This window comes from Mesorhizobium sp. M1143, from assembly GCF_040318435.1.
Lineage (GTDB): Bacteria > Pseudomonadota > Alphaproteobacteria > Rhizobiales > Rhizobiaceae > Mesorhizobium.
The window spans coordinates 1-57,671 of record NZ_JAMYMJ010000006.1 but is presented as its reverse complement, the minus strand read 5'-3'; the positions used below and the strand labels follow the sequence as shown (position 1 = coordinate 57,671).

Annotated in this window: 52 protein-coding genes and 1 pseudogene (1 of these 53 running past the window's edge); 33 read left to right on the top strand and 20 right to left on the bottom strand. The window is 61.1% G+C overall.

Annotated features, from left to right (window positions below; genetic code table 11):
• The 7 genes from NKH35_RS07220 to NKH35_RS07190 form a co-directional block, all read right to left on the bottom strand.
• Positions 1 to 242, bottom strand: the start of a protein-coding gene (locus NKH35_RS07220) for a lanthanide ABC transporter ATP-binding protein PedB/LutE (RefSeq protein WP_023733211.1). It extends 484 nt beyond the left edge of the window; only the first 242 of its 726 coding nucleotides appear in the window; its start codon is at positions 240 to 242; its stop codon lies beyond the left edge, outside the window.
• The gene (locus NKH35_RS07215) at positions 239 to 1,201 is read right to left on the bottom strand and encodes a PQQ-dependent catabolism-associated beta-propeller protein (protein WP_023729523.1); all 963 of its coding nucleotides are present in this window, start codon (positions 1,199 to 1,201) and stop codon (positions 239 to 241) included. Before NKH35_RS07215 ends, NKH35_RS07220 begins: the two co-directional genes overlap by 4 nt.
• Positions 1,189 to 2,364, bottom strand: a complete 1,176-nt coding sequence (locus NKH35_RS07210) for a lanthanide ABC transporter ABC transporter substrate-binding protein PedA1 (RefSeq protein ID WP_352913958.1) — start codon at positions 2,362 to 2,364, stop codon at positions 1,189 to 1,191. Before NKH35_RS07210 ends, NKH35_RS07215 begins: the two co-directional genes overlap by 13 nt.
• Entirely contained in the window at positions 2,361 to 3,032 is a 672-nt protein-coding gene (locus NKH35_RS07205) for an ABC transporter ATP-binding protein (protein WP_023714661.1), read from the bottom strand. The genes NKH35_RS07210 and NKH35_RS07205 overlap by 4 nt, the downstream gene beginning before the upstream one ends.
• Positions 3,032 to 3,799, bottom strand: coding sequence for an ABC transporter permease (locus NKH35_RS07200; RefSeq protein WP_023691439.1), 768 nt, complete (start codon positions 3,797 to 3,799; stop codon positions 3,032 to 3,034). The genes NKH35_RS07205 and NKH35_RS07200 overlap by 1 nt, the downstream gene beginning before the upstream one ends.
• A gap of 10 nt (positions 3,800 to 3,809) precedes the next feature.
• Positions 3,810 to 4,844 (bottom strand): ABC transporter substrate-binding protein, encoded by a 1,035-nt coding sequence (locus tag NKH35_RS07195; protein ID WP_352651479.1) that lies wholly within the window; start codon positions 4,842 to 4,844, stop codon positions 3,810 to 3,812.
• A gap of 156 nt (positions 4,845 to 5,000) precedes the next feature.
• On the bottom strand, positions 5,001 to 5,342 hold the full coding sequence (locus NKH35_RS07190; protein ID WP_352913955.1) for a hypothetical protein: 342 nt from the start codon (positions 5,340 to 5,342) through the stop codon (positions 5,001 to 5,003).
• Positions 5,343 to 5,530: 188 nt separating this feature from the next.
• On the opposite strand from NKH35_RS07190, the gene NKH35_RS07185 reads away from it, so the two are divergent.
• The 4 genes from NKH35_RS07185 to NKH35_RS07170 all read left to right on the top strand — a co-directional run bounded on the left by NKH35_RS07185 (position 5,531) and on the right by NKH35_RS07170 (position 8,858).
• Positions 5,531 to 6,487 (top strand): NAD(P)/FAD-dependent oxidoreductase, encoded by a 957-nt coding sequence (locus NKH35_RS07185; protein ID WP_352913953.1) that lies wholly within the window; start codon positions 5,531 to 5,533, stop codon positions 6,485 to 6,487.
• A gap of 165 nt (positions 6,488 to 6,652) precedes the next feature.
• On the top strand, positions 6,653 to 7,939 hold the full coding sequence (locus NKH35_RS07180) for an SDR family oxidoreductase (RefSeq protein ID WP_023741840.1): 1,287 nt from the start codon (positions 6,653 to 6,655) through the stop codon (positions 7,937 to 7,939).
• Entirely contained in the window at positions 7,939 to 8,421 is a 483-nt protein-coding gene (locus NKH35_RS07175) for a DUF2269 family protein (RefSeq protein WP_352913950.1), read from the top strand. The genes NKH35_RS07180 and NKH35_RS07175 overlap by 1 nt, the downstream gene beginning before the upstream one ends.
• Before the next feature lie 110 nt (positions 8,422 to 8,531).
• Positions 8,532 to 8,858, top strand: a complete 327-nt coding sequence (locus NKH35_RS07170; protein ID WP_023687797.1) for a low affinity iron permease family protein — start codon at positions 8,532 to 8,534, stop codon at positions 8,856 to 8,858.
• Positions 8,859 to 9,072: 214 nt separating this feature from the next.
• On the opposite strand, the gene NKH35_RS07165 is transcribed toward NKH35_RS07170, so the two are convergent.
• Positions 9,073 to 9,348: a hypothetical protein gene (locus NKH35_RS07165; protein WP_023667991.1), complete on the bottom strand. Its 276-nt coding sequence runs from the start codon at positions 9,346 to 9,348 to the stop codon at positions 9,073 to 9,075.
• Between the two features lie 217 nt (positions 9,349 to 9,565).
• On the opposite strand from NKH35_RS07165, the gene NKH35_RS07160 reads away from it, so the two are divergent.
• From NKH35_RS07160 to NKH35_RS07120, 9 genes are all read left to right on the top strand, one after another.
• Positions 9,566 to 10,672: an NAD-dependent epimerase/dehydratase family protein gene (locus tag NKH35_RS07160; RefSeq protein ID WP_031244122.1), complete on the top strand. Its 1,107-nt coding sequence runs from the start codon at positions 9,566 to 9,568 to the stop codon at positions 10,670 to 10,672.
• Entirely contained in the window at positions 10,669 to 11,742 is a 1,074-nt protein-coding gene (locus NKH35_RS07155) for a GDP-mannose 4,6-dehydratase (protein WP_352913947.1), read from the top strand. Before NKH35_RS07160 ends, NKH35_RS07155 begins: the two co-directional genes overlap by 4 nt.
• On the top strand, positions 11,739 to 13,031 hold the full coding sequence (locus NKH35_RS07150) for a TIGR04295 family B12-binding domain-containing radical SAM protein (RefSeq protein ID WP_352656605.1): 1,293 nt from the start codon (positions 11,739 to 11,741) through the stop codon (positions 13,029 to 13,031). Before NKH35_RS07155 ends, NKH35_RS07150 begins: the two co-directional genes overlap by 4 nt.
• Positions 13,016 to 14,116 carry a glycosyltransferase family 4 protein gene (locus NKH35_RS07145; protein ID WP_023681099.1) on the top strand — a complete coding sequence of 367 codons (1,101 nt, stop codon included), beginning with the start codon at positions 13,016 to 13,018 and terminating at the stop codon, positions 14,114 to 14,116. The genes NKH35_RS07150 and NKH35_RS07145 overlap by 16 nt, the downstream gene beginning before the upstream one ends.
• Before the next feature lie 2 nt (positions 14,117 to 14,118).
• Positions 14,119 to 15,249, top strand: a complete 1,131-nt coding sequence (locus tag NKH35_RS07140; protein WP_023830883.1) for a CgeB family protein — start codon at positions 14,119 to 14,121, stop codon at positions 15,247 to 15,249.
• Entirely contained in the window at positions 15,246 to 16,340 is a 1,095-nt protein-coding gene (locus tag NKH35_RS07135; protein WP_023667985.1) for a CgeB family protein, read from the top strand. Before NKH35_RS07140 ends, NKH35_RS07135 begins: the two co-directional genes overlap by 4 nt.
• Complete coding sequence (locus NKH35_RS07130) at positions 16,337 to 17,440, top strand: CgeB family protein (RefSeq protein WP_352913944.1); 1,104 nt, start codon at positions 16,337 to 16,339, stop codon at positions 17,438 to 17,440. The genes NKH35_RS07135 and NKH35_RS07130 overlap by 4 nt, the downstream gene beginning before the upstream one ends.
• Before the next feature lie 23 nt (positions 17,441 to 17,463).
• Positions 17,464 to 18,504 (top strand): UDP-glucuronic acid decarboxylase family protein, encoded by a 1,041-nt coding sequence (locus NKH35_RS07125; RefSeq protein WP_023681096.1) that lies wholly within the window; start codon positions 17,464 to 17,466, stop codon positions 18,502 to 18,504.
• 94 nt (positions 18,505 to 18,598) lie between these two features.
• On the top strand, positions 18,599 to 18,784 hold the full coding sequence (locus NKH35_RS07120; protein WP_023667982.1) for a hypothetical protein: 186 nt from the start codon (positions 18,599 to 18,601) through the stop codon (positions 18,782 to 18,784).
• 8 nt (positions 18,785 to 18,792) lie between these two features.
• Here NKH35_RS07120 and NKH35_RS07115 read toward each other — a convergent pair whose 3' ends face one another.
• Complete coding sequence (locus NKH35_RS07115) at positions 18,793 to 20,607, bottom strand: hypothetical protein (protein WP_352913941.1); 1,815 nt, start codon at positions 20,605 to 20,607, stop codon at positions 18,793 to 18,795.
• A gap of 85 nt (positions 20,608 to 20,692) precedes the next feature.
• On the opposite strand from NKH35_RS07115, the gene NKH35_RS07110 reads away from it, so the two are divergent.
• The 11 genes and pseudogenes from NKH35_RS07110 to NKH35_RS07060 all read left to right on the top strand — a co-directional run bounded on the left by NKH35_RS07110 (position 20,693) and on the right by NKH35_RS07060 (position 29,663).
• Positions 20,693 to 21,796: an inositol-3-phosphate synthase gene (locus tag NKH35_RS07110; RefSeq protein ID WP_023681094.1), complete on the top strand. Its 1,104-nt coding sequence runs from the start codon at positions 20,693 to 20,695 to the stop codon at positions 21,794 to 21,796.
• Positions 21,793 to 22,389 (top strand): histidine phosphatase family protein, encoded by a 597-nt coding sequence (locus NKH35_RS07105; RefSeq protein ID WP_023667978.1) that lies wholly within the window; start codon positions 21,793 to 21,795, stop codon positions 22,387 to 22,389. Before NKH35_RS07110 ends, NKH35_RS07105 begins: the two co-directional genes overlap by 4 nt.
• Positions 22,390 to 22,403: 14 nt before the next feature.
• Positions 22,404 to 23,504 carry a CgeB family protein gene (locus NKH35_RS07100; protein WP_023817804.1) on the top strand — a complete coding sequence of 367 codons (1,101 nt, stop codon included), beginning with the start codon at positions 22,404 to 22,406 and terminating at the stop codon, positions 23,502 to 23,504.
• Positions 23,504 to 24,307, top strand: a complete 804-nt coding sequence (locus NKH35_RS07095; RefSeq protein WP_023817803.1) for a sugar phosphate nucleotidyltransferase — start codon at positions 23,504 to 23,506, stop codon at positions 24,305 to 24,307. Before NKH35_RS07100 ends, NKH35_RS07095 begins: the two co-directional genes overlap by 1 nt.
• 3 nt (positions 24,308 to 24,310) lie before the next feature.
• Positions 24,311 to 25,072 carry a TIGR04290 family methyltransferase gene (locus NKH35_RS07090; protein WP_023733222.1) on the top strand — a complete coding sequence of 254 codons (762 nt, stop codon included), beginning with the start codon at positions 24,311 to 24,313 and terminating at the stop codon, positions 25,070 to 25,072.
• Positions 25,065 to 25,997 carry a glycoside hydrolase 5 family protein gene (locus NKH35_RS07085; protein WP_352913939.1) on the top strand — a complete coding sequence of 311 codons (933 nt, stop codon included), beginning with the start codon at positions 25,065 to 25,067 and terminating at the stop codon, positions 25,995 to 25,997. Before NKH35_RS07090 ends, NKH35_RS07085 begins: the two co-directional genes overlap by 8 nt.
• Before the next feature lie 6 nt (positions 25,998 to 26,003).
• Entirely contained in the window at positions 26,004 to 27,161 is a 1,158-nt protein-coding gene (locus NKH35_RS07080) for a glycosyltransferase (protein ID WP_352913936.1), read from the top strand.
• Positions 27,162 to 27,169: 8 nt separating this feature from the next.
• On the top strand, positions 27,170 to 28,147 hold the full coding sequence (locus NKH35_RS07075) for a GNAT family N-acetyltransferase (protein ID WP_245260259.1): 978 nt from the start codon (positions 27,170 to 27,172) through the stop codon (positions 28,145 to 28,147).
• 4 nt (positions 28,148 to 28,151) lie between these two features.
• Entirely contained in the window at positions 28,152 to 29,054 is a 903-nt protein-coding gene (locus NKH35_RS07070; RefSeq protein ID WP_023691450.1) for a class I SAM-dependent methyltransferase, read from the top strand.
• Positions 29,055 to 29,127: 73 nt separating this feature from the next.
• Positions 29,128 to 29,345 (top strand): annotated as a pseudogene (locus NKH35_RS07065) (hypothetical protein).
• A gap of 141 nt (positions 29,346 to 29,486) precedes the next feature.
• A complete protein-coding gene (locus tag NKH35_RS07060; RefSeq protein ID WP_023667969.1) occupies positions 29,487 to 29,663 on the top strand; it encodes a hypothetical protein in 177 nt (58 codons plus the stop codon).
• On the opposite strand, the gene NKH35_RS07055 is transcribed toward NKH35_RS07060, so the two are convergent.
• From NKH35_RS07055 to NKH35_RS07035, 5 genes are all read right to left on the bottom strand, one after another.
• On the bottom strand, positions 29,664 to 30,227 hold the full coding sequence (locus NKH35_RS07055; RefSeq protein WP_023667968.1) for a sigma-70 family RNA polymerase sigma factor: 564 nt from the start codon (positions 30,225 to 30,227) through the stop codon (positions 29,664 to 29,666).
• A 625-nt stretch (positions 30,228 to 30,852) separates the two neighbouring features.
• Entirely contained in the window at positions 30,853 to 31,824 is a 972-nt protein-coding gene (locus NKH35_RS07050; RefSeq protein WP_023687785.1) for an amino acid ABC transporter permease, read from the bottom strand.
• Between the two features lie 19 nt (positions 31,825 to 31,843).
• Entirely contained in the window at positions 31,844 to 33,124 is a 1,281-nt protein-coding gene (locus NKH35_RS07045; protein ID WP_023687784.1) for an NAD(P)/FAD-dependent oxidoreductase, read from the bottom strand.
• Between the two features lie 144 nt (positions 33,125 to 33,268).
• Positions 33,269 to 34,096: a transporter substrate-binding domain-containing protein gene (locus NKH35_RS07040; protein WP_023691453.1), complete on the bottom strand. Its 828-nt coding sequence runs from the start codon at positions 34,094 to 34,096 to the stop codon at positions 33,269 to 33,271.
• Between the two features lie 298 nt (positions 34,097 to 34,394).
• The gene (locus NKH35_RS07035) at positions 34,395 to 35,597 is read right to left on the bottom strand and encodes an MFS transporter (protein WP_023714681.1); all 1,203 of its coding nucleotides are present in this window, start codon (positions 35,595 to 35,597) and stop codon (positions 34,395 to 34,397) included.
• 176 nt (positions 35,598 to 35,773) lie between these two features.
• Here NKH35_RS07035 and NKH35_RS07030 point away from each other — a divergent pair, with 176 nt between their 5' ends.
• The 4 genes from NKH35_RS07030 to NKH35_RS07015 all read left to right on the top strand — a co-directional run bounded on the left by NKH35_RS07030 (position 35,774) and on the right by NKH35_RS07015 (position 38,946).
• The gene (locus NKH35_RS07030) at positions 35,774 to 36,685 is read left to right on the top strand and encodes a LysR family transcriptional regulator (protein WP_352723270.1); all 912 of its coding nucleotides are present in this window, start codon (positions 35,774 to 35,776) and stop codon (positions 36,683 to 36,685) included.
• Positions 36,686 to 36,974: 289 nt separating this feature from the next.
• Positions 36,975 to 37,178, top strand: a complete 204-nt coding sequence (locus NKH35_RS07025; RefSeq protein ID WP_352723269.1) for a hypothetical protein — start codon at positions 36,975 to 36,977, stop codon at positions 37,176 to 37,178.
• 224 nt (positions 37,179 to 37,402) lie between these two features.
• Complete coding sequence (locus NKH35_RS07020) at positions 37,403 to 37,657, top strand: hypothetical protein (RefSeq protein ID WP_352723268.1); 255 nt, start codon at positions 37,403 to 37,405, stop codon at positions 37,655 to 37,657.
• 314 nt (positions 37,658 to 37,971) lie between these two features.
• Positions 37,972 to 38,946, top strand: a complete 975-nt coding sequence (locus NKH35_RS07015) for a L,D-transpeptidase family protein (RefSeq protein WP_023667960.1) — start codon at positions 37,972 to 37,974, stop codon at positions 38,944 to 38,946.
• Between the two features lie 88 nt (positions 38,947 to 39,034).
• On the opposite strand, the gene NKH35_RS07010 is transcribed toward NKH35_RS07015, so the two are convergent.
• The 5 genes from NKH35_RS07010 to NKH35_RS06990 form a co-directional block, all read right to left on the bottom strand.
• Positions 39,035 to 41,080, bottom strand: coding sequence for a CHASE2 domain-containing protein (locus tag NKH35_RS07010; RefSeq protein WP_352723266.1), 2,046 nt, complete (start codon positions 41,078 to 41,080; stop codon positions 39,035 to 39,037).
• 15 nt (positions 41,081 to 41,095) lie between these two features.
• On the bottom strand, positions 41,096 to 41,914 hold the full coding sequence (locus NKH35_RS07005; protein ID WP_352913930.1) for a FecR family protein: 819 nt from the start codon (positions 41,912 to 41,914) through the stop codon (positions 41,096 to 41,098).
• Positions 41,911 to 43,203, bottom strand: coding sequence for a tetratricopeptide repeat protein (locus NKH35_RS07000; protein WP_352913928.1), 1,293 nt, complete (start codon positions 43,201 to 43,203; stop codon positions 41,911 to 41,913). The genes NKH35_RS07005 and NKH35_RS07000 overlap by 4 nt, the downstream gene beginning before the upstream one ends.
• A 457-nt stretch (positions 43,204 to 43,660) precedes the next feature.
• Entirely contained in the window at positions 43,661 to 44,848 is a 1,188-nt protein-coding gene (locus NKH35_RS06995) for a magnesium transporter (protein ID WP_352852853.1), read from the bottom strand.
• Positions 44,849 to 45,347: 499 nt separating this feature from the next.
• The gene (locus tag NKH35_RS06990; RefSeq protein WP_352761701.1) at positions 45,348 to 46,064 is read right to left on the bottom strand and encodes a pentapeptide repeat-containing protein; all 717 of its coding nucleotides are present in this window, start codon (positions 46,062 to 46,064) and stop codon (positions 45,348 to 45,350) included.
• Positions 46,065 to 47,831: 1,767 nt separating this feature from the next.
• Here NKH35_RS06990 and NKH35_RS06985 point away from each other — a divergent pair.
• From NKH35_RS06985 to NKH35_RS06970, 4 genes are read left to right on the top strand one after another with little or no spacing between them, the layout of a single operon-like run.
• Positions 47,832 to 49,280 (top strand): TolC family protein, encoded by a 1,449-nt coding sequence (locus tag NKH35_RS06985; protein WP_352852852.1) that lies wholly within the window; start codon positions 47,832 to 47,834, stop codon positions 49,278 to 49,280.
• Positions 49,281 to 49,317: 37 nt separating this feature from the next.
• Positions 49,318 to 51,450 (top strand): type I secretion system permease/ATPase, encoded by a 2,133-nt coding sequence (locus NKH35_RS06980; protein ID WP_023691465.1) that lies wholly within the window; start codon positions 49,318 to 49,320, stop codon positions 51,448 to 51,450.
• Positions 51,451 to 51,493: 43 nt separating this feature from the next.
• Positions 51,494 to 52,783 carry an HlyD family type I secretion periplasmic adaptor subunit gene (locus NKH35_RS06975; RefSeq protein WP_023681070.1) on the top strand — a complete coding sequence of 430 codons (1,290 nt, stop codon included), beginning with the start codon at positions 51,494 to 51,496 and terminating at the stop codon, positions 52,781 to 52,783.
• Positions 52,773 to 53,414, top strand: coding sequence for a ribbon-helix-helix domain-containing protein (locus NKH35_RS06970; RefSeq protein ID WP_023681069.1), 642 nt, complete (start codon positions 52,773 to 52,775; stop codon positions 53,412 to 53,414). Before NKH35_RS06975 ends, NKH35_RS06970 begins: the two co-directional genes overlap by 11 nt.
• An 84-nt stretch (positions 53,415 to 53,498) precedes the next feature.
• Here NKH35_RS06970 and NKH35_RS06965 read toward each other — a convergent pair whose 3' ends face one another.
• Positions 53,499 to 54,443: a transglutaminase-like cysteine peptidase gene (locus tag NKH35_RS06965; RefSeq protein WP_023733228.1), complete on the bottom strand. Its 945-nt coding sequence runs from the start codon at positions 54,441 to 54,443 to the stop codon at positions 53,499 to 53,501.
• Between the two features lie 322 nt (positions 54,444 to 54,765).
• Between NKH35_RS06965 and NKH35_RS06960 the strand changes: the two genes are divergently transcribed.
• Positions 54,766 to 57,671 (top strand): beta strand repeat-containing protein (locus tag NKH35_RS06960; protein WP_352913924.1); only part of this gene is annotated, 2,906 nt, incomplete at its 3' end.

Genomic DNA, 57,671 nt, shown 5'->3' with positions numbered 1-57,671 from the left:
ACGACGCCCATCTGCGCCAACGCGGCGGACGGGTTGACATCCATCGCCTGGTCGAAGACATGCACCGAGCCGGAGCGGGCGTGATAAAGACCGGTGATCAGCGAGAACAACGTCGTCTTGCCGGCGCCGTTGCGGCCTAGCAAGATGCACATCCTGCCTTGGGCCACAGAGAAAGAGACGCCGTCGAGAACCCGCCGGTTTCCGAAACTATGGCCCAGATTCTCGACCGACAAGGCGTTCATGGCCCGATCACGACGCCCCACGGCCCCCGCCCTACCGGCAGCGATTTCACCACCTCCTGGTTTTCCAGATCGATAAACGAAATATCGCCGGAATTCCCGTTTGCGCTGACCAGGCGCTTCTCGTCGCCGGAGAGCGCAACGTGCCAGGGTCGTTGACCAACAAGGTAGAGCCGACGGACCGCCAGCGTTTTCACATCGACTTCCGCAATCCTGTTGGCGGGGCCGAGCGCCACATAGACGGTCGTGCCATCGCGAGACGTCGCCATGCCGACCGCCTGCACACCCTCGCGTCGTATACCCGGCACCTCGAACTCGACTTTGCCGGTCTGTGCGCGCGTTGCCGTGTCGAAGACGGTGACAGTGCCCCGGATCTCCGAGGACACCCAGAATTGCTTCCCGTCCGGCGAGAATAAAGCCGCGCGCGGCCGGGTATCGACCAGCAGATTGTCGACGAGTTCAAGCGTGCCTGCGTCGATCAGATGCACCATGCTGGTGGTCTCCGAAGTGCAGGCGACATAGCGGCCGTCGGCGCTGGCCGCCATTCCTTCCGGTTCGACGCCGACATCCACGGTGCCGATGACCTTGGCCGCGGCGATGTCCACCACCGACACCAGATTGTCATTCTCGTTGGCGACGAACAGCCGCTTGCCATCGGGATGGACTGCGAAGAATTCCGGATCGGCTCCCGAAGGCAATTCCCCGACGACCCGCCGCTTCGCGACGTCGACCACGTCGATGCGGTTGTCGTCGCCTTCCGCGACGAACAGCATCTTGTTGTCGATCGACAGTGCCAGCCCGCGCGGACGGCGGCCGACATCGATCGTCGCCAGCAAAGTCATTGTCACGCCGTCGACGACCGCAACCGTATTATCCTGCTCATTGGAAACATAGATGGTCTCGGCGGCGGCGGGAGCAGCAAGAGCGAACGCCGCCAACAACAGCGTCATCAGAACTTGCATGTGCTCTCCTCCAGGTCGATGCCCAGCGTGTCGAGCGGCGTGCGCTGATGCAGGAAGCCCGGTTGCGGTGAGCTGGAAATCAAGAGGCGAGGCCCGGCGATCAAAATGGGCTGGCGCATCTGTCCGTCCCAGGGACGGAAACTAAGCCCCTGCCCCTTGAAGCCAGCGAGAAGAAACGCGTCGCCGCGTATATATCTGCCGATTGCCGCGGGATCGAGACTGTGCAGGCGCGTCGCCGCTTCGCCGATACTGCGCACAGCGAGCCAGGCCGCGTAGTCGCTGGGCAACATCCAGCGCCCTGCCTGCCTGTGGACACGGTCCTGCAGTTGCGTGGCGCCCCATTCCTCGCTGACAGCGCTCCAGCCTGTGGCGACAAGCCCTTGCGTGCCGGCGACGATTCTCGGCAGCGCAGTGCGGCCCTCCAGATAGGCGCCGAATTCATCCGCCTCGTCGGCGACCACGAGCACATCATAGTCGCTGACCTGCGTGACCGCCGGTATTTCGGTCTGCAGCGTGACATGCCCTGTATCGGCACGTCCGTTGGCGGGCCTGAATGTCCACGGCTGGTCGATCGTGATCTCGGCTCCGAAGCGAGCCGCCGCCCGTCGAAAGGCCGCAGCCATCGCCTGATCCTGCGAATGCGGCCCCACAAGCAGGAACCAACGCTGCCAGCGCTTCCAGGCGAGATATTGCGCCAGCCCGTCGGCGAGCATGGCGCGGCTCGGGATCGTGTGCAGCACGTTCCGACGGCAGTCCTGCTGGCGAAGCACGTCGTCCGGCGCCCGGCTGTTGAGCAACGTCATCTGCTCGGCACCGGGCGCGGCACTGGCCTGTAGAAGCTGACTGGCGTCGAGATCGGCGACGACAAAGGCGATGCCGGCATCGGCGAATTGTCTTACCGCGTCGTCCGGCGTTTCGGTTGGTTTCAATATCCTTTCCTCCAGCCGAAATTTCTGCCCAAGAAACCGGCCGGTGCTTTCGTCGTCGGCAATGCCGAGCCGTGCGCCTTGCAGGCCGTCGTCGGTGACGGTTTCATCAAGGGGTCCAAGGGGCAGAGCCGGTTTGCGCTCCTGGCCGATATACCCGATCACCATCGTCTGTTGCTCGGTGGCGCCAGGGCCGGTGATCAGCAAAAGAAAGAGAAGGCCCAGCAACAGTCTCATTGTGTCGCCCCCAGCCCAAAGCGCGACGATCCCGCTTCATCGCCACGAGAGATTGCGACATCGCGCACGATGCGGGCCGGCGATCCCTCCAGAACAATAACCCGATCACCCAGCGACGAGGCATATGCGAGATCATGCGTAACCAGCAGCGTGGTAGTCCGCCGACTGGCGAAACAATCCTGCAGCAGGCGGCGCATGTCTTGCGCGGTCGCCTCGTCGAGTGAAGCGAATGGCTCGTCGAGGAGCAGGAGCGCAGGCTCCACGGCGAGCGCCCGGGCAAGCGCTACGCGCCGCGCCATGCCGCCCGAGAGTCGCTGCGGATAGCTCTTCTCATTGCCTTTCAGGCCGACAGCGGCAAGCCACCGGGCCGCATCGGGCGCGCGATCCGGGATGGCCATCTCTACATTGCGCAAGGCGGTGAGCCAGGGCAGCAGCCTCGGTGTCTGGAACAGCATGCCTATCGGAAGCGGTCGTCCGCTCACGCTGCCGCGAAATTCGCGGTCGACGCCCGAAACGATCGACAGCAGCGTCGACTTGCCGACACCGGAAGGGCCGGTCAGGACGCAGACCTGTCCGTCGGCTATATCAAGCGACAGCGCGCGAAAGATCGTCCGGCGCTGGCCGTCGTCACCGGGGAAAGTCTTGTCCTCGATCCTGATCCTCAGCATCAGCGTCGCCAGGCGAACAGACGGCGTTCCAACGGCACAAGCAGTCCATACTCGATGGCAAGCATCACAACGCCGAAGCTGATCGCATAGGCAAGGATGTGGGTGACGTCAAAGTTCTGAAAATAGACCTGTAGCTGGAACCCGACGCCGTTGGAGCGGCCGAGCAGTTCGGCGAGCAACACGATCTTCCACGTTAGTGCCAGCCCGCTGCGCAGGGTGACGAGAAAGAACGGCGCCAATTGCGGCAGCACGACATGCTGCAGCTTTGCAGCACGCCCGAAGCGATAGAGCTCAGCCATTTCGGCAAAGTCCTTGTCCAGCCGGCTGGCGCCTTCACGAATAGTCACCACGACATTGGGGATCTTGTTGAGCGCGACCGCAAGGACAAGCGCGGTCTCGGCAAGACCAAGCCAGATATAAATTAGAATGACCGTGATCAGCGCCGGCATGTTGAGGAGTAACACGATCCAAGGCCTCATCCATATGTCGGCTCTGTGCGAGCGGCCTGCCGCGTAGCCAAGGGCCGCGCCGATGACTATTGCCGACCCGAGGCTTGCCACGACGCGCGCAAGCGAGATGCCCAAATGGTATGGCAGCTCGCCCCGAACCGCTTCGTGCAGGAGAACCGAAACAACCTGGACCGGACCAGGAAACAGCCGATCGGCGGCGATCGATGATGCAATCTGCCAGACGAGCACCATGGTCAGCAATGCCGCAGCCGATTGCCAACGCTGCATTGTGATGGGGAACGCTGGGACATCGGTCATTGGCGCGAGCTCAAGCCGGTATGGCCCGGAAGACACCAGGATCGAGGCTCGTCGCCTTGCCGACCAGATCCTCGCCGCCCAATTCGGCCAGGATTGCAAACAACCGGGCCGCGCCATCACGTTCGTCTTTGCCGAACCGACGAGGGATTCCGGCTCGATAGGCGGCGCGTAACGCCGCCTGTAGGTGAGGATCGTCCGTGCCCAATTGGGGCGCGAGCACCCGCCATTCGTCGTCCGAAGACTCGAGCAGCGACTTCGCTGCCGCGGTCGCGCTCGTGAATCGCGCGAGGGCTACCGGGTTGGCCCGCGCCCAGCTTTCATGGAAGACGTAGCCGAGCATCGGCAAGTCCACGGATACGCCAAGCCCCTGCAGGATTTGCGCGACACTGAGCAGAGGCCTTGCCCCCTCTGACTCGAGACGGGCGGCGAAATTCCAGAACGTCAGCAGTGCATCCAGTCGCCCCGCCAGAAATTCCTGCTCCAACAAAGGCGGCGCGCCGAACACTGGCTCCACCTCTTCAGCAAGATCGCGCTTCACCTGACGGAGGCCGAGCGCGCGCAACAGGATCCAGCTTTTGTCCAGCGGACCACCTGCGATCCCCAGCCTTTTGCCCTTGAGGTCCGCAAGAGTTCGAATGGGCGAGCCTTGCGGCAGTTCCAGCGCGCCGACGGCACGAGAATAGGGATAGAAGACCAGATCAGCGCCTTCGCTGCGCTGGCGCATGACCCACACCCAGTCCGAAACGATGACGTCGACGCTGCCCGCCAGCAATGCGGTCTTACCGGCTTCGGTACCGGCAAGCCGCTGAGCCTCGATTGATACGCCGTGCACAGTGTCCAACGCATGTCGCCGCATGACGTCAACTTCCCAGGCGGCGGTGCCAAATCCCAGCACGCCAAATCGCACGAGCGGCGATGGCTGTGGCGCGGCTTCTGCGGAAGGACCCAATAGCCAGCAACAAATACCCGCAAGAGCGGCCCGCCGCGAGATGTGACCCTGATCATGCCGGGTCAGCCATTCGCCTGGAAGGGTAGCAGTCAGCACGGGCGCACCGGGTGTGAAGGAACTTTCCTAACGCCGTGGCGGCAGGAATGTTCCTCAATGGTGCATGGAACTAACGGGAAAGCACCTAAGGTCCGTTTTTCAGCTCGTATGGCAGCCCGGGGGCTTGCTCAGGCGAACAGAAGAAGGTGTCAGGGGCTACGGTCCGCTCTTGGCATCATCGACCTCCAACGCGTCCATTACAGGTGCCGGATCGCTCTTTTCGGAGCTCGGGCTCTGCACCCCGGACCCGACGTTCTCGATCGCTTGCACGATAGCATCTTCGATGTTTCCGAGTTCGTCCTCCCTTACTTCACGCCCATAACCAGCCACCTCGGCATCTTGCTCGAATTGCTGAGCGAGCACCGCGACGCTGACTTCCTCTCGACCAGGAAGTGTGCCGACATTCTCCTGTAGCCAGTTTTGAAAAAACTCTCTGGTCGCGCTCATCTCAGACCACCCTTTCGCCAAACTAAGCGCGACGATGAGCCGAAGTTCCATGATGCGTTCACTTTCCCAGTGGCGCTGTACTCACAGCGTTGGGAGCCACGAGGTTTTTGCAGGCTTGATGAGGCAGTGGCCTTTCTCTTCACGACTCGATTGGAGTTCACTCTTATCGCGCAGTGTGCATCCTGATTGCGTCCATTTCGACCCTGTGGAACAAGCTTGTTGAGTTGAAGTTAGGCCCTATGCCAAGCTTTTCGGGCGAACCAAGTTTTTCGGGCGAACAAGTTTTTGACGTTGCCATCGTCGGCGGCGGCCCCGCGGGGCTCGCTGCAGCCATGTATTTAGCCAGGTTTCTGCGTTCGGTGATCTCGCTCGACGCGGGGCATGCGCGTGCCAAGCTCATCCCAAAATCCCGCAACTGTCCCGGCTTCCCCGACGGCATCAGCGGGGAAGAACTGCTCGGCCGCCTACGAGCCCAGGCACAGCTATACGGCGCGAGCATTGTCCATGGTTGCGTAGGCCACGCCGAAAAACGCGAGGGTTTTTTTGTCCTGACGACCACCTGCGGGATTGTCCAAGCAAGGCGCGTGATTCTGGCAACGGGCATTGTGGACAAGGCACCTCCCATTGAAAGACTGGAGGAGGCGATCGCAACCGGCATTGTCAGACTGTGCCCGGTTTGCGATGCATATGAGGCCCGGGGTAGCCGCATCGGCGTTGTTGGTCCGGAGCATCTCGCCGTCAGGGAGGCTCTGTTCCTGAAGGGATATGGCAGTCAGGTCGCCTTGCTCGCCAATAACCAGGATGATGTTTCCGAAGCTGCCCGCGGCGCCGCCTTGGCAGGCGGAGTTGAAATCTGGGACGCTGTCGATGACCTGATCCCTCGACGAACCGGGTTCGATGTCGTCATGGCCGAGGGCGCCCCGATGCGCAACATCGATGTGGTGTACCCTTCGATGGGCAGCGACGTACGCTCCGAACTCGCGGTTGCTCTGGGGGCTAACTGTGACGCAGAAGGCTATGTCCTGGTCAACCGACACCTTGAGACTTCAACGCCGGGACTCTATGCCATTGGCGACGTGGCCGAGGGGCTCAATCAAATTGCTGTTGCGTTCGGAGACGCCGCCAAGGCTGCAACTCACATTCATAACGACCTCCGCGATTGCGCCGAGCCGGCGACGAACTTCCGGCGAAGTTGACCTGCAGATGCGAACTCACCGTACCGGCTCACCTTTGGCTGCGTTGATGCCCGGAACCTGTTCCACCCGGCCTGAGACTACCGGCTTCGGCTTTGCTAGAGTTCTCCCAGGCGCAGCCGCTGGGTTGATGGACGGGCACGCGCTGGCGAACGGCTGGAGGAAGGAATGAAAATTCTCGTCACCGGCGCGTCAGGTCTGATTGGAGCCGCGCTTTGCGCGCGCCTGGCCGGCGAGAGTCATGAAGTGGTCCGCGTGCTTCACCACGCAGACACTGGCGTCCACCCGGAGATCCAAACCGTTTCCCTGGATATGGCGCGGGCCTTGCGACCTCAGGACTGGACCCCCTATCTCGCCGGTGTGGACGCCGTCGTAAACTGTGCCGGCGTCCTGCAGGATAGTGCCCGGGAAAACACCCGGCATGTCCATTCTACCGGCGCCTCGGCTCTCTTCACCGCGTGTGAGCACGCAGGTGTGAATAAGGTGATCCACTTTTCTGCCATCGGGGTCGATCGCCAGCAGCCGTCCGCCTTTTCCGCCAGCAAGCTCGCCGGCGATGAGGCACTGATGGCACGTAGCCTTGACTGGGTCATCCTGCGCCCCTCCGTAGTACTGGGAAGGCCGGCCTTCGGCGCAAGTGCACTTTTTCGCGGCCTCGCGGCGTTGCCGCTCTTGCCGTTGATGCCCGACACGGGCCGTCTCCAAGTCGTCCAACTCGATGACGTGATCTCCACCGTCCTGTTCTTCCTCAAACCCGGCAGCCCATCGCACCTCACGCTGGACCTGGCTGGGCCCGAGGCACTTTCGATGAGCGAGGTCGTGGGTCGCTATCGCCGCTGGTTCGGATGGAGCAGTGCTCGGGAGTTCATCTTGCCCAATTGGGCCGCAGCTATCTTGTACAGGTTCGGGGATGCCGCGGCTCAGCTGGGCTGGCGCCCGCCGATGCGCAGCAATGCAGCAAAAGAGATTGCCCGTGGCGCTGTCGGCGATCCCCAACCCTGGATGACGGCGACCGGCATTCAACCATCAAGTCTTACATCTGCACTGCGTTTAAATCCTGCGACGGTGCAGGAGCGATGGTTCGCCGGTCTTTACTTCGTCAAGCCGGCGCTCTTTGTCATCTTGCCGCTCTTCTGGATCATGACGGGCATCATTTCCCTCACTGCCGGCTGGCGCAGCGGAGTTGATTTGCTGATTGGCACTGCTGCCGGCCCCTTGGCCGAACCGGCGGTAGTCGCCGGCGCGCTGGCTGACATCGCCGTCGGGGCGCTTATCGCCTGGCGCCCAACCAGCCGGCTTGGTCTTTTCGGCGCAATCGCGGTATCGCTTTTCTATGCGATCGCTGGGAGCATTCTGCGGCCGGATCTTTGGCTTGAGCCACTCGGTCCGTTGATCAAAATCCTCCCGATCCTCGTTCTGCATTTTGCAGCGCTGGCCATTCTGGAGGAACGCTGATGATGTACTTCGTGCTTAAATACCTGCACGTGATCGGCGCTGCTGTGCTGCTCGGAACTGGTGCCGGCATTGCTTTTTTCATGCTTTTGGCACACCGGACCGGGAATGCCGCGATGATCGCAGCCGTCGCCCGCATTGTCGTGCTGGCGGATTTCCTGTTCACGGCTACGGCCGTTGTCGCACAACCTTTGACCGGACTGGGCCTCGCTAGGGTTGCGGGGTATTCGCTGTCCGAAGGATGGATCGTTCTCTCGATCCTGCTCTACATCTTAACGGGCCTGTTCTGGCTGCCTGTCGTGTGGATGCAGATCGAGATGCGAAATCTAGCCACACAGGCCGCACTCTCCAACCAACCTCCTCCCGAGCGCTACCATCAGCTGTTCAGACGCTGGTTTGTCTTCGGTTTCCCAGCTTTCGGCGCCGTGCTCGCCATTTTCTGGCTGATGATTGCGCGCCCGGCAATCGAGTGGTCATCGTTGTAGCTGCGATCGGCAAGCACTGCGCCGTGAATTCATCCGTCGCGCCTAGCTGGCTCGTGCCGGCGCGATGCACTGCGGTCGGGAACCACGGTCACTGCCGCGAGTTCTTTCGCATGGCCAATCATCCCGTCACCGGCGTGCTTACCTCAATCGGCACATTAACCTCCCGCCCCGCGGCATTCCTGATCCTGTTGGTCTACGCAATCCTTTGGATGATCTTCGAGCGTCAGACCCTGGACTGGCATGGAGCGGCTACCTTGTTTACGTGGGCCATGACGCTGTTCATCCAGCGTGCCGAGCACCGCGACACTCAGGCCATTCACGCCAAACTGGATGAGATCCTGCGATCAGACCACAATGCTTCGAACATCACGCGGATCGACGATGAAGAGCCCGAGGAAATCGAGAAACACCGCCACCGCAAGCAGCAGGACGACTGATGAGCGGCGTTTTGGTTTCACGGCAGGACGAGTAGCGGGTTTCCAGCTTTTGACGCCTATCCAGCCCCGCCGCCTCCTGCGCTCAGGCCCAGGCCTTCGATCCTTGCTGCGCCTGTGGTTCAGCGACCGAAGGATCGGAGCCCTCTATTGTTCCACTGATCCAGAAAAATTTGCCCGAGAACCAGGTCAGGCAAATCGGCCGGCTCGAAGTGCGTCATTCGCCTTTCTGGTTGCGCTCGACGAACTTGTTGAAACGGCTGGTTTGTCCGTCACCAGTCTTGGACTGGTAAAGAAAGGCCAGATCGTTCTCGTCGAATATGCGGAAGAACTCGTCCCATTCGACCGGCTCGAATGCTTCCTCGGGTTTGCCGAAGTCGATCCGCAGGATGCCGCCCGCGCCTTTGGTGCGAACCACTGCCGGCCGTCCATCCCGCTCCTCGGCCCATTTGCGGATTTCGTCGTGATTGGTGGTCGTTTGCGACTGGGACATTGAAATCTCCTTTGATCATCGGCGTTGCCAACATCGGGCATCGTCGGGGCTGCCGGCGTCCTAACAGCACAAGGGCGGCAATGTTCCGGCACGGCGCGGCGAGCGCGATGTGGCTGCTTCCGAACGAAGCCGGCCAAAGGAACTTTGTTGAAGCCAAGGGAACAAACCTTTTGCCGAAAAGTTCGGGTCGCCAAGATTACCTGTCTGAGGAGTGGTCGTGGAACGGATATTGGTTACAGGGGGCTGCGGCTTCATTGGCCGGCATGTCGCCCAGGAACTCATCGAGCAGGATTATTCGGTTCGCATTTTGGATGTGCTGCTGGAGCAGGTGCACGCAGGCGAAACAGTCGCCCTTCCCGCCGGGGCCGAGCTGATCAAGGGCGACATTCGGGACCGGGAGGCGGTCGCCAAGGCGCTGGAAGGCGTTGACGCGGTCATTCATCTGGCCGCGGAAGTCGGCGTCGGACAGTCGATGTACGAGATCGCGCGCTATGTCGGCACCAACGATCTCGGCACCGCGACGCTGCTTGAGGCGCTGATCAAACACCCGGTCGAGCGCATTGTCGTCGCCTCATCGATGAGTGTCTATGGCGAGGGCCTCTATGCTACATCGGACGGCCGGCGCATCGACAATGCCCGGCGCAAGGCGAGCGACATCAAAAACGGGCAGTGGAATCCGCTGTCGCCGGAAGGCGAGCCCCTCTCCCCCCTGCCGACGGACGAGGAAAAGCCGGTCGACCTCGCCTCTATCTATGCGCTGACGAAATACGCCCAGGAACGCGCCGTGCTGATCTTCGGCGAAGCCTATGGCATCGATGCGGTCGCGCTGCGCCTGTTCAACGTCTTCGGCGCCGGCCAGGCGTTATCGAACCCCTATACCGGCGTGTTGGCCAATTTTGCTTCGCGTCTCGCCAACGGCCAACGTCCAATGATCTTCGAGGATGGCGAACAGAAACGCGATTTCGTCCATGTGGATGACGTCGCCCGCGCCTTTCGTCTTGCGCTGCAGCAACGCCAGGCAAGGGGTCACGTCATCAACATCGGCAGCGGCCGAGCCTATGCTATCAGCGACGTCGCGCGGGTACTTGCCGAGGCCATGGGAACGCCGGACCGCTCGCCAGAGTTGCTCGGCAAGGCGCGCTCCGGGGATATCCGCAACTGCTTCGCCGATATTTCCAAGGCCCGTGAGCTGCTCGGTTTCGAGCCGAGGCAACAACTGGAGAATTCGCTCGCCGATTTCGTTTCCTGGGTGCGCAACTCGTCCGCCATCGACCGCGGCGCCGACATGAAACGCGAGCTTGAAGAACGTGGGCTGGTGTCATGAATACGCGCAATCGACGCGACGCGCCCGTCGCCATTGTCGGCGGCAGCGGCTTCATAGGATCGAACCTGGCCGACAGCCTGTTGTCGGATGGCGAGCCGGTGCTGGTGATCGACAATCTCAGCCGCCCCGGCGTCGAACAGAACCTTGAATGGCTGGCGCAAAAGCACGGCAGCCGCCTCGCGGTCGAAACCATTGACGTGCGCGACGCCTATGCGCTTGCGCCCGTTCTGAAGAGTTCCAAGGCGATCTTCCATCTGGCCGCGCAAACCGCCGTCACAACGAGCCTGGTCCAACCGGACGAGGATTTCGACATCAACCTTCGAGGAACGTTCAATGTCCTCGAAGCGGCGCGGCTGAGCAGTGAGTTTGTTCCGGTGGTCTTCGCCAGCACCAACAAGGTCTATGGCAGTCTGCCCGACGTCGCGGTGCGCGAGGACGGCGATCGTTACCTGCCTTGCGACGGCATCATCCAAGCGAATGGCATCGACGAGACCCACGGCCTGGATTTCTGCACGCCCTATGGTTGTTCCAAAGGCGCGGCGGACCAATATGTGCTCGACTATGCCAAATCCTACGGCATGCCGACGGCGGTGCTGCGGATGAGCTGCATTTACGGGCCGCGCCAGTTCGGAACCGAGGATCAAGGCTGGGTCGCGCACTTCCTGCTAAGTGCGCTGACGGGACGTCCAATCACCATTTACGGCGACGGCAGACAAGTGCGCGATATACTGCATGTCTCCGATGCGGTCGCCGCCTACAGGGCCACGCTCGATCGTATCGAGACGACCAAAGGCCAGGCATTCAATCTTGGCGGCGGCCCCGATAATGCGATCAGCCTGCGCATGCTGTTGAGCGAGATCCGTAGCTTGACCGGCCATGAGCTTTCGATCCGCCATGATGGCGAACGCACCGGCGATCAGCCCTTCTTCGTCGCCGACACCCGCAAGATCAAAGCGATGCTTGGCTGGAAAGCTCGTGTTTCATGGCGCGAAGGCATTCGCGATCTCGCAGACTGGCTGCAAAAACACCGGCTCCAGCCTCGCCCCGAAGTCGTGAGGTACGTCGCATGAAAATCGCCCTGGTAAACCCGTTCTGGACCTATGACGACAGCATTTATTTCGGCTGCCGCCAACCACATCTCCCGCTGGAACTCGGCTATTCGAAATCCCTGCTCGAAACAGCCGGCCATGAGGTGCTGATGCTGGATGGGCAATTGCAGGAGCTCGAAAACTCGGACCTCTCCGAGCGTGTGGCTGATTTCGCGCCGGCAATGACGGTCGTCAGTACCGCCCCGACTTATCTGTTCTGGCGCTGCGCACCACCCGAGTTGCGCGTGCCGGCCGATTTCCTCAACCGTCTCGCCGGGCGCGGTGGACGCACAGTCGCGGTCGGGCCGCATGGCTCGGCTACGCCCGCGCCAACCTTGCGCAAGCTTGGCGTCGACATTGTTGTGCGCGGCGAATGCGAGGAGATCGTCGCGGAACTTGCCCGGCGCGACGACTGGAGCGCGGTCCCCTCGACCGCTTACCTGCGCGACGCCAAGGTGGTTTTGAACGGCGGCGTCCACGCCAGCTCGTTTGTCGATCATCCGCCACTCCAATGGCCATCAGACTGGATTGCAGCCCATTCGCACCACCATCACAGGTTCGATGACAAGCAGGTTGGGTTCGGCGCGGAGGTCGAAGCATCGCGCGGCTGTCCCTACAATTGCAGCTTCTGCGCCAAGATCGATTTCCGCGATTCCTATCGCCGTCGAAACCACGAGGCGGTCATAGCGGAAATCGATGGGCTGATTGCCCAGGGCGTCGGCTACATTTATTTCATCGATGAAATCTTCCTGCCGCAAAAAGCGCTGTTGGAAGCGTTGATCGATCGCGACGTGAAGTTCGGTGTGCAGACCCGCATCGACCTTTGGAAACCCGAGCTGCTGGAACTGCTTGGTGCGGCCGGCTGCGTCTCCATCGAGGCCGGTCTCGAAAGCCTGACCGTGGAAGGTCGTGCGATGCTGGCAAAGCGCTGCCGGCTGGGTACCGAGGAACTCGCCGCGCTGCTCGTCAATGCCAGGCGTCACGTTCCGTTCGTACAGGCCAATCTGATCGGCGTCGTCGAGGATGACCCTGCCCTTGTCGACTACTGGCGAACGCACCTCATCGACAACGGCGTGTGGGCCAATGAACCCGTACCGCTTTATCCATATCCGAGTTCGCCAAGCTATCGCGAGCTTTGGGGCGAACCCGACGACCTCGCCTGGGAGCGCGCCCATGATCACTATCTCGCATCATTCCAGAAGTTCAGCGACATCCAGGAAAGGCGCCCGCGTCCGCTGGCGGAACTGGAGGCGACATGTTGCGGACACTGACGCCGCGCTCGCGGCGCATCCTGATGACGGTCGACGCCGTGGGCGGCGTGTGGCGCTATGCGCTCGACCTGGCCAGGGAACTTGTCAATGGCGGCGATAGCGTAGTGCTTGCCGGTCTCGGTCCGCCACCGTCCAGGCAGCAGGCCGACGAGGCGGAGGCTTTCGCGAAGCTGATCTGGCTCAACACGCCGCCGGATTGGATGACCCGGAACGGCGGTGATCTCGACGCGCTGCCTCGGGAGTTGCATGCGCCCATGCGCGACCACGCCATCGACCTTGTCCATTTCAACGCGCCTTCGCAGGCGGCGGGATTCGACGCGCCATGCCCGGTCGTGGTGGTCTCCCATTCCTGCGTGACGACTTGGTTCCATGCGGTCAGAGGACAGGCGGCGGATGGGGCATGGGCCTGGCAGAAGGAGCGCAACAGACGCGGCATGGATCGGGCCGACGCGGTCATCGCGCCGAGCCGCAGCCATGCCGACATGCTAGAGACCTGCTACGGCCCGATCGCGCGCTTGAGTGTGGTCACAAATGGTGCCCGTCCTCTGCCGAAGGCCGAAAAGCACCAACCGCTCGTCTTCGCCGCTGCCCGCTGGTGGGACGAGGGCAAAAATGCGGCGGTGGTCGATCAGGCGGCGTCCCTGACGCGATGGCCTCTGTTTGCCGCCGGTTCGACGAACGGCCCAAACGGCGAGCATGTCAGCTTCAGCCATGCTGTTCCTCTGGGAGCAGTGCCGTCCGATGAGGTGCGTTCGTTGATGGCTCGCGCGGGTATTTTCGTATCGCCATCGCTCTACGAGCCATTCGGCCTGGCCGCGCTGGAAGCCGCCATGTCGGCTACGCCCCTGGTGCTTTCCGATATCGCCACCTATCGCGAACTATGGGACGGGGCCGCGATATTCTTTGACGCGCGCGATCCGCACGATCTCGCTGCCTGCCTCAACCGTCTCTCCAGCGATGCCGAGCTCCGGCGAGAGCTTGGCCAGGCAGCCATCCGACGCAGCCGCAGGTTTAGGCTGACAAAGCAGACAGCGGCTATGCGCGGCGTCTACGACAAAGCGGCCTTAGCGATGGCGGAGCGCTGATCATGCGCTTTGTGTTCTACACCCACTCGGTCGTTTCCGACTGGAACCATGGCAATGCCCATTTCCTGCGCGGCGTCATGCGAGAGCTGGTCCAGCGCCGGCATCAGGCGATTGCGCTGGAGCCGGCGAATGGCTGGAGCCGGTCGAATCTGCTGGCTGAGAAGGGGTCGTTCGCCATCGAACGCTTCCGCAAGGATTTTCCCGAACTGATGCCAGTGACCTACGATGCCGGATTTGATCACGAAGCCTGGATCGCCGAGGCCGACGTTGTGATCGTTCATGAGTGGACGGATCCGGAGCTTGTCGCACGTATTGGCCGTGCCCGGGCCGCCGGCGGCAACTTCATCCTTCTTTTTCATGACACCCATCACCGGGCCGTGTCTGCGACCGAGGCGCTCTCGGCGCTCCGGCTGGAGCACTATGACGGCGTTCTCGCCTTTGGCGAGACCTTGCGCGAGAGCTATCTGCGCGCCGGCTGGGGCAAGCGCGTCTTCACCTGGCATGAAGCGGCGGACGATCGCCTGTTCAAGCCGCACCCGGAGATCCACCCCACCTCCGATCTGGTCTGGATCGGCAACTGGGGCGATGATGAGCGGACCGCCGAACTCAAGGAGTTTCTGATCGAGCCGGTGCACGATCTCGGCCTTGATGCCGCTGTTCACGGCGTACGCTACCCCAAGACCGCACTTGCGGATCTGGCCACCGCAGGACTGCGCTATGAGGGGTGGATCGCCAATGCCGACGTGCCGAAGGCCTTCGCCGCGCATCGTGTCACCGTTCACGTTCCACGGCGCCCCTATCGCGAGAGGTTGCCCGGAATCCCGACGATCCGCATGTTCGAGGCACTCGCCTGCGGCATTCCGCTGATTTCAGCGCCATGGTCCGATGTCGAGCAGCTTTTCAGGCCCGGTGTCGACTTCCTGTTTGCCGAGAATGGCTCGCAAATGCGGCAACAGCTTCGGACGGTGTTGTCCGACGAGGACTTTGCGGCCTCCCTGGTGACCTCGGGTCTCGAGACCATCCGCTCGCGGCACACCTGCCGCCACCGCGTCGACGAGTTGCTCGGCGTGCTCACGCAATGCGCGAACCGACACACCGCCGTCCCGACAGCCGCAAAGGAAGCCGTCGCATGAAGATCGCATTCTATGGATCGAGCCTTTTGTCGTCCTACTGGAACGGTGCCGCGACGTACTATCGCGGTTTGCTCAAGGCACTTTCGCAATTGGGTTACGAGATCACGTTCTACGAACCCGATGTCTACGACCGGCAGAAGAACCGCGACATCGAAGCTCCCGACTGGTGCACTGTCGTCGTTTATGAGGCGACCCAGCATGCGCTGATGCAGGTCGCGGCACGTGCCGCCGGCGCCGACATCGTCGTCAAGGCGAGTGGCGTCGGTTTCGAAGACGAGGCGCTGCTTCGCGCCGTTCTCGACCACGCCCGCAGCGACGCGCTTGTCGTATTCTGGGACGTGGATGCGCCAGCCACGCTTGCTCAGTTGCGCGACGAGCCGGACCACCCGCTCCATCGTGCACTGCAGGAGATCGACCTCGTGCTGACCTATGGTGGCGGCGATCCCGTTGTCTGGGCCTATCGTGCCATGGGCGCCAAGGAGTGCGTGCCCATCTACAATGCGCTCGATCCCGAAACGCACCATCCGGTCGCCAGCAAAGCGCGTTTTGCCTGCGACCTGGCGTTCCTCGGAAACCGGCTGCCGGACCGTGAAGCGCGTGTCGAATCGTTTTTCCTCGATCCCGCCAGCCAGCTGCCGAAACAGCGTTTCCTGCTCGGAGGCTCGGGTTGGGGCGACAAGCCGCTCCCCACCAATGTAGGCTGGCTCGGCCATGTCGGCACCCGCGATCACAACGCCTTCAATGTCACCCCAAAAGCCGTGTTGAACATCAGCCGCGATAGCATGGCCGCCAACGGTTTTTCACCGGCCACGCGAGTGTTCGAGGCGGCTGGCGCCGGCGCCTGTCTCATCACGGATGCATGGCTGGGCGTGGAACTGTTCCTGAAACCAGGCGAGGAGATCCTGGTCGCGCGTGACGGCGGCGATGTCGCCGAAATAATGCGCTCGCTGACCCCCGGTCGGGCCAAGGCAATCGGCCAAGCCGCACTTCACCGCGTGCTGGCGGACCATACCTACGCGCTTCGGGCGGATGTGGCGGATGCCGTCTTCAAACGTCATTTCGAGCACGGGGCCGTGGAGGCAGCGGAATGACCAAGAAACTGGACATCGTCTTTCTCGGCCTGTCGCTGTCCTCATCCTGGGGAAACGGCCACGCCACGACTTTCCGGGGTCTTTTGAAAGGCTTGCACGGACTCGGTCACCGGGTGACTTTTCTGGAGCGCAACGTGCCGTGGTACGCCAATCACCGCGATCTGCGCGATCCGGAGTTCTGCGCCTTGCGCTACTACGAAACCACTGCGGAGCTGCAACGCGACTACGCACAGTGCCTGGAGCAGGCCGACATCATCGTCATCGGATCCTTTGTTCCAGAAGGACGCCAGGTCATCGACATCGTCGCCTCGCTTTGCAAGGGGCAGCTCTGCTTTTACGACATCGACACCCCGGTGACCCTGGCCAAGCTTTCAGCCGACGATTGCGATTATCTGAGTTCGCGGCAAATTCCGTATTTCGATGTCTATTTCTCCTTCACTGGCGGACCAACGCTCAACCATCTGGCGCAAGACTTCGGCGTGCGCCATGCCGAACCTCTCTATTGTTCGGTCGATCCGGAACGGCATCACCCGACAGGAGATCCGATCCGCTGGGATCTCGGCTATCTCGGCACCTACAGCATGGACCGGCAGACAACGCTGAACGCTCTGCTGCTCGAGCCCGCACGGCATATGCCGAACCTCCGTTTCGTCGTGGCCGGCTCCCAATATCCATCCGACATCATCTGGCCGGACAATGTCGAACGCATCGAACATTTGCCGCCAGCCGATCACGCCGCGTTCTATAGCCGTCAGCGCTACACGCTGAATGTCACACGCAGTTCCATGATCACCGCAGGATGGTCGCCCAGCGTGCGCCTGTTCGAAGCGGCGGCTTGCGGCACGCCCATCGTCAGCGACCGCTGGCCAGGGCTCGACAGCTTCTTTCCTGCATCGGCGATCCACACGGCCGCGGAGACGGACGAAGTCATCGATATCCTCGTTGGCGAGTCCGAGCGCGCACGCCTGGCCATGGCCGGCCGGGCTCGCAAACTCGTCCTCGCTTCCCACACCGGTGCGGCCAGGGCTCGCGAATTCGTGGCGGCGCTGACCCAACCAAGGGCGACGGCCCTCGATCTCGACATTGGAAGTGCAGCATGAACGGCAGACAGGAGAAAACAGCGATGCGACAGACAAGAAAGGCGCACAGGGCAAAGACGGTGCTTGTTGCCGGCGGCGCGGGTTTCCTCGGTTCGCATCTTTGCGAAGTATTGCTCCGCAACGGCTGGCGCGTGATCTGCGTCGACAATTTTCTGACCGGGCGCATGGAAAACATCATCTCGATCATGGACCGGCCGGGTTTCCGGTTGATCGAGCAGGACATCTGCCGGCCACTGGACCTCGGCGAGCCCGTGGATCACATCTTCAACCTGGCCTGCGCCGCCTCACCGCCGCGTTATCAGGCCGACCCGATACACACCACGCGTACCTGCGTGATCGGAACCCTCAACCTGCTCGAACTCGCTGTCCGCAATGACGCGCGACTGCTGCAGGCCTCGACGAGCGAAGTATATGGCGATCCGGAACAACACCCGCAAAGGGAGGATTACGTCGGTCATGTGAACTGCACCGGCCCACGCGCCTGCTACGACGAGGGCAAGCGCACCGCCGAAACGCTTTGCTTCGACTATCTAAGGGCCGGCAAGGCCGACGTGCGCGTCGCGCGCATCTTCAACACCTACGGTCCGAGAATGGATCCGGCCGACGGTCGCATCGTCTCGAATTTGATCATGCAGGCGCTCGAGAAGCGTCCGCTGACGATATTCGGCGACGGCCAGCAAACGCGATCCTTCTGCTATGTCTCCGACTTGATTGATGGATTGATGCGCCTGATGAACATCGACCCCAATCCGGGCAAGCCGGTCAATCTGGGCAATCCCGGAGAATTCACCATCGTGCGACTGGCGGCATTGGTGAAGGCGATGACCGGCACCAAGTCGGATCTGAAATTTCTGCCCCTGCCGCAAGACGATCCTCGGCGCAGGCAGCCTGATATTTCGCGTGCGAAAACGCTGCTCGGCTGGTCGCCGAGAGTGCCGCTCAACGAAGGGCTCAAGCTGACGATCGATTATTTCGCGGCGCTCGAAGGCACCGGCATCGGCGATCAGATGACAGGCCTTGCCAAAAGGAGACCCGCAGGCGGGCTGCAGAACCTTCCTGCATGACGTGGGCCGCGGCCGGACCTGCCCGGAGATCGTGCGGAACATCCATCCAACCTTGTAGTTTGGCGGGAGGAACCCGACACGGAGGATCATCCTCATGCAACCCAAGCGACCCGCGAAGGATGTCGACAAGATTGCCGAACGCGAGGCGGCTGCCTATCTGCGGCGCTCCTCCATCACCTATCTCGAGTGCTGCGTCAGCCTGATGATGACGCATCTGCAGCGCGAGGAAGTGGCCGCTATTCTCGAGCAGGAAGCAGACATGCTACGAAGGCTGGATTGATCGAAACGCTACACCTGAGATTCGTCCAGGAATCGTATCAGCCCCGCCCTGTATCGGTCTGCGGTCGCGGCCAGCCTTGCTTTTTCCTGGCCATTTTCGGATTGCGCAGCCGTGCTCCAGAGCCCGATTTGGAACGCCAAATAGCAGGGTTCGAAAAAATCGATGTGGCCATTGTCAATATCGAGCCCCATCCCCTCGACCAATGTCGTCACATCGCTGTCGGACAGTCCATATTCGACACGGGCGCCGGCAATGTCCCACTCTATCGGCTGGCAGCCAATCAAATCGTGTGCCCGGCAATGGTCGACGGCATCTGTCTTGACCACCGAGCCGTCGGCACAAACGAGAAACTCCCACGCGTGAAGCTTTCCGTCGATTTCCACCGGCTGCAGAATATGCGCAGGGGTTTTTTTCGAGAGCCAGCCGCGCAACGTCGCCGCTCGGTTCTCGCCCAGGGCTTCAGATGTATTGGAAACAGCCATTTCCGCGAGTGCGAGCAATGATGCACCCGGTTCGCAGGTTCGGAGATTGAGCGCCCGCCAGGTTAGATAGCGCGTCAACTCCGCGACCAGCCTTCCTCTGGGCAGCGGCGCCTGGTCCATCGTGGTGCCGTCAATCCACCGTTCGACCAGAAAGCCGTGGCAAAGCCCGACCACTTGTGATCCCAACCCGGCTTTCCCCAACATTTCCGCGGCTCGTTTCTTCTGCCGTCCGGTTTCGCCGAGGCCGGCGAATTTGACGAGCCAGCGACCACACCCCGCGGACGCCAGGAATTTACGCCGCTCGATGCCGCGCGGGCTCGGCGGCCAATGCTTTTCGTCGACGTAGTGGACGCTCCTCCATTCGCCACCAGACAGTTCGGTCAGGCGTAATTCGGGGCTGCCGACCGCCTCGGCCACCCAGTCGCGCAGCGTGGGAATGTTCGAACTTTCGGGGAAGGTGCATTCGAGCGCCGTCGCCACATGTTTCGGACAGCGCGACCATGTCTCCCTGGCCTCCCGTGACGCTTCGATGCCCGGGTTGCCAGGATGGCTGGGAAACAGGTGAATGCGGTCCATACCAATACCCAGTTCCCGCAGCCACGCGACGACGGCGTGCATCGAACTGCCGGACAGACCGGGACCTTCGTCTACAACGGCGAAGCGTGCCGATGGATTGTTCTTCCAGGAAGCGATCGAGCGCGGATCGGCATTGATGTGCCTGCGGAAAGGATGGCCGACCGGACGAACGCTGAACGGCGCCGGCGCGCCAATCGCGGCAGCCACTATGGCGGCAAGCCCCAGGCCGACGCTGCGGATGCCGATCACGCATGTGTTCGCATCGAGACCTGACTCCTGCGCCGCTCCCAAATAGCTTTCGGGATAAAGCGCGTAATGCGCGTAACCCTCGGCAGAACCGGTCAGAACCTCAGCCTCGCAATCCAACCCGTCCAGCAGTTGGAGGAGTCCCGGCTCGATGCCACCGCCCACGGCGAAACCGCTTCGCCACGACTTCGCCACCTCTGCCGCAAGACCAACCAGCAATCTGGCGCCTTGCTGTTGCCGCGGCGAAAAGATGTCGATGCCCCTGTTCTCGAAATCGACATCGGCAAGCGCGCGAACCAGTTCCGATACGCTGATGAATAGGCCGACCAACGCGGCATGGCGTCGGACGCCATGAGCCATGCGGTCCAGACTTTGAGCAATTTCGCTCGCAGCATCGCGAAGCCGTTCTGCGCTCTGCCTCCGCTTCTGGTCGCCGTAAACGATCATCGATCGGTTTTCCAATGCTTTGCCTTGCGGCAACGCAGCGAGCGCTGCTTCGATCCATGCTGTCTTGCGCAATTTTTCGGCAGGCCAAGGAACATTCCGGCACGCTGGTGGTTCGGCGGCAGGAACTTACCTTTGAACAGCATAGGGCGGCAGTTTCGTGGGATCGAAAAAGGTTCGTGTCGGTATCGTCGGGGTCGGCAATTGCGCATCCTCCCTGGTGCAGGGCCTCTCCTATTATCGTCACGCAAAGAGCAACGAACCAATCCCAGGGCTGATGCATGCCGACCTCGGCGGCTACCATGTCGACGACATCGAGATTGTCTGCGCGTTCGACGTCGCCAGGAGCAAGGTTGGCCTCGACGTCGCTGAAGCAATCTACGCCGCCCCCAACAACACGTTCCGCTTTGCCGATGCGGCGGCAAACGGCGTTCGCGTCGAGCGCGGACCGACACTTGACGGCATCGGAAAATACTTGCGCGACGAAATCGAGGAGGCGCCGGAGCCGGTTGCCGACGTCAGCGAGATCCTGCGCAACAGCGGCGCCGATGTGCTGGTCTCTTACCTTCCGGTGGGTTCCGAGGAAGCGACGCGCTTCTACGCCGAATGCGCGCTCGAGGCCGGCTGCGCCTTCGTCAACTGCATACCCGTTTTCATCGCCTCACGTCCGGAATGGCGCCGGCGCTTCGAGCAGCGAGGGCTGCCGCTGGTCGGCGATGATATCAAGAGCCAGGTCGGGGCGACCATCGTTCACCGCCTGCTGGCCAATCTCTTCCGCGAGCGCGGCGTGCGCATCGATCGCACTTATCAGCTGAATTTCGGCGGCAACACCGACTTCCTCAACATGCTGGAACGCGAGCGGCTGGAATCAAAGAAGATTTCCAAGACCCAGTCCGTGGCCAGCCAGTTCGATGTTCCCCTGGAGCCGGGCAATATTCATGTCGGACCCAGCGACCACGTACCGTGGCTGACCGATCGCAAATGGGCCTATATCCGGGTGGAAGGGACGACCTTCGGCGGCGTGCCGCTCAACGCCGAACTCAAGCTGGAAGTCTGGGATTCTCCAAATTCAGCCGGCGTGGTGATCGATGCGATACGCTGCGCCAAGCTTGCGCTCGATCGTGGCATAGCGGGAGCACTGACCGGCCCCTGCAGCTATTTCATGAAGTCGCCTCCCGAACAGTTCACCGACGCCGAAGCGCGGCAGCGCACGCTCGCTTTCATCGCCGGCAAGGACGAGCCTTTGCTGGATGCCGCGGAATGACGACAACGTTCTTTTTGATCCGTCATGCAGCGCACGACAATGTCGGCTCCTATCTTGCAGGACGGATGGACGGCGTTTGCCTTGGCGAGGCTGGGAAGGCGCAGGCCGCGCATCTTGGTGGCCGCATGGCCCGGGAGCCGATTGAAGCCATCTTGTGCAGCCCGCGTGAGCGTACGCAAGAGACGGCCGTGCCGATCGCGCTTGCCTGCGGCGTCGGCGAAATCGCGATCTGCGCCGAACTCGACGAGATCGATTTCGGCGATTGGTCGGGAAAGACTTTCGACGAGTTGAATGGCGATGCCGGTTGGCGGGCGTGGAACGACCAGCGGCAGGAGGCCAGGACACCGAGCGGCGAGACCATGCTGGATGTCCAGGAGCGGATCGTCGCACTGATGAACGCAGTGCGCGAGCGGCATCCGAATCAGTGTGTCGCCCTGGTCAGCCACGCCGACGTGATCAAAGCCGCCGTCTGCAAGGTGCTTGGCTTGCCGGTCGGCGACTGCTTCCGCTTCGACATCGATCCAGCCTCGATCACGACGATCGTGTCGGGTGACTGGGGCTCCAAGCTCCTGCGAATGAACGAAGCTGCCTGACGAGGACTTTCCGGATGCAGATGGTCATTTTCGGTCTCACCGTTACATCATCATGGGGCAACGGCCATGCCACGCTCTGGCGGGGACTGATCCGCGCCCTGGGTCGGCTGGGATGGTCCATCACCTTCTTCGAACGCGATACCCCCTACTATGCCGGGACGCGTGATCTCGATCGGCTCGATGGCGGCAACGTCGTCATTTATCCGGACTGGGAAGACATCCGTCGCGTTGCGGAGCGGGCAATGAAGCAAGCGGATGTCGTCGTCGTCACTTCCTACTGTGCCGACGCCGTGGAGGCCTCGCGGCTGGCGCAGCAGACAGGTCGCGGATTGCGTGTCTTCTACGATCTCGACACTCCGGTCACGCTTGCCCGCATCGAGCAAGGCGAGCGTCCGCCCTATTTCGGACCTGAGGGTCTTGCCGATTTCGACCTCGTTTTGAGTTACACCGGCGGCTCGGCGATCGAGGCGCTTAAGTCGGTTTTAGGCGCGCGTCACGTGGTACCTCTCTATGGGCATGTCGATCCCGACCAACACCGGCCGGCAGAGAAGCGGGCCGAATTCGCCGGTGATCTGTCCTATCTCGGAACTTACGCGGCGGATCGCCAGGCCGGCGTCGAAAAGCTGCTGGTGCGCCCGGCCGCGCGCCTGCCTGACCACCGCTTCATCATTGGCGGCGCGCAATATCCGCAGGAATTCCCATGGAGCGACAACATCTTCTTTGTCAGGCATCTTCCGCCAGCCGACCATCCGGCTTTCTTCTCATCATCTCGCGTGACACTGAACGTCACCCGAGAGGCGATGGCGCAAAAGGGCTGGTGCCCGTCGGGACGGCTCTTCGAAGCGGCCGCGTGTGGGGCTGCCATCGTCACCGATGCATGGCCGGGCCTGGCCGAATTTTTCGAACCCGGCCGCGAAATATTGTTGGCGCATGACACCGATGATGTGGTCGCCGCATTGCAATTGCCGGAGTGCGAGCTCGACGGCATTCGAAGGCGTGCCCGCGACCGGGTCTTGGGCGAACACACTTCCGCACGGCGCGCGGCGGAACTGGATCGCATCCTGAACGATGCCTTTCAAAGATCTCCCGGCGAACCGATGAGGGAAGCGGTCTGATGTTGGGCATCGTACCCGCTGCCGGGCGCGGCAGCCGCATTCAGCCGCTCGGCTTCTCGAAAGAGCTGCTGCCGGTCGGTAGCCGGATCGATGGACAGACCGAGCGTCCATGCGCCGTGAGCGAGTATCTGGTACGGCGCATGGTGCAGGCCGGTGTCGACAAGATTTGCTTCATCATCGGATCGGGCAAATCCGACATCCTTGAATACTACGCCGCCGGCTACGGTGACGCGGCGGCTCTCTTCGTGGTGCAGCCGAACCCCGTCGGTCTGTGCGATGCGATCTTCCGGGCGGCGCCCCTCGTCGCGCCCGACGAGGTCGTCCTGGTCGGCCTTCCCGATACGATCTGGTTTCCCGAGGACGGTTTCCGCCATTTGCCCGACGATCAGCTCTCATTTCTGCTTTTCCCGGTGGATCAGCCGGAATTCTTCGACGCCGTCGTCATCGACGTCCACGAGCGCGTGATCGAAATCCAGGTCAAGCGGCAGGATGCCGCCACGAACTGGGTTTGGGGTGCGTTCAAGATGCCGGGCCATATCCTGCATCAGCTTGCGGCACTCTGGCGTGAGCGCGAGCGCAGTGACGAATATATCGGCACTTTGGTCAACGCCTATATTGCGGCCGGCGGTACAGCTTTTGGTGTCAGGGCTGGGTCGGACTATGTCGATGTCGGCACTTTCAACGGCTATCGCACAGCTCTGCGGTTGCTTGAAAACGACGCCCCATCCGCGCACCGCCGGCCCACCATGATCATGCCCGGCGCGCAGTCGCATGTACCCGTCGTTCCTGGCGAAGGAGCCTGAGCCATGCTGCATTCCCATGCCGAAATCCGCCGCCGCATCGATGCGCTCGGCCCATGGTTCCACAACATGGAACTTGCCGGCGTCGAAACCGCTCCCAACCATTTTCTGGGCAACTACCCGCTGATCAAATGGCGCAAATTTGCCAATGCCATTCCCGCTGATCTGAGGGGCAAGGCCGTACTCGATATCGGCTGCAATGCAGGATTTTACTCCATCGAGATGAAACGGCGAGGTGCTGACCGTGTTCTCGGCATCGATTTCGATGACGCCTATCTGGCGCAGGCTCGCTTTGCCGCCGAGGTTGCCGATTGCGAGATCGAATTCCAGAAGCTTTCGGTCTACGACGTCGGCTCGCTGCGCGAGACGTTCGATGTCGTGCTGTTCATGGGGGTGCTTTACCATTTGCGCCACCCCTTGCTCGCGCTCGACCTGATCCGCGAACATGTCGCCCGAGACCTGATGATCTTCCAGTCCATGCAGCGCGGCAGCGCGGATCTGCCCGAGTTGGAAGAAAACTATCATTTCTGGACACATGACCTGTTCGACCAGCCGCAGTTTCCCAAGCTGCATTTCATCGAGCACCGCTATGCCGACGATCCCACAAACTGGTGGATTCCAAACCGCGCCTGCACAGAAGCGATGCTGCGCAGCGCCGGTTTCGAGATCGTTCTGCACCCCGAGCAGGAGGTCTATTTCTGCCGCGCAGCCGGGGACCCGGCCGGCGGCGGCGCCATCTACCCCTCGAAAGGACAGCTCCATGATTGAAGCCGCCATGATCTGGAACGAGCCCAACAACAAATCGCATTGGGACCCAGAGCTCGATCCCGATTGGAGCCGCTTTGCCAGGATGGCGATCTTGTCGGCTGACGCAATCGCGTCGGAGAACCCGTCTTTGACGAAAGTACTCGGTGGCATCTCGCCGATAGATCCGGGCTTTATCACCCGCATGAAGGAATTCGGCGTGCTGGACCATGTCGATGCCGTCGCCGTGCACGGCTTTCCGCTCGACTGGAACCTGTGGCAGATCCACGAATGGCCACAGAAGATCGGCGAGATCGCGACCGTCACCAACCTTCCCATCTGGGTCAGCGAAGTCGGCGTATCGACCTTCGGCGCGGAAGAAATCCAGGTTTGGGGGCTCAAGCGCACCGCTGAGTTGCTGATTGGCAACGCACCACGCATCCAGTGGTACAGCCTCTACGATCTTCCGCGCGAATGGGAAGCAACGACGCGGCATCGCGAGGCAGAGGGCTCTTCTTACTATCGACATTTCCACATGGGGCTGCTGCGCCAGGACGGTACGCCAAAACCTGCGCTGGAGGAGTTCCTGCGCTACACGCCCGCAATGGGGCTGGTGCAGTGGTTTCATTTCGAGGACCCCCGGCTGGACGATGCTGTCGCCTGGATGAAGCGGCTGGGCGTCACCAATATGCGCACGGGGCTTTCCTGGGCAGACAGCTTCCGACCGAACGCGCTGGACTGGTTCGACCGGCAGATGGAGGCACTCGCCGATTTCGACGTGACGGTCACCTTTTGTTTTACACCGGAGCATCGGGGAATGATGCCCCACCACACCAGCCCGCCACTGGTGCCGGAGGAGTTCGCGGAATTCTGCGCAACCATGATCCGCCGCTATGCGCCCGGCATGGCGTCCAATTCGCTCCCGACGCGGCGGGCCTCGGCAGCGTGAAATGTCATGCTGCCGATGCATCAGACGCCCGACACATTGGACGAATTAGCGGCACCATCGACAGGTGGTGCGGCGTACGGGACCGAGGCCCAACCAGCCGCGGCGCTCACTGTCCTCAATGTCGCCTACCCTCTCGCACCCGTCGGACCCGATGCTGTCGGCGGTGCCGAACAGGTTCTGTCGATGCTCGATCGGGCGCTGGTTCGCGCCGGCCACCGCTCTATCGTCATTGGCTGCCGCGGCTCCAGCGCGAGCGGTACCCTTGTGGAAATACCGGCTGAAAACGGCGTGCTCGACGAGGCGGCGAAGAGCCGCGCGCAGCAGGCTCATCGCAAAGCGATCGCCGCTGCCCGCGCCCGATGGCCGATCGATGTGGTTCATCTGCACGGCATCGATTTTCATGCCTATCTGCCCGACGATGGTCCGACCCTGGTGAGCCTCCACCTGCCCTTGGACTGGTATCCGGCCGAGGCTCTGCGACCGACGCGCGACGACCTGTGGCTCCATGCGGTCTCGCCCACCCAGCAGCAAACGGCGCCACCAGGGGCCAGACTGGTGGCGCCGATTCCCAACGGCGTTGACATCGAAGCACTGAGCCTAGTGCAGCCGAAGCGAGACTTTGCCCTGGTTCTCAGCCGGGTCTGCCCGGAAAAGGGCATTCACCTGGCCCTGGACGCGGCCAAACAGGCGGGCGTGCCCCTGGTCATCGGCGGCAAGGTCTACCCCTACGAAACACATACGCGCTACTTTCGCGACGAGGTCCAATCCCGTCTTGATGCTCGCCGCAGCTTCTTGGGCCCGCTCGGTTTTAACGCCAAGAGGCGCTTTCTCAACGCAGCCCGCTGTCTGGTCATTCCAAGCCTCGCCGCCGAGACAAGCTCGCTTGTCGCCATGGAGGCCCTCGCCTGCGGTACCCCGGTGGTCGCATTCCCGAATGGTGCGCTTGCGGATGTCATCGAGCACGGCAGGACGGGCTTTCTCGTCAATACAGTCGACGAGATGGCCCAAGCCATTCTTGCGGCGCCCAGCCTGGACGCCGAGGCATGCCGGGTTGAAGCGCGGCGGCGGTTTTCGCTGGAACGGATGCTCTCGTCGTATATGGCTGCCTATCAGGCCCTGGCGCAACTTGGCACCGATCGCAGGCGCTTCGCTGCGGCACCGTGAGAAAAGCAGTGTTGCGAAGCGAAATCATCGATGACCCCGTAAAATTCGATGCCTTGACACCGCACTGGTGGAAACTGTGGGAGCAGAGTTCCTCTGCGACGCCGTTCCAATCCCCCGCCTGGCTGGTGCCATGGTGGCGCGCATTCGCACCCGGTGAACTGGCGACAGTCGCGGTCTGGCGTGGCGGCGATCTGGTCGGGCTGGCGCCACTCTATCTCGAGCATGGAACGGCCGGTTCGAAGCTGCTTCCGGTCGGCATTTCGCTCAGTGATTATCTGGACATCCTGGCTGTCCAGGATATCGAGGCGGCGGTTGTCGCCACCATTGCCGAAACGATCTGCTCGGTCGGGTGGTCACAATGGATCTTGTCTGATCTGCCGCAAAACAGTGCCGGTCTTACGATCGCGCATCCCGGTTTAACGGTCGAGAGGCCGGCAATTCATGCAGCCTGCCCCGTGCTTGCTGTTGCCGGCGACGAAACGTTGGCCGGCTGCGTTCCCGCTCGGCGTAGGCGCCAGTTGCGCCGGGCGCGTCAAGCGGCGTCCAGACGCGGCCGGCTCGCGTTGGCGTCAGCCCGGGGCGATCAGAACTTCCTGAACCAATTGATCCGCCTGCACCATGCACGCTGGGTTGGACATGGAGGTGGTGTATTGGCCGACCCCGCCGTGCAGCACTTCCATGGGCTTTCACTTCCCTTGCTCGATGCTCACGGTCTGGTCCGATGCTGGTTGCTCGCGATCGATGGCACGACTGTCGCCGCCTATTACGGATTTCACCACCGCGGCCGCGCCTATGCCTATCTCGGCGGCCTAGATCCTGCTTATGCCGAGGAGAGCCCAGGTGCGATCCTGATCGGCCACGCGATCGCGGAGTCGATCCGCGAAGATGCGCGCGAGTTCGACTTCCTGCGCGGCCAGGAGGCCTACAAATATGGCTGGGGCGCCGTCGACAGGTGGACGATGCGGAGGATCTGGACGCGGAGTTGATGTCATGAGTGTGCACGCGCAGCGCCGGACATCGGTCAGACGGGCGGTCGAAGATTGCATGGCCGATGGTGCCTGCGCCGAAGCTGTTCTCGTCAGGCTGGCGCTTCACCTGCCGCCCACAATTGAAGCGGCGGAATTGGCGGAGTTCGTGCTGAAAGTCCGTCCGGCGGATACCGGCGATGCTGAAAGACTGCGAAAGGTCGCCGGACTGCTGCGCCACAGACCGGGCGTCCTTGCCACTTTGCGAGCGACAGGCGGCGCCGTTCGGCATGAACGCGGTAACGGCGAGACGGATATTGCCGTCGTCACGCGGCTGGCCTCGAGTTTTGATGCCGCGGCAGCAATTTCGACAGCCGCAAGTGTCCAGTTAGGATCCCTTGGCGATGACGAGCGGCTGACAGCCATGACCGACGAAATCGTTGAATGGCTCGAGGCGCGAGAATTCACCGGAATTGAACGAGACATTCTCGACATCGGTTGCGGCATCGGACGTTTCGAGCGCGCGCTGTCCAATTCCTTCAAGCGGATGGTCGGCATCGACATATCATCGCGGATGATCTCTATCGCCTCCGAGCAATGCGCAGCGCTCGGCAATGTCGAACTGCGCCAAACCTCCGGTCTCGATCTGGCCGACTTCGACGACGACAGTTTCGATTGCGTGTTGGCGGTCGACAGCTTTCCCTACCTGGTCCTGGCCGGCATGGCTGAGCGGCTTTTCGATGAAATTGCGCGCGTTCTCAAACGGCCGGGCCGGCTCGCATTGCTCAACTATTCTTATCGCGGATCGCTTTCTTTGGACCGGGCCGACATCGGCCGTCTTGCGCAAGCTCACCAATTGCGGGTCGTCATCGACGGCGAGAAGCCGTTTGGGTCATGGGATGGCGACGCCTTCCTGCTTGCTGGGTGAGACGGAACATTACAGCGCGATGCCGGTTCGGGCGTCGGCACCGATCGGTGTCCTGGATTCGAAGGAGGAGATCATGGCATCCGGCGGCAAAAAGCATTTCGGCCAAGGCAGCCAAGGCAAAGGTGCCGGCGCCGGCGCAATGACCACCTTGGACAAGGACAAGATCGAAGAAAACGCGGTTTTGTCCAACCGCGACAGGAAGCAACATAGCCGAGAGCGCGGGCTGGACGGCAATCGAATCAATCCGATCAATTTCAGGATCACGCCGCAAACCGGTTGCTGAAGGACTGACGCCACCGCGCCGCGTCTTGCCGCGGCACGGAGGAAAACTGTGCAAGGGCCGCCGGTGAGCCTCTCGGCGGTCGACAACGCCTTGTAGTGCCGAGCGCTCATCATCAGACTTGGATCTAGGGATGCTATCAAGAGAACGTGATGTCTCATTCGAGCGACGATACCACGGATCTGCTTGTCGAGATGGCAGTGGATCAGGAGATTGCTTCCCTGCTGGCCGCCATAGAGCAGGAAAAGATACCAGACCGCCTATCCAAGCTGGCGATCCAATTGCAAAATGCTCTCGTCGAGAAGCGTCGGCGAGACGTGAAGAGCTGATTATCTGCGGCTGTCGACCTCTATATCGAGCTGACCATCCGACAGCTGATTTCGCCTTTCTATCAATGTCTGCAACGAGCTCTCCCCGAGTAGCTCAAGGATGTTGGCGCGGGCACGGTTCAGCCGGCTCTTGACCGTCCCTACCGCGCAGCCGCAGATTTCGGCGGTTTCCTCGTAGCCCACTCCTAAAACGCCGATCAGCATCAGCACCTCGCGCTGATGTTCGGGCAGCTTTTGGATGGCGCCGTGAACTTCCTTGCTCTGAACGGTCCATTCCTGGGTAGCTTCCGAAATCGGTCTCGAAGACGCGCAGTCGAGAAGGCCTGGCGCTTCCCGTGCAGCGATCTTGATCCGGGTGTAGTAGGTGTTGCGCATGATGGTGAAGAGCCACGACTTCATGCGTGTACCAGGTTCGAACTTGTCGATGTTGGCGAGCCCTTTGGTCAACGTTTCCTGCACCAGATCGTCGGCATCGTCTGGAACGCGGCAGAAGGTGCGCGCGAAAGCCCGCAGGGCAGGTATCAGATCAACGATGGAAACGTCATTGGTTTGTTGGTCGGCCAAGAGATAGCCTCCGGATGACAATGGTCCAGCTCCCAGAAGAAAGAGTGAATGAACGAAGCCAGAGCTAAATGCATGGAAGTTTGGTTCGTTCCCGCCGTTGGAAACAACTCTTCGAAAATTCCACCGGGCGCGAACACGCCGACTACGGTCTTCCCCCAACCACGCCCACTTCAAAGGAACGAAACACCATGCCGAGCTTCATTCCCGGGAAGTCTCGCCGGTGCGTTTGGCTGTGCAGGGCATGGACCGAGTCGTGCGGCTGGTAACGCGCAAACCACTGCCTGACAAACCTATTGGCGAACCACGTGGCGAACTCGGCTACCATCGATACATAGCGATAATGGTTGGCCCGGAGACATGTTAGAGTCATTAATTTTGTTAACTTATTGGCGCGGGTGAAATCCAGCAATCGGTCGTAGTTGCCGGGCGGTCGGCCAACGAACATGCTCGTCCAGCACTTGCTCTATTCTGCCCTCCGATCGGGCTAAGCCGATGAAATACCGGGTTGATTCACCCCTCACGACGTCGCCGAACGGCATGCTGTCGCGTACAATCTGCAGCTGCTCTCCGAAGCTGGCTGTTGCGGTGCTGTGCAACTCGCTTTGGCGAAGATCACGGATGACGATCAGCGCTTGAGTGAGCGCCCGAACCGGTCCTCGATCCGCGACTGAAGGAACTCGAGCCCCATCGAGAGCAGCCAATAGATCATCGAGGCGGTGATGAGCATCTCGATGTGGCGGAACTCGGTCTGGCCCTGCGTGCGTGCGAGATACATGATCTCCCAGACCCCGACCACCGAGACCAGCGAAGAATCCTTCAGCATCGCAATGAACTGGTTGCCGGTCGGCGGCACGATGACGCGCATCGCCTGCGGCAGGATGACCAGGAACATCGTCTGGTTAGCGCTAAGGCCGAGTGCCGTAGCACCCTCGGTCTGGCCGCGCGAGATGCTTTCGATGCCGGCCCGGAAGATCTCGGTCATGTACGCGCCGTAGCAGAGCGACAGCGCCATGATGCCAGCCGGCACGGCGCCGATCACGTAGCCAATCTGCGGCAGGCCGAGATAGATGATGTAGATCTGCATCAGCAACGGCAAGCCACGAAACAGAGAGGTATAGAAGGTCGCCAAGCCATAGACCACGCCGTTGCGGGAAAGTTTGGCGATGGCGCCAACGAAGGCGATGAGGGTGGCGATGGCGATCGAAATGGCCGAAATGTAGAGGGTCGTCACCACACCCTTCGAGACGAGGAAGCCGATCTTCTTGGCGATGAACGCGAAGGACAGGTCGAAGGAATAGAAAAACAACATTAGCAACACGAACAGCTCTATCCAAACTGCCACAATCTGCTGTTTGCGGCTGAGATACCGCAGCGCGTTCCAGTTCGCCACCAAGATCAATGCGATCAGCACCGCCGAGACCGCCCGCCCGACGTCCGGGTTGGCGGCGAGCCACTCGACCGACCCCGGAACGAGCTTGCCGAGCCAACTGGCTTTGATGCCGAGCCCATACAGGCCGGCGGCGATGGCGGCGAGCACGAAGAACACGCCAACGCGGCGCGCCGCGTCCGGGTGGTTGAGCAATAGTCGGCCGATCACGTCTTCGATCTCCCTGCGGTCAGCGGGCCCGCTCGCGCCACCAATCCTGCGCCTGCAGCTTCCAGTAGGTGAGTTGCGCAACCGCAAGTCCAGCCGGGCCGCCCGCCCAGGCAAGGCCGAATGGTGCAAACAGCCGGTAACGGTCCGATTGTCCCAGTATGGCTTCGGCGATCAACTTGCCGGCGATCGCCGTGGTGTTGATGCCATGGCCACCAAAAGCCGTGAGGTACCAGACGCCCGGCTGCAACGGGCCTATCTGGGGCATCATGTGCCGGGCATAAGACATGAGCCCGGACCAGGCGAGTTCGGTCTTGAGGTGTTCGAGCTGCGGATAAGTGGTGACCATCTCACGGCGCAATTGCCTCGCCAACACGCCCGATGAGGCTGCCCGGGTGGTGATGCGCCCTCCCCAGAGCAGCCGCCTGCCGCCTTCGACAACACGGTAATAATCGCCTGCGCGACGGTTATCGCCGACGGCGTCGGTCGTCGTAATCGCCTTGGCGATGAGGTCAGGCGCCTCCTCGCTCACCATAACGTAAGTGGCGATAGGCAGGAATGCCCGCTGCAGCCGGCCGACCAGTGGGCCCGTATATCCGCCGGTGGCAACTACGGCCTGGCGGGCGCGCACTTCGCCGCTGTCGGTACGCAAGATCTTTTCGGCGCCGTCAAGGTTGGCTTCAACGGCAGCCGTTCTCTCGTATATCCTGCCGCCCAGCCGCTCGATCTCGCCAGCAACGGCGCGCAGATAGTTAAGCGGATGCATGTGGAAGGCGCTGGGATCGCGCAGGCCTTGGTGGTAGCGATCCGAATGCAGCACCGCTCGCACCTGGTCGCGATCGAGATAGTCGAGCCGGTAGTCGAAATCCCGCGCCAGTTGCTCGGCATATGCCTTGAGCACGGCGCCGCCATCGTGGCGAAGCACGCTCAATATACCGGAGCGCGGCTCTGCCGCCTTGACGTCGAGATCGCGGATCGTCTGCCGCACGAAGTCGACGCCTTCGATGGACAGGCGGTGCAGTTTTTGTGCCGCGTCGACGCCGGCCATCGCGGCGATGTTGTCGGTGCCGGTGGCGAAACCGGGATTAACGAAGCCGCCATTGCGACCGGAAGCGCCGAATCCTATCCGCTGCGCCTCAAGCACGACGACCTGCTGGCCGGCGCGAGCCAGCTGCAACGCCGTCGTCAGGCCGGCCAGTCCGCCGCCGACAACGACTGTCTCGCACTCGGAAACGCCGCTCAGCGGCGGTCTGATGGTGTTGTCGGCAAGCGTGCGTCGGTAATATGTGTCAGGACATGTCATGATCAATATGATGAGGTGGCGGCACTAGAGCATTTTGCAGGCAGGCGGAGCCGCCCGGTGTCGTGGAAATGCGGCTGAAACAAAACAGATGGAGCGGGATGTTCAATTGAATGCACCCCGCTCAAGCTTTATCCACGATGCCTCTCAGTCAGAGCTGTAATCCTTGCCGTACCACTTGGTGGTCAGTTTCGCGAGGGTACCGTCCTTCTTCATCTCGTCGAGAATGCCGCCGATCTTGGCATTCCACTCGGCATCACCTTTTTCCGCGATCACCACCAGTGGCTCACGGAAGGCATAGCCGCCTTCCAGGACACGCAACGGGTAGCCGTTCTTTATCGCGTTCTGAGCCGTCTGTTCTGGTGCGATGACCGCGTTGAGGCGCACGCCGTCGCCGAGCCTCAAATCGTCGAACGGCAGCATTGAGTCAGCGAAAGTCCTGATCTCACCGGGCTCCAGCTTGTATTCGATGGGCGGCAGGCCGGGAGCATCGATCTCGAGTTGTCTACGGATGAAATCCTCCGACGTGGTGGCGGTCTCGACGCCGATGATCTTGCCGTTCAGGTCGGCGACCGATTTGGCCGGGCTGTCCTTGTGAACCACGTAAACGTAGGGGCTATAATAATAGATGCCTTCGAAATCGATCACCTTGGCGCGCGCTTTGGTCGGCGTCACCGAGCCGACACCCAGATCGTAACGTCCCTGCCAATGGCCGCCCGTCATCGTCGCCCAGTCCGGCGTATCGAAACTGACCTCGACACCGAGGCGCCTTGCGATCTCTTTCGAGACATCTATGTCGAAGCCGACCAACTGATTGCTGTCGTCGAGGAAACTCTGCGGCGGCCAACCGCTGTTTGTGGCGACCACCATTGCCTTCTTCGAGGTAACCCGGTTGATGGTTTCACCCGCCGAGGCCGCAGACGCGAACGCGAGCGTGGTAGTGGCCAAGGCCAGCCACGCGATCAATTTCCTCACTTGAACCTCCCTCTTCATCGTCATTAGACATATGCTTCCCAGAGCGCGCTCCCGTAGAGAAACAGCAATTGAGAGCGCGGCATGAGATCGATCTCATATCAGCACACATATCGACGAGGGGATCAAGTCCTTTTTCAAGTAGCCAGTTGTCCTCCGGGGGCGCAAAGCATCGGCACCCGCACGGTGCGGCGGAACCCGCGTTTGATGTGATGCGCGTGACTTTCAAGACAGAGGAAACGAAGATCTACTTCAACCTATCACATCATTGCCAGATGGGCGGCACAGGATGGCTTGCTGTCTACGAGTTTCCGATGTTCCGGTTAAGCATGGGTGCGCGGCACACCGGCAGCAGCACCAGCAGGATGATGGCGGAGTCGACCCAGAGGACCCTGTTCACGCCCATCGTGTCGACGATCTGACTGGTCGCTAGGGTACCCACGGAGATGGCAAGATTGAAAGTGAAGCAGTAGATGGCCGTCGCGGTCTCCGCGCTTTCTGGTGCTGCACTCAGCACCCACGTCTGCAGCGTGATGGGCGCCGCGCCATACGCGAAGCCCCACACCAGCAGCAGGATGGTTCCTGTAAGCGGCGTGACCCCGAGCAACGGGAAGAGAGCCAGCGTGGCGCCGAGCCCAATGACGATGCAGGCCAATGTGCGACCGACGGATTTGGCGGCCCAGACGCCTGCGACGGCGTTGCCAATCATTCCGAGAATGCCATACCCCAACAGTAACCAACCTATGCTCCCTGCAGTGACGCCCGAGACCTCCAGCAACACCGGGCTCACGAAAGTGTAGGCACCGTAGTGGGCAGCCACCAGCAGTGCGGTCGCAACCACGCCCGACAGGAGGGCGGGATTGCGCAATTGCGCACGCAGGGCTTTCACCTCCACAGGCTGCGCCGCCTCCAGCTTCGGAAGCACAAGCAGGGCGGCGAGCAGTATGGCAAAGCTCAGGCCGGCGAGAGACCAGAACGCGCCGCGCCAGCCGACTAGATCACCGATGATCGTGCCGGCCGGCACGCCCAGCACCGCAGCGGCACTTACACCGCCGAAGACAATAGTCATGGCGCGCGGCACGGACGGTCCAGGAACAAGGCGTACTGCGATGCTTCCGGCTATCGCCCAAAAGCCACCGATGGTGATCCCGACGAGCAGCCTGGACGCGAGCAGAACGGGAAAGTTCGTTGCGAGCGCTGAAATCACGCTCGCCGCAGCCATTACCGCGAGCAGGCCCGCCATCAGAATACGCCGGTCGAGCCTCCCCACTGCCAACGGCAAACCGATAGAAGCGAACGCCGCAATTACGCCGGGTATCGTCACCGTGAGACCGCCACTCCCAATAGAGACATTCAACTCGGAAGAAATTGCCGGAATCAGCCCCACAGGGAGTTGCTCCGCAGTGATCATCGAAAAAATACCCAGCGATACAGTGAGCACGGAGAGCCACATGCGAAAAGTGGCTCCCTGTTTCTCCCGAAGGGCTGCTTTGGTCAGAGACATGATCACCTCCAGCCCGCGAGAAGGCACTCGACGCCAACGTTTCGGGCAAACGTTAGAGAGACGGATCGGGCAATTGATCCCGGCCTGGTTTCAGATAATCTGTCCACTGCGGATTGATAATCGAGGGAGATATGGATGGTGAATTCACGAAACGTGAATGAAAGAGGTGATTGCAGTTGGACCGGCTGACCAGCATGACCGTGTTTGCCAACGTCGTCGGTGAAGGCAGCTTCGCTGGAGCGGCCAAGCGGATGCGACTATCGCCAGCGGCTGTGAGCAAGCATGTCCAAATGCTGGAAGAGTGGCTTGGCGCACGCCTTCTCAACCGGACGACCCGGCGCATCAGCCTGACAGAGCTCGGCGCCTCCGTCTACGAGCGCAGTCTGCGCATAATCGAGGATGTCGAGGAAGTTCGTACGAGCGCGGCCGAGAGCAAGACACGTCCGACCGGCTCACTGCGTGTCAGCGCGCCGATCTCCTTCGGCGCGATGCACCTTGGGAGAGTCGTTGCAGAATATCTCGCGGTCTACCCGGAGGTGTCGGTTGAGTTGGTGTTGGACGACCGTGTGGTTGACATCGTGGAAGAGGGCCTGGATGTCGCGGTACGCATCGCTCCACTCACGGTTTCCAATCTGGTTGCTCGCCGAATCGCGCCGTCACGCGAGGTGGTCTGCGCTTCGCGCGATTATCTGGACAGACGCGGGCGTCCCACAAAGCCGTCGGATCTCCACGACCATGATTGTCTGGACTACGCGTTGCGCGCCAGCCGCGGAAAATGGCGGTTCGACGGACCAAAGGGGCAAGTGGCGGTAAAAATCACTGCACGGATGACGGCAACGAACGGGCAGCTCCTGCGCGATGCGGCGCTGGGTGGAGCAGGCATAGTACTTTGCCCCACTTTCCTTGTTGGAGAAGCCATTCGTTCGGGCCAGCTGGAGACAGTGATGCCCCAGTTCAAGCCGGTAAGCCGGTCGATCTACGCGATGTACCCGTCAAGAAGGCATCTTTCCGCCAAAGTTCAAAGCTTCGTGACGCTTCTCGCCGCCCACTTTGGTGAGAACCCAGCTTGGGACAACTTTGGACCATGACGACTGGAATGTTGAGCCCAGAGGCCGCGCGCACTTGCACGGCCTTACTGTGCATGGGACCAGCACCCAGGGCCAAGGGCCGGTGCATATCGAGCCGTCCAGCACCTTTTCGAGACTGAAGCATCCGCTATTTGCCGACGGTCAGTCGCTGAGGCTCAATCCACCGCCCATCCTAAGCGCCGCCACAGCGCGAGTTGTAGCATCTGCGGTGTCTCTGGTTCTCTGCGGCCACCGGCGGAACGGGTTGTAAGCAGGCGCGTTCCTCCAGCGTCAAGCTTGGAGAACATACATGGATGACGAGCTGCGCCTGAAGTTACAAGAGCTGAGCCAAAGCATGCAAACGCGAGCGGCCGAACTTTCGACGCTCGGCGGCAGCGCAGACATAAGTACGGTGATGTCAGGGATCGCCGTCGTTCTGGAGGCGCTGCTGGTGATTGCCGAAGAGATGAAAACGCCACGTTCCGGCCCTTCGGTCCTGCCCGACGCTACATGAACATCTCCGATCGTTTGGGAGAGGCTCCAGAGCGAGAGCGCCTACCGCCCACCAGCAAATCGCTCGCCGAGGAACTGGCTTTAATCCACATTCTGGGTTGGAGAGTGAAGAGCGCAATCTACTCGGTGGAGTACTCCAGGTGGGGTGAGCGTCGGCAGAAATGGATTTTGCACTCGACGATGCCTTTTGGGTAATCGAGGACGGCCTTAGGACGGAGGACCACGATGGCTTGGATGGCCGCAATTTGCCCGATTACAGATGAGCAGGCGCTCGTTAATTCGGAGACAGTTGGTGACATCCGGGAGTTTCGCTGTCCGAGTTGCGGCGACTTCAAAATCACGAACTCGGCCACCGCGATGTTCAAAAGCCTATCGGCAGAACAGAAGTTGGAGCGCTTCGAATACGCTAGGGCAATCGCGGGCGACAACGCGATCACAGTGACGACGGAACATGGATCTATCGATACCGAAGATCAATAGAATACCCGCCCGACAAGCCGGTTCCCAGCGCATCTCCTCACTTGCTGCCCTGAGACCATTTGACTGCCGGTCCAGGTAGTGGGCAGTTTGAAGGTAGAAGCTCACGTCAACATGGCCAGGCCATTTTTACACTGCCGATCTGCGCGGCCAGCAACGCCTCTCGTGAGGGGCAAGGCATGGGCATCGAACGTCTCGGACCGGTCGGCGGCATAAGGCTGGTTGCCTATGATCCTCCTACCGGCGAATGGAACCAGATCTGCCACAGCGCGTCATAGAAGCAGATCAGGTGCGATTTAACGTAAGGAGTGAAATCGATGATCAGGCTCCTTCTCCTCCTCGCCATTGCACTCGCCTTCGCATGCGGCGGGACGGAGGCGGCCAAGCTGGACCTAGCCGCGGTAAATCAGGCGCAATTCTCCGCCGGCGATCCGAAAGGGCTCGATCCTGCCGTGCTGAAGGCGCAAATTTTTTTGGATCGTGCGCGCTTCTCACCGGGGCTCATCGACGGCCGCCTTGGAGAGAACTTCGCCAAGGCGGTCAAGGCCTTCCAGGCGTCGAACGGACTGGCGCCAGATGGCAAGCTCACCCAGGCGACTTGGGACAAGCTGATGGCAACCTCCACCAGCCCAGCTCTGGTCACCTTTGAACTGACCCGCAAAGATGTACGCGGCCCCTTCACCAAACGCATTCCGCGGCGCATGGAGAGGATGGCTCGCCTGAGAAGGCTTGGCTATCACGACTCGATCGAGAAGCTGGCGGAGCGCTTCCATGTGAGCGAACCATTGCTCAGGAGGCTAAACCCAGGCACCGGATTCAGGAAAGCTGGAACCACGCTGCTGGTACCAGATGTTGGCCGGGGTGAACCTCCCGCCACCATTGCCGGCGTGGAAGTCGACAAAGGCGCTCATCAGGTGCGCGTGCTCGACCCCTCCAATAAAGCGCTTGCCGTCTACCCTGCGTCGATCGGGAGCGACGAGAAGCCGGCACCAAGTGGGCAGGCAGAGATCCAAAGGGTGGTGCACAACCCGACCTATCACTACGATCCCGATTTTGCATTCAAGGGAGTCAAAACCAAGCGGCCCTTCACCATTGCTGCCGGCCCTAACAATCCCGTGGGATCAATCTGGATCGACCTCTCCATCGAAAGCTACGGCATTCACGGCACGCCCGAACCCGGCAAGATCGGGAAGACCTTCTCTCACGGCTGCATTAGGCTAACGAACTGGGATGCCGAGGACCTCGCCTCAATGGTGCACAAACATATGAAGGTGACTTTCAAGGACGAGTGACGCAAGCCGTCGCATCCCTCGATGGTCGCCGAAACGAGATGTCCGTCTGTGCCCGTGACAATCGCATCTTGCGATCCGCTGGATCCGATCAGCGGATGCTCCGGGTTCGGGGTGTCAGGTCAAGCGGCGCCATTTGCACGGATGGCGGCGAACCAACCACCATGGCGGGGGCGCCAGATTGCTCACCACGTTGGCTCTCTACTTCGCGGCTCATACCTTGTTGAGCAGCTTGCATCTCCGGAACGGTGAAAACCGGCACCTCGCCCTTGAAACCCTGGAGCTCAAAGGCGCCCGCCTGGACGACCGGCATCGATGCTCCTGCCGCAAAGCCGGGTCCAAGCACCAGGGGGATGCCCAACTTCTTGGTCGTCGATTCGAGCCGTGCCGCGCGGTTCACGGGGGAGCCGATCGCGGTGTAATCGAAGCGCCGTTCGGAGCCGAAATTGCCTACCGAGCAGATGCCGGTCTCGATGGCGACGCCGATTTCGATGGAGCGATGGCCATCCGCGGTGAAGGCGGCGTCTTCGCGCCTCACCCGCTCGATAAGGGCCAGGCCCGCGTCGAGCGCACGCTCACGATGATCGGGTTGATCTAGCGGTGCGTTCCAGAAGGCCAGCACCGCATCGCCCATGAACTTGTCGATGGTGCCGTCGCGCTTGAGGATCTCATCGGTCGCAATGCCGAGGAAATGGTTGACCACCTTGGCGATCTCTTGGGTGTCGAGCTGTTCGCTCATGGTCGTGAAGCCACGTATGTCGCTGATCAAAATGGTGATCTCGCGCTTCTCGCCGGACAGGATTGCCTCGGTGTCCGAGCTTGCGAGGCGCTGCACCACGGAGGGCGACAGATATTGGGAGAACTGTCGCGTCAGGGTGGACCGGCGCTGCTCGCTGCGCCTGTAGAGGACATAGCCTTCGAAGCCCGCAACCATGATGGTTGCAAGCGCCGGCTGCAGCGGGTCATAGAGTGCACCCTGCAGGCTGTACTCGAGAGCGCCGAACACGAACGGCGTGACGGCCAGCAGCGCCAGGGAGAGGGCGCCAAGCACGACACGCCCGGCGAGCACTCCGGAAACCCCGATGAAAACGACGGCACTGAGGAGAAACCAGAGCCGCTCGAGCATACGCGCGTGCGCTGGCTCTGCCAGGAAGCGCCCGGCAAGCATCTGGCCGATCGCATCGGCGTGGATCTCCGCTCCTGGTCGCGCTGGACTCGTCGGCGTGGGCAGGTACTGCGTCAGGCCCACAGCCGACAGGTCGACAATGGCGATGGCGTCCCGCAGCCGCGGATCGCCATGGCCCGAAAGGATAGTGCTGGCAGACAGGCGAGGCGTGTCGGTGGCGGTTTCCCAGAGGCGGATGCTCCCCTCCGGCTCGAGCGGCACAATGGCGCCTGCCATCCTGAGTGCGTCGAACCCGGCTGCATTCATCCGGGCTGTGTAACCGTCCTGTCCAGCGTAAAGGCGCAGGAGCTCGAGTGCGAAAGACGGCCACAGCTGCGCGCGTTGAGGGGTGTTGCGAAGCCAGAGCAGCGGCACATGGCGCAGTACGCCGTCGGGATCGGGCAAGGTGCGAATCACGCCTAGGCCTGCGGCGGCGTTCGAGAATTCGGCAAGCGACCCGGTAAGACCGGTGAAGCCGGGAAGTGTATCGGGTACTTGCCCGACGATCGACCAGCCGGCTTTGGGTTCTGCTTCTGAAACCGTCGCTTCATTGCCCAGGCTGACGGCAAGCGCCGTTCGATTTTTGGACAGCGCCGCTGCCAGGCGCTTGTCTCCGGCCATGCCCTCAGGCGAGGTGTCAGCCTCGGGGAGTACCAGCGCAAGCCCGACCACCGCCGCGCCGGATTGCGTGATGCCATCGACCAGATCGGCCAAGAGGCCACGGTTCCAGGGCCATCGCCCATGTGCCTTGAGGCTGTCGTCGTCTATCGAGACGATCACGACAGGATTGCTCGTCGCCTGGCGTGGGGCGAGAAACTGATAAAAGTCGTACGTCCGCTCACGCAGGCGCGACAACGGCCCGTCAAAAGCCAAATGGCAAGCGAGCAGCAGGAGCACGACCAAAAGGCCGGATATTTTGCGCCTGCCGGCTTGCCGCCAATCAGCCCAGCGCCTACCGACCGAGTGGCTCATCTCGTGCAGCCAGGCCTAATCGCAGTTGTAGTAGTAGCAGCAACCCTCACACTCGCCCCGCCGGCCCCCGCTGCCCGCAGGTGGCGTTGGGCTGTCAGGGAATTCCATGACCACTCCTGGCAGTGCGCCGTCCCTGGACCCGCAGACTTTGAGCGAGGAGCCTAGAGCCGACGCACAAATTGCGCTTACGTCCAACCCAGGACCCGGTGCGCCCGGCAGGCCGGTTCCCGCTATCCGGTCGATACTGTCCAAGATCGGGAAGGCGTCGATGCCGCCGTAGCCGGCCAGAAGCTTGCCATCGTCCGACGTGCAGGCGTAGCCCGGGTTCGTGATGACCAGCCGTTTGCCATTGATCGTGCAGGTCATGCGGCCGGCGCGCAATATGCCGACGGTCTGGCCGGCTGCCACCAGCACTTCGATGATGCCGCCTCTCGCTCCGAGCACCATGTGCGGCGTCGCAACCTGCATGACGCCCCCTTTCGAAACCTGGCCGCCATAAAAACGGGCCAGGCCGCTGTTCATCCCGATGTCGATCTTTCCCGACCCGGAGCCCGGATTGTAGACGAACTCATCGATCGTCAGGCTGGTGTTTGGACCAATTTTGGCGCTCGATTCATCCCGGAACACCAGCATTCCGAGACCGGTGGGATTGCTGCGCAACTGGTCGCCGAGTTCGACGCCGGCGCCAACGTTCATCGTCCCGCCGTTATTGCGGACGATGATGGTCTGATAGGCCGTCATCGACCCGACCGTCTCAGCAGCGGATGGTGCCGCGAAGGCGAGGCAGGCGACAAAAATGACGATCTGAAGATACCTCATCGCGGCCTCTTTCAATTGAGCGTCAACGTATAGCTCATGAGCATTTCGAACGATTTTCGGTCGCGGTTGGCGAGGGCGAAGTTGGTTTTGCGGTAGGCGAGATCGACGCTGATCTTCTGCGCTTCCGTCAGCTGAAAATCGCTTTCCGAGGCAATGCGCCAGAAGTCGCTCTTGATATTTGTGCCGATGCCGACGGACAGATCGGGAGTGTCGCTGTGGCCGGCCGATAAGGCGATCTGGTGCGACCATGCGAAAAGATCCGGTACCTTCATCAACAGGCCGCCATAGCGGACCTCGCCCGTATAGCTGCGGCTGATTTCGCCCGATCCGGAAGCGAAGTCATTCGAGCCGACAAAGCGCAAGCCGAGCGCCTGGCCATTGCGGAAGCGGTAGCTGCCGCCTGCCTCATAGAAGACCCTGCTATCGGCGAAAATGCCTTGCGAGGCGCTTAGATCGATGTAGCCGCCACCGGCGAAGAGCGTCGTCTCGACCGTCGGGCGAACGACGAAACGTCCACTGAGGCCGATCCCGGTTTCGTAAATATCGCTGTCGAAACGATCCGTAACGGTGAACGCGGAAAGCAGCAGGCGCAGCGAATCGATCCCGCTGTTGGGCAGTCCCTTGTCCCAGGTAATTGCTGCGTTGCCGTGAATAAAAGTCTTCTCGCCACCCGGAACCGACAGGTCTTCCGTGAAGAGACGCTCTGTCGCGGTCAACGACCCCGAAAGAACGAGCGCGTCGGCACTTGGCGTGCCGAGGTCCCACCGCACAAAACCTTCCGCCTGCCCGTAAGGCGAGACGAAGCTGTCGTCGTCCTGCGCCCCGCCTGGCTCAAAATCGGTGAATGCGCTGAATACCCCGCCGGTCAGGGCGAGTTCCCAGGTGACGCCACGCAACGCGCGCTCGATGCGGGCGAGCAGGCGAACAGCTTCCTGTTGCTCACTTGCGGTCAGACCTCCGACTTCGATGCCGTACTGCACCTGCCGCCGGGCCAATTCATAGGACCCTACATGATAATACAACCGGCTGGCCGCAAGCCGGGCGCGCGCATCGCGCGGGTATTGGATCAGATACTGCTCGATCGAGGAGATCGCCTGATCGTATTGCCCAGCATTGACCGCAACCGTGACGAATTGGGCGAGCGTTCCATTGTCGGCCGGACTGGCGATGCGGGCCGCAAACGCATCGTCATAGGCCCCAAAAAGACCTTGTGCGCCGGCCGGCAACACGCCGGCACAAAGCAGCGCTGCGGCGACGCCGAAGATCGTTCGAAACGAAGATTGCATGCCGAGAACCCACCCCAAACCCGACTAGTGCGAGAGATTTAGCACGACTGCAAGAAAAAGGCGACTGAACGGTCGCCGGACTTATGCGAGTCCTCAGCAGCTGTTGCAGCTGCGCAACAAGATATCGGGTTTATTCCTATTTCGGCTGCGCTGATTGTCAAAAACTCTTCTCGACATTGCTGCACGTGATTGAAGTATTTGGCCCAAGGCTTAACAAACTCAAATCTCATCAGTAGTGGATCGCCCAGCCGAGAAGATTAATATTGGGTGGGCGATTCTGCGTATCTGGTCACCATGCTTCAAGGTGACCCACGGCTTCTCCAAAGGCCTTCCGTCGCGTTTCGCAGGGGGCGGAGAGCTGCCGGAGGTGCTTCTCACGACGCGTGTGCGATTCGGCCCGGGTCTTGCAATTTCTTTGAACGCGAGGTCAGCTCATTGCCCCAACTCCCAGGGACGCGTCACCGCACGCAGCTTGCTACAGCACGAGCATGGTTGCCAGCCCCAGCATCAGGCCCATGCCTACAATATCGGTCACGGTGGTGAGGAAGATCGCCGAGGCGACCGCCGGATCGGCGCCTACCCGGCGCAGGCTCAACGGGATCAGCACGCCGGAGATGCCGGACATGAGGCACGATCCGGACATGGCAAGCAGGATCACAAGTGCCAGCATCGGCGCCTGCGCCGCCGACGCCGGTTGCATCGAGGCATAGAACCACATCGCCGCAGCCGCAACAACGCCGACGAGCGCGCCGTTGGCGGCCGCGAGCGCGCCCTCTCTCATCACCAAGTGCAGCTTCGGTCGTTTGTCCACATCCCCCAGGGCAAGGCCACGCAGCGTCATAGCCAGTGCCTGGCAGCCGGTGTTTCCGCTCTGCCCGGCCAAGACTGGGAGAAACGCCGCCAGAGCGACGATCTTCTCGATCGTGCCTGTGAACGAACTGACCACGAATGCGGCCATGAAGGCCGTCAGGAGATTCAACTGCAGCCACGGATGACGCTTCAGGAAGGCTGAAAACAGCGGCGTAAAAGAGCGCTCCTCCTTCTGGAGGCCTACCATCTGTCCAGACTGGGCGGAAATCTCGATGATTTGCTGCTCGAACAATCGCCAGCCGCGAACCTGCCCGAGCAGCCGGTTCTCCGCATCCACCACCGGATAAACAGGATAGTGACGCCGTACCGCCGCCTTGCATGCGTTACTCAAAGAGAGACCGACATCAAGAGCGAACGGCCTGGGCAGCATGATGTGATCGACAATCGCGTCGGGTTCGCTCAGCATCAGATCGCGCAGGACCGCCAGGCCAACCAGTTTATTGCCCTTGTCCGTGACGTAGAGATAAGTGAGCTCGGTCGGCACCTGGGCGCCTCTGACAGCTTCCACCGCGGCAGCAACCGTCGTCCCGACAGGAACGCTGGCGGGGATCGGGTCCATCACCTCGACGAGCGACTCGGGGATCGCGAAACCCATGTCACCATCATGAGAGCTGATGGGCCGCATATGCAGTGGCAAATGCTCGGCCACCTTACGGGCGTGCCCGTCAGGCAACAGCTTTAGTGTGTCGCGGATGAACTCGGGAGACTCTCTAGCGAGCAATTCAGCTGCGTCATCAGGTGCTCGAGCACGCAGCGTGCGCACCAACTTCTGAACGCCGGTCTCTTCGTTCATATGATATGGCCCCCCAATTGAAAGTGAAAAAGTTGTGAAGTATCGGATCGCACCGGGGCGGAAATACGACAGTTCTTCCGGCCCAGCAGTCCGCCTTGTGGTTCTCGCAAGCGCCGCCTGCACGCTCCTAGCTTGAGAAGGCAAAGCAGACGTCTACATTTTGGGCGTGCCCTCGTCAGGTCAGCATGCGAGTGTCCGCGCTATTTCCCTCGCTTTTCAACCTTTAGATTTGGGAGGTCGGGTCGCTTGGATACCACACCGGCCTCCTTCAAGGCGGTGTATCCAACCTTTTTGAGGAGCTTCTCTGTTTTGGCGCGCTCCTTGTCCAGAGCGGTATCACCTTTGACCTTGGGCATCCGTCCTCTATTTGGCCGTTGTCGTTCGCCGGTAAATGAGATTGCCGGAAATGTCCCGCAGTGTCGTGCTTTGACCCGCGGCCGAGGACTGATTGAGGCGCTTTGCCGCCCGGCAGCCTTTGGGCGGGAAGCGGACGGGCGGGCTATTCCTGCTGGAATTGACAGGGCCAATTTTCTGGCCTCGTCATGCCAGAAGGCAACTCGGTCCGGGCGTCCCCGCAAGCCATGTTGAGCTGCCACTGGGACAGACCCGCCGAATTGGATAGATCGAGGCCCTCGATACGGGTCAGAAAGAAAAAAGCGCCCTCAAAGTCTATCGGTGCGGTGAACTTCGCTCCTCGGAAGTCCGCCCGCGCGAGATTGGCAAACGAAAAGTGGCTGCCGCTGATATCGGCGTCATGGAACTGCGCACGCCCCAATTCCGCCTTTGTGAAATCAACATTGACCAGATTGGCGTTCTGGAAATTCGAGCGCTGCACTTCCGCGCCCGTAAACACAGCGCCCTGCGCGTCCATCTGGCTGAAGTCGGTCCTGTACGCCTCGATTTTGTCGAACCGGGCGCCTTTGGCGGTCGAGCCGGCCAGGGAAGCGCGCACAAGCGTTGCCTTCTCAAAATTTGCCGCAAGGAGATTGCTGTTCCTGAGGTCGGTCGAAGTGAAATCAACACCGAACAGGTTTGCCCCGCTCAGGTCCTGTCCTTCCAGGATGAGAAGCTTTTTGTCACACTCCTGCCAATTGACGCCAGGCGTCGCGGCTGCGTAGCAATCTTGAGCGGCGGTGGCGTTTTGCCAAGCAAATACAGTGCAAACCGCCAGAACCAAGCCGGATCCGCCGTAAGCTCTGGTTCGTCTCAAAGTCATTGTTGCTGGACCCCTCTGCTACTCGCCGACAATCAACCTTACCACATCTGCTGACACTCGAGCCACGGTAACGACCGCCGTCACAGTTGCGCATCAACGATCCGCCGATAGCCAGCAGCAGCTTGCGAAATTATCGAGAGGTGGGGAAAGGCTTTGACGGTAGAGTGCTTTTTCGCGGATGCGCATGAGCGCCTCAAGTGCACGAACGAGGAGCGTGAGCAGCGCCTGGAGGAGCGTCTGACGCTCGCGAAGGAAATGACGGGGAGCGTAGATCCGTTGGATTTCATAGAAACCTGGATATCCCCCGGCCAGAGACACCATCCAAAGTTCGGTGGTGACCCTCCCAGCGCCGGCGGGGCGGAGAGCGACAGCTGAAGCGTGAGGCCGTGACAACCATAGTGACTGTCAACGAGCGCCTTCCCGTGGTTTGAGCCATCGGTCGTGTGAACCCATCCTGTTGCACGTCGTAGCCGCCGATTGCCGCACGAATCGCTGGAAGTCTTTCGAAGCTGAAATTCTTGGGTTACGTGTGACAGGTGGCATCCCCAGAAGGTGAATCGACGAACGGACTGACGACTATGTCGATCCAAAGGCACATACTTTCGGGAAAGCGCTCAATTCACAAAACAAAGAGTTCGGCGTAAGCCGTGAGTTATTGGTGGGCCCGGAGGGCGAACGGAAACTGTTGATTTTGCTGAATTTTGGTGGGCCAAAATCTGAAAGGTCCCGTATCATTCCGTATGCTCCCGCGACCCCAAACTGCCGACCATAGCTGACCTCGTTTTGCAAACGTTGGGAGACAGGGTCCAGAACGGCGGAAATGGGGACGGTTGCAGATCGGCAGCTGCGGCAACAGCGCGCGACCAGCCGACGGTCTAGCGCCTCGATATGCCGATGAGACTTGGGAAGTAACAAACAAGCGGCAGCTTGCAGGCAGTTGTAATCGGTGGAATGGATTTACGAGTCGAGGCGCCGGACCAGGACGGGCTCACTTGCCTCGAAGTTCAGCCTGTTGGAATGGCGCGGAAGAACGAGTAGCGGTATCTAACGAGCCGGCGGCCCCTCGATGTTTGACCGCTCGTCCTGCAACTCTCGTATGTCGTCCCGCAAAGTGGTGGCGCTACCGACCACTTCGTTCCGCATTGTTTAAACAGCGTATGACTCGTTACAGTCAAATTTTTTTCTGAGCTGCGAAAGGCCGACACTAGAACCGTCAAAAAATTACGCTTTTGATTTTAACGGAAAATCGCCGCAAGAAATATTTTGAGGTTTCACCAGCTATGGGATCAATCGAGCGATTTTTGGACCTTGCGGCATTCGATGGCCTACCGAACCGCCTCAAAAAGTACCGTCACCTCTTCGGTTGACCCACTCGTTGATCGGCCGTCATACGAGCCCTATGCTGGCACGCTGGCCTATCCTGCCGATTGTAGCTGCCAACCAAGATGTTGTCGGTCACCTCGCTGAAAAAGTACACCCAGAAATAGTCAAGCCATCAGGAGCAAATAGGTCATAAGGTGGCCTTGCGGTCCTCCTTCCCGGAGCGGTTTCGCTTGCCTGTTCAAACTCGGACGGCTGTTACCCAAACACCGCAGTGGGTATTTTATGTGCCATTTTTGCGACATTCTATAGAATTTTGCTTGAATTCAGCGTTTTAGCGGTCACTAAATCAATAAGTGCTCCCATATTTTGCAAATTTGTGAACAATCACGGTTGAGTTGTAACGCCTGGCAATAATGGCGCAGGGGAACGTTGGGGTGGGGTGAAATGAATACGACATCTATGTCGGCGATAGGCAAGCGCCTCGGCCTGCTGACGACGGTCGCCATATTGAGTTGTGGGAATGCTCACGCGCTCACTCTCCAGGAGGCGATGGCGGTTGCCGTGGAGTCCAACCCCGAAATTGGCCAAGCGATCGAAAACCGCGAAGCAATCGAATTCGAGCTACGCCAAGCGAAGGGACTTTATCTTCCCAGCGTCGATGTCGAGGCGTCGGCGGGGGTTCGTCGTCTCGACAATTCCTCCCGGCGTTCGCTGTCCATAGAGGATGACGCGCTCTATCCGGCGGAAGCCGATGTCGTTGTCACGCAGACGCTTTATGACAGCGGCGCAAGGCGGGCGGAACTGAACCGTCAGGCGTCGCGGGTCGACGGCGCATCGTTCCGGGTGCTGGAACGGTCTGAATTCATTGGACTGTCTGTCGTCCAGGACTATCTCGAATACATGCTGCAGGCTTCGATCGTTTCAGAAGCGAAGAAGAATCTGGGCTTTCACCAGGCAATCCTCGGCGACATCCGGCAAGGTATTGCAGGCGGCGCGTTGAACGAGGCTGATCGCCAGCAGGCCGAGGAGCGGCTGTTCGCTGCCAAGGCACGTATGCAGGAGGCGACCGAAGAACTGGAGGCTTCCAAGATACGGTTCTTCAAGACGGTCGGTAAGCCGCTGACCAACGCGTCAAGGCCAGGCGATGTCTCGAGCGCGCTGCCAAGGTCGCTCGACGACGCGCTAGGGCTGGCGCGACAGAACAATCCGCGCGTCCACATGGCCAACAGCGATATCGACGCCGCCGCCTCCCTGGTGGATGCGGCGCGGGCGAAATTCGGGCCCTCCGTCATCGCCGAAGGCCGCGCCCGCGGCGGCTATGACATCGACGGCGACGATGGCGACGCTAGCGACCTGCAGGCGCGGCTGGTGCTGCGCTGGAACCTCTATCGCGGCGGCATCGACAAAGCCAACGAGCAAGAGCAGGTCCGCCGCACCAGCGAGCAGCGCCTTGTGCTGCACCAGGTTCTGCGCGAGATCGAGGAAGCCGTCCGTACGTCATGGGATCGCCGCTTCCGGCAGGCCGATCTGGCAAAGACATTGAAGCTTCAGGCTGCCGCCAACGAAAGGCTGGTGGCGTCCTATCGCGAGCAGTTCAAGGTCGGACAGCGCTCGCTGCTCGACGTGCTCGACGCGCAGAACACGCGGTTCAACACAGCTACGCTTGCCGACACCGCATCCTACGCGTCGCTTTTCGCGCAGTACCGGCTGCTGGCGGCAACCGGGCAGTTGCTGAAGACCATGAATCTTCAGCCGGCAAAACAGGCCACCGCCTATGCCAAGGCCGAGTTCAATGCGCCTGAAACGGCCGACACCGAAACGTATGGGCGCACGCCGTCGGAGCAGACGAACGATCTGCCTTTCGACATCCTCGCACCGGTAAGAAAGAAGTAGGAAGGTCAAGGACGAACGATAGTCCTGCGGGCCGATCGTGAACCCACAACCCAAAATCCTCTCCCCAAAAGAGGCGTTCAAGGCCTGCTTCTCCGCTGTTGCCGGGTACCTCGGCAGGCCGAGTTCCGAGACCGTGCTGTTTGCCGGCGTGCCGCTGTCAGACACCCGCATCGATATCGACGCCATCCGGCATCTTGCCGAACGCATCGGTCTTGAAATCACGGAATTCAGCCATCGCGACTTTCTTCGCGGACGCATCGACCTTCCCGCCATTCTGTTTCGCGTCAGCCAGTTGCCGGTTGCGCTGCTTGCCCAGACCGAGGACGGTGGATTTACGACCGCTCCCCAGGAAGACGGGCGCACCACAATTAGCAAATCCGAGTTTTCCGGAAGTTATATTAGTGGCGGCGTTTCCTTCTCGATAACCTATGCCAACGCAGTAGAGGCGATGAGCGTCGGTTCGGCGGCCAAGATCGAGCGGCGACATTGGCTGACCGGCACGATGGGGCCGTTCTGGCGCACCTATTCGAAGGTCATCCTGTCGGCGGTATTCATCAATCTGCTGGCTCTTGCCTCACCGATCTTCACCATGAACGTCTACGACAGGATCTTGCCGAACAAGGCGATATCGACGCTCTGGGTGCTGTCGATCGGGATCGGCGCGGTCATTCTGTTCGACCTGCTCTTGAAGACCGCCAGAGCGTCACTGATCGACTATGCCGGGCGCAAGGCCGATCTTCGCATCTCCTATATGCTTTTCGAGAAGGTGCTGAATTCGTCCTTGTCGGCAAGGCCCGGCTCAACCGGCGAATATGCAAATCGGGTGACCCAGTACGAGTTCGTGCGTGAGTTTTTCACGTCGAACACCATCAGCGTCTTCATCGACACAGCGTTCGTCTTCGTCTTTCTTCTTGTCATCTATGCGATAGGCGGTTGGCTGGTCGTCATACCGGCCATTGCCTTTGTGGCCTCGGTGATCGTCGGGCTGATCACGCAACGGCGCATCGGCAAACGCGTTGCCGCTTCCATGAACGAGGCTTCGCAGCGCCAGGCCCTGCTGGTGGAATCCATCTCCACGCTGGAAACGATCAAATCGCTGCGCGCAGAGGCTTACCTTCTGCGAAAATGGGCGGAGCATTCCAAGAACGCATCCAACACGTCCGAGAAGATCAAACAGCTTTCGGCTGCCGCCGGCAACATAACCCAAGCCATCCAGCAGATGGTCACCGTCGCTTTGATCGTGGCCGGCGCCTATGCCTTTTCGGAAGGGCATGTCTCGACCGGCGCCATCATCGGCACCGTCATGCTGGCAGGCCGGGCGGTGGCCCCGCTTGGGCAGATTGCGATCACCTTGTCCAGACTTCGCCAGGCGATGCTGTCCCTGCGAATGGTGAATTCGATCATGGCGCAGCCTGAGGATCGGCCGGACACGGTTGGTTTCGTCAACCGCCCCATTCGCAACGGTGCAATGGCATTCAGGAATGTCGGCTTTGTCTACCCGGGTTCCGAAAACGAAGTGCTGACCGGCCTGAATTTCTCGGTGAAGCCCGGTGAGCGGATTGGCATCATCGGCCGCATAGGCTCGGGAAAGACGACCATGGGGAGGCTGATCGGCAGGCTTTTCCTGCCGACCTCCGGCGAGCTGCTGCTGGACGGGATCGACATCCGCCAATACCACCCATCTGAGGTTCGCGCCGCGGTCGGGATCGTCGCGCAAGCCAACGATCTATTTTCCGGCACCATCAAGGAAAATCTCCTGATGGCGTGCCCGGAGGCGACCGATGAGCAGATCGTCGAGGCGGCCAAGGCTGCCGGCGTCGACGACTTCGTCTCCCGCCATCCGCGAGGCTACGACATGAATGTCGGCGAGCGCGGCACCAATCTCTCGGGCGGTCAGAGGCAGACAATGGCAATTGCCCGCCTGTTGCTGACCAAACCGAAAATCGTGTTCCTGGACGAGCCGTCCGGCTCGATGGATCTGGCTTCCGAGCGCCAGCTGATCAAGCAGCTCAAAGTGGCTTTCGATCGCAACACGACCCTGATCGTATCGACGCACCGCTTCAGCATGCTCGAGCTGGCCGACCGCCTGATCGTCATCGAGCAGGGCAAGATCGTTGCCGATGGACCGAAAGACCAAGTGATACAAGCGCTGCAGAAAACAAGCGCCTGACGAACAGAATTATGCGTGAACACAGCACGTTGGGACGTGGTAAATGCTAGCCAGGGAAGACCGTCCGCCGCTTTTTGCGTCGGCTTCGATATTCATTATCGGGGCGCTTTTTGCGAGTTCGGTAGCCTGGGCATCCTTCGCCGAGGTCGATGAAATCGCACGCGGCGACGGCAAGATCATACCGGCGTCGAAGACCCAGATCATCCAGGCCAGCGAGCCGGGCGTGGTTCAGGAAATCGCCGTGACGATCGGTCAGGTCGTCAAGAAGAATGACCTCATCATTCGTCTCGACAACACCTTCAACACTTCCAGCCTTGGCGAGCAGCAGGCCAAGGCGCGGGCGCTGCAGACGCGCATTGCACGGCTCCAATTCGAACAGACCGGCAGCCTCGAGGGCGCGTTTCCCTGTCCGTCAGAGATCCAGAAGGTGGCGCCGGAAATCTGTGACAACGAGCAGAAGCTGCTAATCGCGCGGCGCGATAACTTCGAAGTCAAACTGTCGGTTCTAAAGTCGCGGCTCGATCAGCGTGAGAAGGAACTCGACGAAGCCAACGCCAATGCCGATCGCCTCACCAAGAACCTGGCCGTCAGCGACCAGGAGGCGAAGCTGGTCGAAGCGATGGTCAAGAAAGGCCTGATGGCGCGAACCGAGCAGCTCCGCGTCGAGCGCGAGCAGACCGAGCTCAATGGTCAGCTGACGCTTGCCGGAGAGACCATCAAGAAAGCCAGGTCTGCCATCACGGAAGCCAAGCTTCAGGTCGACGAACTTGGCCTCCAGCTGCAACAGGAAGCGCTCAGCGATCTGACGCAGGCGCTGGCCGATCTCTCGGTGGTGGACGAGACGATACGCGGTGCCACCGACAAGGTGGCGCGTACCGATATCCGTTCGCCTGTCGATGGTATCGTCAACACGCTTGACATCAACACGGTCGGCGCCTTCGTCCAGCCCGGCGCGGTCGTCGCGGGTATCGTGCCGACGTCCGAGACCCTGCTGGTCGAAGCCCGGGTCTCACCGCGGGACGTCGCCTTCATCCGGCCGGGCCAGGATGCCCTGATCAAGGTGACCGCCTATGACTTCTCGATTTTCGGCGGCATCGAAGGCAAGGTCTCGAACATCACTGCCGACAGCCTGGTCGACCAGAAGACCGGCGAACCCTATTATCAGGTCCGTGTCGCCACCGACAAATCGACGCTGACACGCGACGGCAAGACCTATTCGATCATCCCCGGCATGATCTGTTCGGTCGACATCAAGACCGGACGCAAAACGATTCTCACCTACCTTATGAAGCCGATCAACAAGGCGCGAGAGGAGGCAATGAGTGAGCGATAGCGCGGTCTCCCTTCCTGCCGATCGCGACCGGCTGCTGCCACCGCTGGCGGCAGAGGATTTCGGACTGGAGTTCCGGGTTGTGGCGCGTGGCGGCATGCGCCGCGGCATTCGTCTGGAACGGGCGTTCTGGACATCGCTGAAGCAGATGGCGGAAAGCCGCAAATGCACGATCGGCACACTGATCGAGGAAATTGCAGAGAGCCACGCCAACGCCGGAAACCTGACATCGGCAATTCGCGTAGCCTGCATGCGTGGATTGGCCGACCAAAACCTCACCTTGCAGAGGCTCGCGTCGATCAAGACCATCAGCGCCATTCTCGTGGCCTGTCCCTCGCCGGCCTTTGCCCTGGCATCGTCGAAGAAGATCCTGACCTTCAATGCGCCGTTCCAGCAACTGGTGCGGCGGCAATTGCCGGTGGCGCCGAACGAGGACGCGCGCCAGGATCTCAAGCTGGCGCTGGACCTCAATGTCGCCGACATATTCGCTAGGCTCGACGCCAATGGCGAGACGCCGGTCGCGACCGGTTTCGTCATAGGCGCCGGCGACCGCCGCTACCGCGGTCAACTGAGCGCGGTGCGGGCGCCGGTGGTCGAGCCGGAACTGCTGATGGCGTTCGTCTTCGGCGGCTAGAGCAATTCCGGGAAAGTGTGAGCGGTTTTCGTGGAAAATTGCGTCAAACAAGAGATAGAGCGCTCAAGACTCTCTGATGGGAGCTTACGGCTGCACACCTTCACCAGGCGCGACCGTCGAAAGGCCGCCCTTGATATCGGCTATTTGAGCAGAACCGGTCTTCGCGCCATGGATCCACGCGCGATCGGTGCTGAACGAATACAGCGGCACGTAGGTCGGCAGGTCTGTGTCGCGGGAAACTACATTGCTCAAACTGTCGAGAATGAAGACGCCGCTGCCGGTGCTGACCGACAGCACGGCGTGAAAGAAACCGCGCTTGCGGTCCTGCAAGACAACCAGCGACATGCTCTGAGCCGGGATGCCTGCATGCAGCAGCGCGGCCATCTTGAGGATGGCGAAATCCTCGCAATCGCCGGCCCGCCGCTCGAGGATTTCCGAGGGCTTGGCCCAGTAGTCGAGCTTGCCGTAAACCACGCTGTCCTTCTTGTAGGCGATGGCGCGATTTATACTTGAGTTGACGAAGGACAGCTTGTCGATGAAGCGCTTGTCCCGGGCCGCCTCGACGATCCCGGCAAAGGTGCTGTTCTTGCGCTCGCATGCACTGCCCGCGGTGCAGTCGACAATTGCCTTGTAGACAGGCGCCCAGCGCGCCGACACCGGGAAATTGCGCATCGACAGGGCAACCGAGCCGAACACGCCGGGAATGATCGCCGCCGTCTGGATCGGGTCGATCCCGGTGTCGTCCTGCGCGATCGAAGGGCCGCGCTTTTCATAAACGGCAACAGGACCATAGCTGCCGAAAATCATACCGATCCTGTAGGCCGAAACGGGCTGCCAGGGTTGCGGTCGAGCCAGCGAAACGCCGCCGAGACTTGGCGGGGTTTCGACCCTCGCCAGCATTGCTGCGACAGCGCGGTTATCCTCGGCAACGGCGCTTGCGGAGGATGGCTGCGGCAGGCTTGCAATGCCCATTGCCAGCAGGAGCAGCTTGAGCCCGGTTATCCCCGGGGCAGATTTTTCTTTTTTCATAACGCCCACCTTTGACTGCGGACGCTACCAATCTTGTCTCAAATTACTGGAAAGGAAGGTGGATAAGTTTCTCGCAAACAGTAACATCTATTTTGCGTAAAATTTTATTCAAATTTATACTTCTGCGTACCATCCCATCCCGATTGGAGGATATCAAACGGACAATGGGCCGGCCTATGTATATCAGGTTATATGTTCTGGATTTACCACGTGTAAAAAATGCCGAGACTGGCATATCAGAATATATGAAAGCGGTTGCAGGACAGTTGCAAAGCAGAGGCCGTCACTGTCTCTTTCCGGGAAATACCGGAGGGGTTTGGTTATGACGAACAGTAACGAATTGGACACCGTCTCGAATTCTTGGGACCAGCATTCTCCCGATGAACATGGCGGCTCGCCGTCGCAGGCAGTGACGCAGGTAGCGCAGGCCGCTCAAGCAGCGCCTGCCGAGCCCGTACCGGTCGATGTCGGCAGCGGCGCGCCCGTCAAGCAAGATGCACCCGCCGAGGCAAAGGCCCCGGCGGCAGCTGCGCCCCACGAATACGTGGCCGACGCCAGCAACGTGGTAAAGCTTCCGGCCAACGTCTCGATCGACAACATCAAGGTCGATGGCCACAACCTCGTGCTGGAACAGGCTGATGGCTCGGTGATCGTGATCAAGGATGGCGCGCTCAACGTGCCGACCTTCATCATCGGTGACGTCGAGGTGCCGCGCGTTGCCTTGCTGGCAGCGCTTGAAGCAAGCCATGTCGATGTCGCCTTCGGTGCCGATGGCTCGATATCGGCCGGCCCGGGCGGTTCGAACTCAAGTGCAGGTGGAGACTTCTCGGTTCCCCCCGGTGGCATCGGCGACGGGTTTGACCTGTCGGCATTGTTGCCGCCCACGGCTCTGCAATTTGGGCTTCTGGATCGGCGCGAACTCTTCCCGTCTGTCGTCGACAGGCCGGTTTCAGTGGTGGCCACATCATTGCTCACCCCGGACCAGGCGGCTAGCGAAACCGGTATCGACGGCGGTCCGTCACAATCACCCGGCAGCGACGCGCCGAGTAGCGCGGAAACCTCTGGCATCGGAACGATCACCATCGACGCGCCGGATGGTATCGGGTCGATCGTCATCAACGGCGTCACCGTTACCGGCGTCGGCCAGCAGATCCTGGGGGATTTTGGCTACCTGACGATCGTCTCCTACAATCCGAGCACGGGTGCTATCGAATACAATTACACGGTGACCGAATCGGTCACTCATCCCATTCAGGGGGACGGATTCAATCCCAACGACACGGTTCCGGACAATTTCAGCATCACCGTCACGGATGTCGACGGCGATACGGCCAGCACCACCTTTGCCGTCGCCATTGTCGACGACGTGCCGACGGCGGTTGCCGACACGGACAGCATCGCCGCCGCCCAGTTTGGCCCCGCGACGGGCAATGTGCTTGTCGGCGGTACGGACGCGGCCGACGCGAACACCACGGACGGCGTTGCCGACACCAAGGGCGCCGATGGCGCGGCGGTGGTTGGCGTTGCGGCCGGCAACACCAATGCCGCTGTCGACGACGCGGCCACGCTTGGCACGCAGATCCAGGGCGCCTACGGCAAGCTGACGCTCGCTGCCGACGGCACCTACAGCTATGTTCGCGATGCCGGCACGCCCGGTGGCGTGAACGACGTCTTCACCTACACCATCAAGGACGGCGACGGCGACACCTCGCACACCACGCTGACGATTTCGATCGGCGATGGAACGCCGACCGTATCGATCCCGGTAGCGGGCGGCGCCGACACGACGGTCTATGAGGCTGGCCTGCCGGCGCGCGCTGGCGAGCCTTCGGGCTCGAACGAGCCTGCGACCTCGGAAACGACCTCGGGTACGATCGGCTTCACGTCGCCGGACGGCCTGACGACGGTGTCGCTGGGCGGCCATGTACTGACCGGTATCCCGACGGCGTTCGCCGACGGGACGACAGGCACGCTGACGGCAAGCTATGTCTACAATCCGGCGACCGGCCTCGGCACGATCAGCTACTCCTACACGCTCATCGACAACACGCTGACCGATCCGTCGAGCACCAGCTTCGCGGTGGTGGTGACCGACGCCGACGGCGATCCGGCGCCGGCCGGCAATCTGGTCATCAACATCGTCGACGACGTGCCAACAGCGGTTGCCGATACAAATGGGATCATCGAGGGTGGTTTGCTGACGGTGTCGGCAGTGGCCGGCGTGCTGGCCAACGACGTTGCCGGCGCGGACGACTTCTCAGCCGGTGGTGGCGTTGTGGGTGCGCGCGCTGCCGGCGGCGATACCACGACAGCAGTGATGACGGGTGTTGGTACCAGCATAGCTGGTCTGCACGGCACGCTCACGCTAGAGGCGGATGGCAGCTATACTTACCAGTCGACGGCCAACGCCATCACGTCGAACACAACGGACACCTTCGTCTACACCATCATGGATGGCGACGGCGACCTGTCGACGACGACCCTGACCATCAACCTGTCGGACAGCGGCCTGGCCGCTTCCAACGACGACCTGACGGTCAACGAGGCGGCGCTGCCGATCGGCAGCAACCCGTCGAGCACCGCTGAGACCATTGCCGGCACCGTCGTCGACAATGTGTCGGGCGGCACCGGACCCTACACCTACGCACTGCTGAGCAGCGCCACCGGCGTGCACGGCACGCTGACCTTCAATGCCAACGGCACCTACAGCTACACGCTGACCTCGCCGGTCGACGGCCTCGACGCCAACAACGGCGCCAACACCGTCAACAACGTCGAGACCTTCACCTACCAGGCCACCGACGCCAACGGCAACACGATCACCAACACCATCACCATCGACGTCATCGACGACGTGCCGTCGGCGAACTCAAACACCAACAGCGGTGTCGAGGGCGCCATCGTGACCGGCAACGTGCTGACGGATGCCACGGACGACGTGTTCGGCGCCGACGGTGCGGCGGCCGGCGGCGTTGTCGGCGTTCGCGTTGCGGGCGGCGACACCACGACGGCGGTGACGACGGGTATCAACACGGCGATCAACGGCAGCTTCGGCACGCTGACGCTGCAGGCCAACGGCACCTACAGCTATGACGGCCTGCCCAACGTGGTCCCGCCGGCAGGCGCGACGGAGACCTTCGTCTACACCATCATGGATGGCGACGGCGACCTGTCGACGACGACCCTGACCATCAACCTGTCGGACAGCGGCCTGGCCGCTTCCAACGA

Coding starts and splice junctions, on each gene's coding strand:
- NKH35_RS07215 (WP_023729523.1), bottom strand. CDS start 1,201: ATGCAAGTTCTGATGACGCTGTTGTTGGCGGCGTTCGCTCTTGCTGCT.
- NKH35_RS07210 (WP_352913958.1), bottom strand. CDS start 2,364: ATGAGACTGTTGCTGGGCCTTCTCTTTCTTTTGCTGATCACCGGCCCT.
- NKH35_RS07205 (WP_023714661.1), bottom strand. CDS start 3,032: ATGCTGAGGATCAGGATCGAGGACAAGACTTTCCCCGGTGACGACGGC.
- NKH35_RS07200 (WP_023691439.1), bottom strand. CDS start 3,799: ATGACCGATGTCCCAGCGTTCCCCATCACAATGCAGCGTTGGCAATCG.
- NKH35_RS07190 (WP_352913955.1), bottom strand. CDS start 5,342: ATGGAACTTCGGCTCATCGTCGCGCTTAGTTTGGCGAAAGGGTGGTCT.
- NKH35_RS07185 (WP_352913953.1), top strand. CDS start 5,531: ATGCCAAGCTTTTCGGGCGAACCAAGTTTTTCGGGCGAACAAGTTTTT.
- NKH35_RS07180 (WP_023741840.1), top strand. CDS start 6,653: ATGAAAATTCTCGTCACCGGCGCGTCAGGTCTGATTGGAGCCGCGCTT.
- NKH35_RS07175 (WP_352913950.1), top strand. CDS start 7,939: ATGATGTACTTCGTGCTTAAATACCTGCACGTGATCGGCGCTGCTGTG.
- NKH35_RS07170 (WP_023687797.1), top strand. CDS start 8,532: ATGGCCAATCATCCCGTCACCGGCGTGCTTACCTCAATCGGCACATTA.
- NKH35_RS07165 (WP_023667991.1), bottom strand. CDS start 9,348: ATGTCCCAGTCGCAAACGACCACCAATCACGACGAAATCCGCAAATGG.
- NKH35_RS07155 (WP_352913947.1), top strand. CDS start 10,669: ATGAATACGCGCAATCGACGCGACGCGCCCGTCGCCATTGTCGGCGGC.
- NKH35_RS07150 (WP_352656605.1), top strand. CDS start 11,739: ATGAAAATCGCCCTGGTAAACCCGTTCTGGACCTATGACGACAGCATT.
- NKH35_RS07145 (WP_023681099.1), top strand. CDS start 13,016: ATGTTGCGGACACTGACGCCGCGCTCGCGGCGCATCCTGATGACGGTC.
- NKH35_RS07140 (WP_023830883.1), top strand. CDS start 14,119: ATGCGCTTTGTGTTCTACACCCACTCGGTCGTTTCCGACTGGAACCAT.
- NKH35_RS07135 (WP_023667985.1), top strand. CDS start 15,246: ATGAAGATCGCATTCTATGGATCGAGCCTTTTGTCGTCCTACTGGAAC.
- NKH35_RS07130 (WP_352913944.1), top strand. CDS start 16,337: ATGACCAAGAAACTGGACATCGTCTTTCTCGGCCTGTCGCTGTCCTCA.
- NKH35_RS07125 (WP_023681096.1), top strand. CDS start 17,464: ATGCGACAGACAAGAAAGGCGCACAGGGCAAAGACGGTGCTTGTTGCC.
- NKH35_RS07120 (WP_023667982.1), top strand. CDS start 18,599: ATGCAACCCAAGCGACCCGCGAAGGATGTCGACAAGATTGCCGAACGC.
- NKH35_RS07105 (WP_023667978.1), top strand. CDS start 21,793: ATGACGACAACGTTCTTTTTGATCCGTCATGCAGCGCACGACAATGTC.
- NKH35_RS07100 (WP_023817804.1), top strand. CDS start 22,404: ATGCAGATGGTCATTTTCGGTCTCACCGTTACATCATCATGGGGCAAC.
- NKH35_RS07095 (WP_023817803.1), top strand. CDS start 23,504: ATGTTGGGCATCGTACCCGCTGCCGGGCGCGGCAGCCGCATTCAGCCG.
- NKH35_RS07090 (WP_023733222.1), top strand. CDS start 24,311: ATGCTGCATTCCCATGCCGAAATCCGCCGCCGCATCGATGCGCTCGGC.
- NKH35_RS07085 (WP_352913939.1), top strand. CDS start 25,065: ATGATTGAAGCCGCCATGATCTGGAACGAGCCCAACAACAAATCGCAT.
- NKH35_RS07080 (WP_352913936.1), top strand. CDS start 26,004: ATGCTGCCGATGCATCAGACGCCCGACACATTGGACGAATTAGCGGCA.
- NKH35_RS07070 (WP_023691450.1), top strand. CDS start 28,152: ATGAGTGTGCACGCGCAGCGCCGGACATCGGTCAGACGGGCGGTCGAA.
- NKH35_RS07060 (WP_023667969.1), top strand. CDS start 29,487: ATGTCTCATTCGAGCGACGATACCACGGATCTGCTTGTCGAGATGGCA.
- NKH35_RS07045 (WP_023687784.1), bottom strand. CDS start 33,124: ATGACATGTCCTGACACATATTACCGACGCACGCTTGCCGACAACACC.
- NKH35_RS07035 (WP_023714681.1), bottom strand. CDS start 35,597: ATGTCTCTGACCAAAGCAGCCCTTCGGGAGAAACAGGGAGCCACTTTT.
- NKH35_RS07025 (WP_352723269.1), top strand. CDS start 36,975: ATGGATGACGAGCTGCGCCTGAAGTTACAAGAGCTGAGCCAAAGCATG.
- NKH35_RS07020 (WP_352723268.1), top strand. CDS start 37,403: ATGGCTTGGATGGCCGCAATTTGCCCGATTACAGATGAGCAGGCGCTC.
- NKH35_RS07015 (WP_023667960.1), top strand. CDS start 37,972: ATGATCAGGCTCCTTCTCCTCCTCGCCATTGCACTCGCCTTCGCATGC.
- NKH35_RS07010 (WP_352723266.1), bottom strand. CDS start 41,080: ATGAGCCACTCGGTCGGTAGGCGCTGGGCTGATTGGCGGCAAGCCGGC.
- NKH35_RS06995 (WP_352852853.1), bottom strand. CDS start 44,848: ATGAACGAAGAGACCGGCGTTCAGAAGTTGGTGCGCACGCTGCGTGCT.
- NKH35_RS06990 (WP_352761701.1), bottom strand. CDS start 46,064: ATGACTTTGAGACGAACCAGAGCTTACGGCGGATCCGGCTTGGTTCTG.
- NKH35_RS06985 (WP_352852852.1), top strand. CDS start 47,832: ATGAATACGACATCTATGTCGGCGATAGGCAAGCGCCTCGGCCTGCTG.
- NKH35_RS06975 (WP_023681070.1), top strand. CDS start 51,494: ATGCTAGCCAGGGAAGACCGTCCGCCGCTTTTTGCGTCGGCTTCGATA.
- NKH35_RS06965 (WP_023733228.1), bottom strand. CDS start 54,443: ATGAAAAAAGAAAAATCTGCCCCGGGGATAACCGGGCTCAAGCTGCTC.